This window comes from Clostridium sp. BSD2780061688st1 H5 (assembly GCF_005845155.1).
GTDB classification, from domain to species: Bacteria; Bacillota; Clostridia; order Lachnospirales; family Lachnospiraceae; genus Claveliimonas; species Claveliimonas intestinigallinarum.
Map to the genome: position 1 here is coordinate 57160 of NZ_SPGT01000010.1, position 57671 is coordinate 114830.

Sequence of the window (57671 nt, forward strand, 5' to 3'; positions counted from 1 at the left end):
GCATCCTCCTCGTTATTGCAGGGCAGCATGCAGACCAGTGAGCGGATATCGGAGAGGATCTCCTCCTCTGTCCCCACTTTGTCTACAAGTCCCGCAGACTCACTCTGGAATTTCGGGGAGGCTGTGTCGCACTTCTGGGCTGTGTTGCCCGGGATTGCGTTGGGAGAATTCACGAACAGCTTCGCATTTTTCTCCTCCATAAATGTAAAGTCTGTCAGTGCGGCAAGAGCGGCCAGTCCGCCGCCACAGCTTCCGAAGACTGCCGTGATCTGGGGAACAACGCCAGAAGCCATCGTCTGCTTCAGATAAAGCTGTCCAAACGCGTCCAGCGCGTCTGTGGCCTCCTGCAGACGGATTCCCGCGCAGTCCACAAGCCCGATCACGGGCGCTCCCATCTTCATCGCCATGTCGTAGACAGACACGATCTTCTTCGCGTGCATCTCACCCATGGATCCACCCAGTACGGATGCATCCTGGCTGTAGACGTAGACAAGATTGCCGTCGATCAGCCCGTATCCGGTAATGACGCCGTCTCCCGGAGTTTTTGTTTCCTGCATGTTAAAATCAGTTGCTCTGGCAGTCACGCCGCCGCCGATTTCAACAAAGCTGCCTGCATCAAGAAGAGAAGTAATTCTCCGGCTTGCTGCATTTTCTGTTGCCATGTTGCTCATAACCTAGCCCTCCATTTTCATTATTATTTAAATCAGGTTTTCTCATGCAGATTATTGATAATTGCAAAAAGTCAACCAAATTTTCTGCCTATTATATTATATATTTTTTCTCATCTTAATTCAACTGTTTTTCGTATTTCTGTTAAAAATTTGGCAATGGTAGTCTTTGTCGGAAAAAGCAAAAAAAACAGCCCTCTGCTTTTCAAAGCAAAGAGCTGCTCTCCGTTTTTGGAAGCATATTCTAAAAGAACACCCTCTGTATGTCGTTAAACATGACTACCACCATCAACGCCATCAGAAGCACGATCCCGGCAAAATGGACATACCCTTCCTTCTCCGGCGGGATCCGCTTGCGCCGTACCGCCTCAATAATGAGAAAGACCAGCCGTCCTCCGTCCAGGGCGGGCAGGGGCAGAAGGTTCATAACCCCCAGGTTGGCGGAGATCAGGATCGCGATATTCAGCATATTGACAGCCACCGTGGCCGCTCCGTAGCTCTTGGCCTCCTGGTAGGTGTCATCCACCACGTCCACGATGCCCACCGGCCCGGAGAGCTGGTCAATACCGATCTGCCCTGTCACAAGCATCTTCAGGCTCAGAAGAGTGGTGTCAATCCAGTATTTCACCTCGTAGGCCCCGTACTGGACAGCCGTCAGGGGCCCTGCCGCCGTGTAGCCGCTGCTGCTGATGCCCAGCCTGTAGTACTGCAGATCCTCGTCAAGCTTCGGGGTGATGGTGACAGTGTGCTCCTTCCCGTCCCTCTCATAGGTAAGCTCCACGTCCTCCCCCTGGTGAAACTGGTTGTACACCTGGATCTCCTTGAAGAGATGGATATGTTTCCCGTTCATCTCCACGATCCGGTCTCCGGCCTCAAGCCCTGCCTGGGCAGCCGGATAGTCTGCCTCCACCTCTCCCGCCACCGGCTCGTCGTAGCCCGACGCTCCCACAAGGACGGCGGCGCAGATGAGAGCCAGGATGAAGTTGAACACAGGCCCTGCCGCTATGACGGAGATCCTGGCCCACACGGACTTGTTGTTGAAATTGGCGGGGGAGTCCGTCGCCTCCTCGTCCTCGCCCATGGCGCAGTACCCGCCGATGGGCAGGATGCGCACCGCGTACAGGGTGCCGTGGTACTCCTTCGTAAAGATAGCCGGCCCCATTCCGACGGAGAACTCCTGCACGTCGATATGGTTCAGCTTCGCCAGGGTAAAATGCCCCAGCTCGTGGAAAAAGATGATAAAGCTGAAGATTAAGATTGCAATGATGATACCCAAATGTTACCTCCTGCCAAGTCTGCTGTTTATATACTCATAGACGCCCGCCTCTGTGTCCAGTATCTCGTCCAGGGAGGGGGAGGGAATGTTCACATGCCTCTCCATGCACTCCCCGATCAGATCCGTGATCTCCAGGTAGCCGATCTGCCGGTCCAGGAATTTCGCCACAGCCATCTCGTTGGCCGCGTTAAACACAGTGGGGAGGCTGCCGCCGGCCCGGCCCGCCTGGTAGGCCAGGGCCAGGGCCCGGAAGGTCTCTGTGTCCGGCCTCTCAAAGTCCAGCTTTCCGATCCTCCAGAAATCCAGCCTCTCCCCCGGCAGATACCTCCTCTGCGGGTAGTAGAGGGCGTACTGGATGGGCAGCTTCATATCCGGCGTCCCCAGCTGGGCGATGACAGCTCCGTCGTCGTACTCCACCATGGAGTGGACCACGCTCTGGGGCTGTACCACAACCTGGATCTGGTCCACGTCCACGCCAAAGAGCCACTTCGCCTCGATCACCTCCAGCCCCTTGTTCACCATAGTGGAGGAGTCGATCGTGATTTTTCTCCCCATCTCCCAGTTGGGGTGCTTCAAGGCGTCCTCCACCTGTACGTTTTTAAGCTCCTCCCGTTTTTTCCCCCGGAAGGGCCCGCCGGAGGCGGTCAGAAGGATCTTCTTCAGAGCTCCTGCCTGCCCTCCCTGGAGGGACTGGAAGATCGCGCTGTGCTCGCTGTCCACCGGCAGGATGGACACGCCTCTCTCCTTTGCCAGAGGCATGATGAGATGCCCCGCTGTCACCAGCGTTTCTTTATTGGCCAGGGCGATATCCTTCCCCGCCCGGATGGCCTCCATAGTGGGCCGGATGCCGATCATGCCCACAATGGCTGTTACAAGTATATCCGTCTTCTCCTCCGTTGATACCTGGATCAGGCCGTCCATGCCGGATACAACCTGTGTGTCCAGGTCCCGGATACGGTCCTTCAGCTCCGCCGCCAGCTTCTCGTCCCAGACAGCCGCCAGCCGCGGAGAGAACTCCCGGATCTGCCGCTCCAGGAGATCAATATTTCTTCCTGCCGCCAGGGCAGTCACTTCTATATCTTTGTTTTCTCTCACAACCTCCAGTGTCTGTGTCCCGATGGAGCCTGTGGAGCCCAGTATAGCTATTTTTTTCATTTCTCTCCTCCTTCCCGCAGAGGTGCCCTGCTCTCTTATCCGATCAGCCAAGCCAGATAATAGATGACAGGAGCTGTAAAGATCACGCTGTCAAACCGGTCCAGTATGCCGCCGTGACCCGGGATCAGCTTCCCGTAGTCCTTCACATCGTGGTTTCTCTTGATGGCTGAGGCCGCCAGGTCGCCGATCTGGGAGATAGCGCCTCCCACGCCGCAGATCACCGCGTAGAACAGAGGATCCACGTCCGCTCCGCCCCACTGGTTCATGGCCAGGGAGAAGAGGGCGCCCAAAAGCGCCGCGCCCAGGACGCCTCCCACGCCGCCCTCCACGGATTTCTTCGGGCTTAAGCGGGGCGCCATCTTGTGCTTTCCGATGAGCATGCCCACGCAGTAGGCACAGGTATCACACCCCCAGGAGCTCAGGAAAATGAGCCAGACAGCCACTCCGCCGTCGGGCAGCATCCTCGTCTGATACACGTAGGACAGCATGACGGCCACATAGAAGAGGCCGAAAAAGGTCACCATCACCTGCTCTGTCCGGAAGGCCGGGAAGGTGAACACGTACACCGCCATGACCACCACAAGGAACAGGATGGTGAACGCGGTCATCCACTCCATCCGGTCTGTGTACAGGAGCGCGTAGTAGACCAGGGCCCCCAGATAGCCAGTGACACCGAGGGCCTTCCTCTGCACATCCACCACCTTGTAGAGCTCGCCCATACCGATAAGGCTGATCACCGCCAGCACGCCGAAGAGAAGATTGCCGCCGTATCCCACCGTGGCGATGAGGATGATCACCAGCACGATACCGCTCAAAAGCCTTGTCTTAAACATGTTCTCCGTCCTCCTTCTTCTCCACTCCGCCGTACCGCCGGTCCCGGCTGTTGTACTGCTCGATGGCCTTCATGAGCTCTTCCTTTGTAAAATCAGGCCAGCGCACATCTGTGAAATAGAACTCTGAATAGGCGAGCTGCCACAGAAGGAAGTTGGACAGCCTCTCCTCCCCGCTTGTGCGGATGAGAAGATCCGGATCCGGAATGTCATGGGTGTCCAGATAGGAGGAGATGACCTCCGGGGTGATACTCTCCGGCTCCAGCTTCCCATCCTTCGCGTCCCGCGCTATCTTTCGCACCGCCCGGACGATCTCGTCCCGGCTGCCGTAATTGAGGGCGATCTGGAAATTCAGGCCGCCATTGTTCTTCGTGGCCTCCTCAAGCTCGGCGATCCGGCTGCGGATGTCCTCATCCAGCCGGGTCTTGTCGCCGATGACCCGGACCTTCATATCATTTTTCGCCGCCGTCTTCAGACAGGTCTTCATGTAGTTGCGAAGAAGCTTCATGAGGGCGTCCACTTCATCCTTGGGGCGGCTCCAGTTCTCTGTGGAGAAGGCGTACACAGTCAGATACTTGATGCCCATTCTCCAGGCCTCCTCACAGATCCTCTCCACATTTTTGCTTCCCTGGGCGTGGCCGTAATTGCGGGGCATCCCCTTGGCCCTGGCCCAACGTCCGTTTCCGTCCAGGATGATCGCCACATGCCTTGGTACATTCATCGCATTGTCTCCCTTCACAAGAGGGACGGGCACATGATGTCCCGTCCCCCGTCTTTTCTCTCAGTTTTTTCTGACTAAACCGTCATAACCTCTTTTGACTTGCTCTCCACCGCTTTATCCACTTCTTTGATATATTTGTCTGTCAGCTTCTGCAGATCGTCTTCCAGATCCTTGATCTCATCCTCTGACACGTCGCTTCCCTTTAGCTTCTTGAAAGCGTCATTTCCATCCCGGCGGATATTGCGGACAGCCACCTTGGCCTGCTCGCCTTTTTTCTTCACGTCCTTCACCAGCTCTTTTCTGCGCTCCTCCGTCAGCTCCGGAAATATAAGGCGCACGCAGGAGCCGTCGTTTGTGGGGTTGATGCCCAGGTCGGACATGTTGATGGCCTTCTCGATGACCTTCAGCATGCTCTTCTCCCAGGGCTGGATCTGGATCATCCGTGCCTCCGGCACAGACACATTGGCCACCTGCTGGATCGGTGTGGGAGTTCCGTAGTAGTCCACGGTGATCTTGTTGAGCACGTTGGGGTTCGCCCGTCCTGCCCTTATCGTCACCAGCTCTCCCTCCAGGTTCGCCAGCGTCTTCTTCATCTTGTCCTCGTATGGTTTCAGTCTTTCATTCATGATGGTTTCCTCCCTTATGACTTTATACTACACGGTCACCTTTGTGCCGGTAAATGTTCCAGATAATGTCTCCACAATGCTGTTCTCTTCGTTCAGCCCGAACACCAGCATAGGCATCCTGTTCTCCAGACACATGATGGACGCGGTCAGATCCACTGCCATCAGCTTCTTGTCAATGATCTCCTGGATGGAGATCTCGTCGTATTTCACAGCCTCCGGATTCACCTTCGGGTCGCTGTCATAGATGCCGTCAATGGCCTTTGCCAGCAGCATGGCGTCAGCCTCGATCTCGATAGCCCGAAGCACTGCCCCTGTGTCTGTGGAGAAATAGGGGTGTCCTGTTCCTCCCGCGAAGAATACGACCTTGCCCTGCTCCAGCGCTTCCACAGCCTTGTCCTTGGAGAAGAGGGTGGTGAAGGCGCCGCACACAAAGGGTGTGAACACCTCTGTCTTCATGCCCACATGCCGGAAGATATCAGACACATAGATACAGTTCATGACAGTGGCCAGCATGCCGATCTGATCCGCCTTTGTCCGGTCGATGGTCTCGCTGGTCCTTCCCCGCCAGAAGTTTCCGCCTCCGGTCACGATTGCCACCTGGTATCCCTCGTCCACGATCTGCTTTACCTGTTTGGCGACGCCGATGCAGGTGTCCTCGTCAAATCCGGTCTTCTTCTCGCCTGCCAGCGCCTCTCCGCTCAGCTTTAACAACACTCTTTTCATAAAGTTTTGCTCCTTGTCTTACTGTTGTACTCCTGCTGCACAGCTGGTATTTCTCCTTCTGTGCATACCTAAATTAAAGTATAGCATAGGTTGCCCAAAAAGGGAACTTACTTTTTTCCGGGCGCTGCGCCCTCTCCCGGGGCCCGGGTTCCCATAATGCCAAAGTACATTGCCAGCAGGAGAGCCCCCGCCAGGATCCAGGCCGCGGGGCTTGCCATGCAGGTGCCAAGGTAGCTTCCCTGACGGGATGATATAAGCGCCACAGCGCCTCTGCCGATGAGCTCCGCCACGCCCGCCATCATGGGAAGGAGGGCATAGCCCATCCCCTGGATACCGTTCCGGTAGATGTTTACCACTGCCAGGGGGATGAACATGGCTCCGGCGCATTTCAGATAGATGTCCGCCAGCCCCATGATCTGCCCCACCTGTTCAGACACGAAGAGGACCACCAGATATTTCCCTCCCAGGAAAATGGCGCCTCCCGCCAGGACAGCGTAGATGCTTCCGATCACCGTGGCGGAGGAAAAGCCCTTCTTCAGCCGGTCCCATCTGCCTGCCCCCATATTCTGGGCACAGTAGGTGGCCATGGTGGTGCCAAGGGCCACGTAAGCCTGGCTCACCACCTGCTCGATCTTGCTGGCCGCCGCAAAGCTGGCCACGGACAGGGCTCCCAGCGTGTTGAGAGCCGCCTGCACCATGATGGTGCCGATGGCTGTGATAGAGTACTGGAGAGCCATGGGAAGACCGATCTTGATCTGCCACAGGGACAGATCCCGGTGCAGCCGCCAGTCCTCCTTTTTCAGGTGCAGATCCGGCACCTTTTTGAAAATGTATATGAGACAGGCAGCCCCCGACACGCCCTGGGAGATGACGGTGGCGTAGGCGGCTCCCGCGGCTCCCATGTGGAACACGATGATGAACACCAGGTCCAGCACTACATTTAGGAAGGCCGCCAGGATCAGGAAGTAGAGGGGCACCTTGCTGTTTCCCAGGGCCCGCAGGATGCTGGCCAGAAGGTTGTAGAGCACCTGAGCCACGATCCCCGCACAGATGACCATGATGTAGCCGTAGGCCTCGCTGTAGATCTCCGGCGGCGTGTTCATCCACCCCAGGATCTGCTTCATCATGGACATGCTCAGCACCGTCATGATGACAGAGACAACAGCCGACAAAATATAGGCTGACGCCACGGACTGGCGCATGGCCTTCATGTTCCCGGCCCCGAAGTGCTGGGCTGTGATCACCGTAAAGCCCGCCGTCAGGCCCTGAAGAAAGCCGATGATCAGGAACATCAGCGTGCCGCAGGAGCCCACCGCCGCCAGGGCGTTAGGTCCCACGAATTTGCCCACGATCACCGCATCGGCCATATTGTAGAGCTGCTGAAATATATTTCCTATGAAAATAGGAAGTGTAAAGTTCAGGATCACCCGAGCCGGGCTTCCCACTGTCATATCTGTTTCCATCCAGTCTTCCTCCTTCGTCCTCTTTTATGCGCAAACGAGCTCCATTATATAGAAGGCGCAGGGAAAACGCAAGACTCTTCCGGCAAAAATAACAAGAATTTTCCTTTCTCTTTACGGCTGCGGTGGCCATTGCAAAAAAGAAGCGGCAGATCCGTTTGTCCGCCGCTCTTTTCCGTGCTTTTCTCAGTTGTGCTTTAGATGTATTCTTTTCTCTCAAAATACTTCATCAGGATGTCCGCGCAGTTCTCTACGCCCAGGTCCGATGTGTTGAGGATCATGTGGTAGTTGTTCACATCCCCCCACGCCTTCCCGGTGTGCTCGTAATAGTACTCCGCCCTCTCCTTGTCCGTCTTCTCGATCTTCTTCTCCGCCTCCTCGCGGCTTAAGCCTTCCTTTCCCATGATCCTCTTGATCCGGTCTTCCTTGTCCGCGCACACGTAGATATTGAAGACATTGCGTCTGTCCTTGAGGATCTCGGAGGCGCACCTTCCCAGGATGATGCAGGGCTTTTCCGCCAGCTTTTTGATGACCTCTACTTCGGAATCATAGGTATGGCTGCTCATCTCCTCCTCCACATTCACCTTGTCATACACTGGAATGTCAAGTCTCTCGGAGAGTTCCTGGGCGATCCTGCTGGCTCCTGTGCCGTAACGCCTGCTCATGGTTATCACTAATTTCATACCAATTCCTCCTTTGTAGTCCGGTTTTTGTGCCGCGCAATTATTATACCACATCTTCACCCGGATGTACAATCCGAAGAACCCACTCTTCGCGGATTTCCCATATATTTCCGCACACATTGAAGATGGTCCACCTGTCTATGTCAAAGATCCTCTCCCAGCTCTCCCTGATGCGCCGCTCCTCCTCAGGGTACATCCCCTTGTACCGCCCCTGGAAGAACTCAAATCCGTTGACCACCCCCAGCTCCCGAAGGTGCCGCCTGTACTGCTCCCGGTCCTCCCTGTCCTTCGGGAGATAGATCCTGTTCAGAACATAGTCCCACTTCTCATCGTCAAAGTAGATGACCTGATCCTTCGGCACCTCCAGCACGTACACGACGGTTCCCGGTACCGGCCGCAGACAGTTCTCCCTGCTGATGGAGCACCAGATAGGCGCCTGCACGTCCGCAGGCTTTTTTACTCTGGCGGAAGCCTTTCTCGTAAACCAGTCGTAGCTCTCCAGAAAGAGGGGTGCTATATCCCCGAAATGGAGCTCCACGTAAGCCCTCTGGTTGATGATCCTGCCGTCCCTCTCAAGCTGGTACAGCGTCTTGTCGTTCTGCCTCGTATAGAGGCGCACTGTCTCTCTCCTGTCTTGTTCCATGTCTGTCTCCTCCTACTTTCCCGCATACCAGAGCGCCAGCGCCTCTCCCCCGAAGAAAGCCGCTGCCATACCAAGGCAGAGAAACGGGCCAAAGGGGACCGCGTCCCTCCTGGACGCCCTTCCGGCCAGAAGCAGGGCCGCCGTCACTGCCCCAGCTGCCAGAAAGGCCAAAGCTCCCGCAGCCAGCATGGCCCTCCACCCAAGGACAAAACCGCCTGCCCCGGCAAGCTTGATATCGCCGCCCCCGAATGCCCCGGGGGCAAGGCAGCAGACTACCGTCAGCGGGAGGCTGACACAGAGAAATCCACCCAGCCTGTCCGCCAGATCCAGTCCCTCCGTCCCATTCATCCCCCTCAGCTCCCATCCCCAGGGGGCCACGCCCAGGATCCAGCACAAAAGGCCGAGCCCCAGGATGCAGACCACCGCCCCGTCAGGTATCCTGCGGCGCCTTAAGTCCTCCCCGGCCGCCCAGGCCAAAAGAAGGAGGAACGCACAGAGGCACGCACCTCTAAGGGCAGGGCACGCACCTGCATCCGCAAGTCTCGTCACATGAAAAAAACGCATATGTTTACACGGTATGATACTCCCTGAACAGCTCCTCCACCGCCGCCTCGTAGGCCGCCGGCTTCTCCGCCTTGCGGATTTTTTTCAGAGGCTTTCCGGCGTCCTGGAAAAGCTGCCCCATATAGGTCCACAGCTCCTTCATCTTAAAGAGCACCGGCCTTATCCCCGGCATCTCCTCCCGGTACCACTGGTAGATCCGGTCATGAAATGTACGGAGGGCCTCCTTGTCCGGCATCTTCCCTCCCTGCAGCAGCAGATGGAGGGCCGGATTGACAAGAAGTCCTCTGCCGATCATCACCCGGTCCAGCTTTGGGAAGCGCTCTGTCAGAGCTCTCATATCCTCCTCTGACCGGATATCCCCGTTGTAGCAGACCGGATTCAGGCTGTGCTCTGCCCCGTAGGCAAAAAAATCCATGTGGACGGAGCCGCTGTAGAAATCCTGCTGGGTTCTGGGGTGGATGATGAGCTCCTTCAGGGGATACCGGTTGTAGATGTCAAGGAGCCGGAAGAACTCCTCCGGCTCCTCCACCCCCAGCCTTGTCTTCACCGAGATTTCCATATCCCCCAGAGGTCCCTCTCCCCCTCTTTTGCAGGCAGAGAAGACCTCCTCGAAAAACCGGTCCAGCTCCCTTGGTTTCGCCAGAAAGCCGGAGCCCCTGTACTTGGTCACGACAGTCCTGGAGGGGCATCCCAGGTTCAGATTGATTTCCCTGTAGCCCAGCTCCCCCAGCTTCGCCGCTGTGGTAATGAAATCCCGCGGATTGTTTGTGAGAAGCTGAGGCACCGTGCAAATGCCCTGGTTATGGGCAGGGAGTATGTCATTTTTCTCCCTGGCGCTGAACTTTCCCTTCTGCCCCGGTGCGATGAATGCTGTAAAATATTTGGATATGCCGGGAAACAGGCTGTGGTGCACGTTCCTGTGTATGTAGCCGGTAATTCCCTCCATGGGTGCAAAATAGTATTCCATCTTCTGTCCTCTTTCACGTCACTTTGTCCTACTACTCTAGCACGGTTTTTGGAAAAAGTCTACGCCGGCTTTGGCTATGACGGCTTTGACTACGGCTTTGGAAAGCGGATTTCCACCCGGAAGAGATCCGCCTCTGTAGACACCTGGAGGGTGCCGTGCATCAGCTCCGTAAAGCTCCTGGCTATGGCAAGGCCCAGGCCGGATCCCTCTGTATTTCTGGAGGCGTCTCCTCTCACAAAGCGATCCGTGATCTCCTCGGTGTCAAATGTAAGCTCCGCCGCCGACACATTTTTTATGCGGACCACCGCCTCCCTGTCCGTCTCCTCCACATCAATGAAGACTCTCGTGTGGGGGAGGGCGTATTTTGTGATGTTGACGATCAGGTTTTCAAAGACACGGTAGGCCTTCTGGCTGTCCAATCTTAGAACCACCTTCTCTCCCGGCAGGCTCCAGCGGATATCCAGGCCCGCGGCTTTGATGTCCCTGTCGTACTCTAGCTCCACCTGCTTTAAAAGCCCGATGATGTCCAGATCCATAAAGTGTATAGTGACATTTTTGCTGGTGGCCTTGCTGATCTCAAAGAGGTCCTCGATCAGCACCTTCAGTCTCTGGGACTTCCGCTCCAGTATGCCGATGTACTCCCGCCTCTTCTCTTCGTCCTCCTCGTTCTTCAGGAGGTCCACATAGGTGATGATGGCGGTCAGGGGCGTCTTCAGGTCGTGGGACACGTTGGTGATCAGGTCTGTCTTCATCCGCTCGCTCTTCACTTCCCTCTCCACCGCCTTCCGGAAGCCGGCCTGTATCTTCACCAGCTCCTCCTGCACCGGCGTGAAAATGCCCGCGTCCCCCTCAATGGGGACGTCCAGCCTTCCCTCCGCCAGGGTGCTGGTGATCTTTAAGATCTGCCTGTACTGCCTCTGCACCCGGTTCAGATACCTGCGCAGGAACAGGAACAGGACTATGGAGTAGATGACCAGCGCCCACACATCATAGTACCACAGGAAGCTGATGAGCAGGATGGCGATAAAATTCAGGAGCACGATCTTCAGTATGAGCCGGTTCGTCCTGTCCCGGAAATCCAGGTGGAGAAGGGCGTCGTACTGGGTCCTCACCGCCTTTTTCATTGTTCGGCCGGCTCCCCTGGTCCTCTCCCTCACTGTGTCCGTCACGCCCCTGCCGCTGTCAAAGAGCCTGCATACCCCCCGCACCAGGAGACTGCGCTCCCGCAGGCAGGCTGCCGGCGACCGCAGGAAATCCCACAGGCATCCGCCGATCCAGAACAGGATGGAAAAGATCAGGAGCCACACAAGGAAGTTGACCCCAAAGTTCAGAGCCCGGTCCGCATCGGAGGAGCCGGACGCTGCCAGCAGCCTTCCGGTGCATGTCTTCCAGATCATGATAGCCGGCCAGATCATGGCGCAGGCCAGCAGGATGGCCGCCCCGGCCACCAGCTCAAGGGGCGCCCGGAAGATGGCCTCCTCCTTCTCCCTCTCCAATATCCTGTACAGGATGCCCGCCCCGCCGGACAGCACGGTCAGGAACAGCATGACCCATATGAAAGCAGAGCTGTCCAGGATCCAGCAGGCGTACAAATAGGCGCCCCCGTAGGCATCCGCCGCCATGGAGGTGGACAGGCAGGACTTTACATTGTCCATGGTCATGCCGTACACTGCCGTCACATCCGCCGGGAGGGACATGGGCCATCTCTCCTGCATCTGCCACTCCCGCTCCAGAGCCTCCCATCCTGAGAGGAGGGACTCCTCTATCTGGTACTGCACGTCCCTGTCCAGATAGCTGCTGCCCACCTGGACATTTCCAAGCCCCCCTTCACTGTCAAAGGAAAAGCTGACCCGGATGGCGTATCCGGCGCTCCCGTAGGCGTCCAGCTTTTCGGAAGCCCCCGCGCTGCTCTCAAGGAGAGCCTCACCGCCGTCGTCACAGAGGCAGTAGTCCATGTATTTTTCCAGCCTTCTAAAATCAGACGTGTCCATCTCCTCCCGCAGCTGGGACTCATCCATGTTCTTTGCGATCTCATTGTAGAGCACATAGTTGCCCTGCAGGAGGGGCGACAGCATATCGGAAAGATTAGCCGGTCCCTCGTACAGATCCTCCGTGGCCTCCTGCCCCGCCTCCTCAAAGGCGGGATAGAACAGCAGCATTGCAGCCGCGCACAGGCAGAGCACGGCCCCGGCCAGCGCCCGGAGTATCTTAGTCCTGTTTTTCGATCTTATATCCAACACCCCACACCACCTTTAAATATTTCGGATTTTTCGGGTCCAGCTCAATCTTCTCCCGGATATTGCGCACGTGGACCATGACCGTGTCCGTGTTTATAGCCCTCTCCTGCCACACCCTCTCGTAAATCTCGTCCGCCGAGAAGACCCGGCCCGGATTTTTGGCCAGGAGGAGCAGGATTTTATACTCCAGGGGCGTCAGCTTCACGGGACTTTCGTCCACCGACACTTCCACCGTATCCTCATTGATCTCCAGCCCGCCGATGACGTGCACGTTTCCCTTCACCTCCAGCTTTTCCAGGAACTTCCGGTATCGCCGCAGCTGGGAGTTGACCCTGGCCATCAGCTCCATGGGCGTGAAAGGCTTGGTCACGTAGTCGTCGGCCCCCAGGTTCAGGCCGGTGATCTTGTCCACCTCCTCGGACTTGGCCGAGAGCATGATGACAGGGAAATCATATTTCTCCCGCAGCTTCAGAGTCATCTGGATGCCATCCATCCTCGGCATCATGATGTCCACAATGGCCAGATGGATCTCCTCCCTGTCCAGGATCTCCAGCCCTTCCACCCCGTCCCGGGCCTGGAATACCTTATATCCCTGACTTTTCAGGTAGATCTCCACCCCCTCACGGATTTCCTTGTCATCTTCCACGATCAAGATATGATTGATTTCCATAATTTCCTCCTGCTGTCTGTATCTTTTGCTTTTCTCCTCCAAGTATACTACTTCCCTCACCGGACAGAAAGTCCGGATTTTTGTCCCGCGGCGCCGCCGGGAGGGCAGGCATGTTCTTCCTTGTGACCCTGCCGTAGCCGTGGGCCCGCACAGTCACCTTTGAGAAGGGCAGAGGGATGGCGTACTTGTCCCATCGCCTCCAGAGCCGGATACAGGCGGAGTAGCGGAGGGTAAAGCCCGTAAACTCCGCCCCCAAAAGCTCCGCGAAGTAAAACGCCAGCCCTTTCGGCTCATGGCGGGGGCCCAGCGGGCCGTCCAGAGCCACGGCCAGGGAGGTGTCCCTCCCCCGAAGCTCCTCCAGTATCTCCTTCAGCTTTCCAAAGGAGGCCCGGCCGTCGGCCACCCGCAGGGCATGCCCGCCGCAGCTCTCCACCATCCTTTCAATGTAGTCTCCTCTCGTGTCCGCTGTGACAATGACGTGGACCGGCTTTGTCCTCCCGGCCACCTGCTCCAGCACCAGGTTCATGCAGAAGCTGTCCTCATGCCAGAACCCGAAGATCTGGCGTCCGGGGCCAATCTCGTCCTCCGCCCACTCCATCCGGATGGTCCTCCTAAGTACTCTTAAATAGGTGAGGAAAAGAGACTGGAGAAGACTCCTCCCCATGTTCATACGCATATCTGTCCGCACAGCCTGCCGCCTCCTTTCGCCTCTTCTCCAGGCATCCTTCGTACATCCGCTCCGCCCGCATGGCCAGAAGGACGCTTCTGCAGCCCCGGACGCTGGCCCGGGCCCGGGCGCGCATTTCCTTCACAGCCGGCCCCTCCAGCGCCTTCCACACCTTCAGGCACCAGGCGTCCACATCCTCCGGCGCCAGATAGCCGTTCCTTCCGTCCTCCACCGCGTCCTCCACCCCGGTAGCCCTCACAGCCACCACCGGGCATCCGCAGGCCAAAGCCTCCTGGATGACGATGCCCTGGGTCTCCGACCTGGAGGCAAAGAGGAACAGGTCGCTGGCAGCCAGGTAGTGCTTCAGCTCCTGGTTGGGGATATTTCCGGTAAATGTGACCTCATCCTCCAGCCCCATTTTCCGGGCGAGCTCCTCAAGGGAAGCCCTCTGGGTCCCCTTCCCTATGACCAGGAGACGGAAGGGCTCCATGTCCTCCTCCTTCAGCCTGCGCATCCCCTCCAGGAGAAAGGGAATGTTCTTCTCTCTTTCCAGTCTGGACACGGTACAGAACAGATACCTCCTGCCCTGCAGGTATTTCTCCCTGATCTTCTCTGCCCGCCTTTCGTCTGTCTCAAAAAATTCCTCCCCAAGGCCGGTGGGGAGCACCTCCACAGGGGTTCTCACGCCCGTCTCCAAAATCTGTCTTTTCATCCCTTCGGATGGCGCCAGCACCAGGTCGCATTTCCCCGTGAACCACCGCATGTAGGCCGGCAGGATCAGATCCCTCCCCGCCCGGATCAGAAGCCGCCTTATGGGGCCCGCCTGCTCCTCCCGCCGGAACAGGGGAAAATAGTGGAGGTAATCCTGGTACTTGGTATGCCAGGTGTAGACCACAGGCACCTGGTACCTTCTCTTCAGCCAGAGGGCTGTATTTCCCATGAAAACAGGCTGGTGGACGTGAACACAGTCAAAGGACTCCCTCTCAAAGGCTTCCCTTACCTGGCGGGCCGCCACCTTCGGGTAGACCATGCCGTTTTTCATCCTCCTCTTAAAGCAGCCGCACCGGATCACATGCTCTTCCTGAGCTTCCAGCGCATCCCCCGGATCCTCTGTCTCCCCTTTTTCTTCCCCGTAGTCCGGAGCAAACACAGTCACCTCATGGCCCAGGGCGCGGAGGGCTCCCGCCTGTCTTTCCACGGAGACAGGCACACCTCCCACAAAGGGCCGGTAGTTGTTTGTCAGCATCGCGATCTTCATGTCTCATTTCCTCCTCTAGCTCAGTATGTGGATAGCGGCCTCCCCGAAGAAGTAGCCCGCTCCCACAAAGAGGAGGTTCCACAGAAAGATTCCAAGGACAGAGCTGACCGTATATTTCACAAAATTCATCTTCACCATTCCTGCCGGGATGGAAATCAGGGTCCGCACCATGGGCAAAAGCTTGCTGACGAAGACGCCCACGCACCCCTTTTCCCGCAGGAACCGCATCTTTTCCTCTATGACAGGCTTCTGCTTTGGAAATTTCCTGAAATACCAGCCCAGCAGCCGGGTTCCACCTGTCCTCCCCAGAAGATAGAGAGCCCAGCTTCCCGCCAGCCCCGCAGCCACGGACAGAACCATCACCATGGGGAAGCTGATCTCCCCCTGGGAGGCCCAGATCCCCGCCAGCGGCATGATCACGCCGGCCGGGAAGCCGGGCAGGTTCAGGTATTCCAGAAAAACGATCAGAAATATGAAAAATGCGCCGTACTCAAGAAAATAGTTTGTAAGCGTCTGGATATCCATAGAACACATCCTCCTTTGTATGTATTTAGGATACCCACAATTTCTTAAGGAGCATGTGCTAAGAAACGAAAGATTTTCTAAAGAATATCCGTATTATAAATTTTCACAATTTGCCGTGCCTGAAAAAAGGAAATTATTGAATAATCACGATTTTGTCCTGGATATATTGACACTTCCACTGAATGGTGATATTTTTAGTTTGTCTAAAAAATAACAATCTAATTCAGGCAGATGTATGCTGCTGAAAGGAGACAACAATTATGAAAATAGTAAACATGGAAACAACAGATACATTTGACAGCAGTATGGGATTTCTTCACGACAGCTATGAGAGCGGTTCGCCCCTTAAATACGGAAAATACGGTATGGACTTGATCATGAAGGGAGATACCCGCGTAACAGACAATTCCCGCGAAATGGACCTGAAAATACCCGGATTTGACAAAGACGAGATTCATACAAGGGTTGAAAACGGCTACGTAACAGTCAGCGCCAAAAAAGAGGACGCAAAGGGCGAGAAATACTCCTGTCCCAAGCACTACGCGGGCTCCGTATCCCGCAGCTTCTATGTAGGAGAGGACGTCACAGAGAAGGACGTCACCTCCACTTTTGTAAACGGTACTTTGACACTGTCTATCGCCTGTTGACACAACCCCTTTCCTGTGCTACAGTTATAAAGCTGATATGCGGCAAATAACATAGCGCTAAAATTCTGATGTGGATTTTTCTGGCTCAGCCACTTTTCGCCACACACCTGCCTCTGGCAGATGTGTGGTTTTTTTGCTGCCGCCGGACCTCCGGGAAAGAAAGGAATAAAAAATATGAACGAGACATTTATGAAAGAGAAACCCATCCTGCCCCTCATCGCGTCCATGGCCCTGCCCATGGTCATCTCCATGCTGGTCAACTCCCTTTACAACATCGTGGACAGCTTTTTCGTGGCCCGCATCAGCGAGGACGCTATGACGGCCCTCTCCCTTGTCTACCCCCTGCAGAACCTGATCAACGCAGTGGCCATCGGCTTTGGCGTGGGCATCAACGCCCAGATCGCCTTCCACCTGGGAGCGGGAAATAAGGACCGGGCCGGCACTGCCGCCACCCACGGCATCCTTCTGTCCGCCATCCACGGCATCATCCTGTCCCTGGCCTGCATCGGGGCTATCCGCTGGTTCCTTGGCATGTTCACCTCTGACCAGCAGGTCATAGACCTGGGCGTGCGCTACAGTGTGATCGCCTTCTCCTTTTCCATCGTCATCTCCGTGGGGCTTGCATTTGAGAAGATATTCCAGGCTGTCGGCCGGATGAAGCTGACCATGCTGAGCATGCTCTCCGGCTGCATCGCCAACATCATCCTGGACCCGGTCCTCATCTTCGGCCTGGGGCCCTTCCCGGAGCTTGGCATAGAGGGGGCCGCCATCGCCACCGGCGCGGGGCAGGTGCTGACGCTGGCTGTCTACCTCATCGTCTACAGCAGATTTCCCCTTCCCCTGAAGATCAGCCGCCGCTATCTGGCCGCTGACAGGCAGATGGACGCAAAGCTCTACTCGGTGGGCATCCCCGCCACTTTAAACCTGGCTCTCCCCTCGGTCATGATATCCGCACTCAACACCATCCTGGCAGCCTGGTCCCAGAGCTATATCGTCATCCTGGGCGTCTACTACAAGCTGCAGACCTTCCTCTATCTCCCCGCCAGCGGCATCGTCCAAGGGATGCGCCCTGTCATCGGCTACAACTACGGCGCCGGGGAGCGGGAGCGGGTGAGAAAGATTTACAGGGTCACCCTGGCCATGTGCGCCGTCATCATGGTGGCGGGCACCCTAGTCTGCCTGACAGTGCCCCACCTCCTGATCGGACTTTTCACGGAAAATCCGGAGACCATCCAGGCGGGAGCTGCTGCCCTCCGCATCATCAGCGCCGGCTTTATCGTGTCCTCTGTGTCTGTTACATCCTCAGGGGCCCTGGAGGGCATTGGCAAGGGCTTCCCCTCCCTCATCATCTCCCTGTGCCGGTACATTGTGGTCATCCTCCCGGCCGCCTTTATCCTGAGCAGGCTCATAGGGCCCTCCGGCGTGTGGCACGCCTTCTGGGCAACGGAGCTGATCACGGCTGTGGTCGCCTTTGCCGTGTACCGGAGGGCGGCCGTCCTTTCGGACTGACGCCGGGCTCACGCTGCCCTGACTGAGTTTCTCTGTGCTGGCGCCGGGCCGGTACCGGCGGCACAGCTCCTCCAGCTTTTGGAAATCGCTGCACCTTGCCGCCACAGCGGACTTCTCTCCTCCCACCTTTTTCCGGTACAGGAGCAGGGCGCTGCGGAGGATCTTTTCCTGTATCTTTTTGATGTATCTGTACTCTGCCCGCAGCAAATCTCTGTACTTTTCATCCTCCACCCGGGCAATATCCACATACTCGTATTGCCCCTCCGGGACAGGAAACATATTGTTCAGGTTGATGACCGCATAGCTTTTCACTTTGATAAAATCCAGACTGTCTCTCATCTGCGCGTGCTTTGCCTTGAAGGATGAGAGGGGCGCAAAATAATCCATGCAGCCTATGCGCAGCACGATGCCGATATATTTGCGCTCCTGCCGTCCTCCCTCCCGCCGATTGCAAAAAAGATGGGGCGCGCAGGGGAGAAGATAGTCCACATAGTCTTCTTTGATGTGGTAAAACTTGATATGACTCATTCCGCCTCCTTGTCAGAACGCACTTCCAGACTTTAGAATTCTCATGACTTTTGGAAACTTTGAAGATCTTCACGAATAAAAAGATAACACCGGAGGCAGCCTGGGCTGCCTCCTCTGTGTCTCATCCGCCAGGAAAGGCGGACACTCTTAATTTTCTCACTTGGGGCTGAGATACACCCTCTTCGAATACATCCAGTATAGCTTAGCCTGCGCAAAAAAGCAAGCGCTTTATGTCTCTTATTAGCCTTTGCCGGACAGCACCATCAGCGCCTCGTAGGGCTGCAGTCTCCCCTGCTTCCAGCCGCTTCGCCCGCCTGCCTCTTTGTCTTCCCCGGCGCAGCTGTGGATCAGCACCTGGCCCTCTGCCCACTCCTTCGGCAGGTCACAGACGGCGTCCTCCCCCGAGAAGTTGGCAAGGACGAGAAGCCGGGTATCTCCGCTTGTCCTTGTGTAGGCAAAGATCTTTTCATCCTCCGGGAAGAGGAGCTCAAATCTTCCGTCCACAAAAACCGGGTACTCCTTTCGCAGAGCAACCAGCTTCTGATAAAACCGGAACACGGAGTCCGGATCCGCCATCTGCGCGGCGGCGTTGATCTCCCGGTAATTCGGGTTCACCTCGATCCAGGGCTCTCCCGCCGTAAAGCCGGCGCACCTGCTGTCGTCCCACTGCATGGGCGTGCGGGCGTTGTCCCGGCTCTTGGCGTAGATGGAGGCCATCACGTCGTCCCTATCGTAGCCTGCCTCCAGCCTCTCCTCATAGAGGTGCAGCGTCTCGATATCCCTGTAGTGGCTGATATCCTGGAAGCGGACATTGGTCATGCCCAGCTCCTCCCCCTGGAAAATGTAGGGCGTGCCCTGCATGCCGTGAAGGACACAGGCCAGCATCTTGGCGGATCTTGTCCGGTACTTCCCGTCGTCTCCCCACCTGGAGACGATCCTTGGCAGGTCGTGGTTGTCCCAGAAGAGACTGTTCCAGCCCTTGCCGCCAAGCTCCACCTGCCATTTTGCCAGCGTCTCTTTCAGCTTCACCAGGCTTAAAGGAGCCAAATCCCACTTTGTCTTCCCCTCCTGCTGGTCCAGGCCGATGTGCTCGAACTGGAACACCATGGAGAACTCACTGCCGTCCGGATTGCTGTAGAGCTTCGCTCTCTCCGGGTCTGCTCCCCAGGCCTCCCCCACAGTGATGAGGTCCCCCTTCTGGAAGGTCTCCCGGCTCATCTCCCGGATAAACTCGTGGAGTCTGGGGCCGTTGGCTGTGATCCTCCGGTCCGGCTCCTTGGCGATCTGGTCAATGACATCCAGGCGGAAGCCGCCCACGCCCTTGTCCATCCACCAAAGGATCATGTCGTAGATCTCCCGGCGCACCTTCTCATTTTCCCAGTTAAGATCGGGCTGCTTCACGGAGAACTGGTGGAAATAATACTGCTGGAGCTCCGGAACCCACTCCCAGGCCGGCCCGCCAAAGGCCGCCTCCATGTCATTGGGAAGCTCTCCTTCCACCCCGTCACGCCAGACATAGTAGTCGTGGTACGGGTTGTCCCTGCTCTTTTTCGCCTCCTGGAACCAGCGGTGCTCGTCGGAGGTGTGGTTCAGCACCAGATCCATGATGATGCGGATCCCCCGCTCCTTTGCCTCCGCAATGAGCTCCTCCATGTCGGACAGGCTGCCGAACATGGGGTCAATGTCCTGGTAGTCCGATATGTCGTAGCCGTTGTCGTCCTGGGGAGACCTGTACACAGGCGAGAGCCAGATGGCGTCAATACCAAGCTCTTTTAAATAGTCCAGCCGGCTGATGATGCCCTGGATATCCCCGATACCATCCCCGTTGCTGTCCTGGAAGCTGCGGGGGTAAATCTGATAGACCACCGCCTGCTGCCACCATTTTCTATCCGGTTTTCTCTCTGTCGTTCTGCCACTCATGCGCTTTCATCTCCTTTCCTTCCGCCGGATCAGCGTTCCCTTGCTTTCCAGCACTCCGTCTTCAAATCTTCTGGCGAAGAGGATCTCACCCTCCGGCCTGACCTCCATATCCTCGTCCGAACAGTTCAAGAGCACCTCGATCTCATTTTGCTGGCCGTCCAGCTTGATGTACTCCACGCAGCGGTCATTTTCATATTCGCGGGGAAAGTGAAAATAGAGACTCCGGCAGGCGTCCTCCTGCCTCCTCATGCGGATGAGGGAGCGCATGGCCGCGATCCTCTCCCGGTTCTGTGCTCTGTCCAGCTCATCCCAGGGCATACACCTTCTGCAGTCCGGGTCGTGGCCGCCCTCCATGGCGATCTCTGTCCCATAGTAGATGCAGGGGCTGCCCGGCATGGTAAAGAGGATTGCCAGCTGCTGATAAAAGATGTCCAGATCGTGGAACCGGTTCATGAGCCGCTCCGTGTCGTGGGAGTCCAGAAGATTGAACATGACGTTGTTGTTCTGCTGCATGTACATAGTGTAACAGCGGTTGATCATGTACTCGAACTCCTCCTTCTTTGCGCTCTTATCCAGGAAGAAATCGTGGATGCCGCTCATGAGAGGATAGTTCATGACCGAGTCGTACTCATCCCCCATCAGCCACTGGCTGGCGTCATGCCAGATCTCCCCCAGAAGGTAAATATCCTCCTTGCACTTCTTCAGATGCTCCCGCATCTTCTTCAGGAAACGGTGGGACACCTCATTTCCCACGTCAAAGCGGATGCCATCGATATCAAAATCCCGGATCCACCCCTCGCACACGCCGCAGAAGTAATCGATGACCTCATCGTTGTTGGTGTTGATCTTTGGCATCCAGTCCGCAAAGGCAAAGGAGTAGAACCTTCCGTCCCTTGTGTCCTCATGCTTATCCGGCAGGGGCCACTGGTGGACCATGAACCAGTCCGCGTAGGGGGAATCCTGCCCGTTCTTCAGCACATCCTGCCAGGGGGCGAACCTGCGCCCGCAGTGGTTGAACACCGCGTCCACCATGACCCGGATCCCCAGGGTGTGGGCCTCCTCCACCAGCCTGTGGAAGGTCTCCCTGTCCCCGAAGTGGGGGTCGATCTTCGTGTAGTCGGTGGTGTCGTACTTGTGGTTGGACTCAGCCTCCATGATGGGGTTCAGATAGATGCCGGTGACACCTAAGTCCGCCAGATAGGGAAGTCTGATCCTGATCCCCTCCAGGTTGCCGCCGAACCGCTCCTCATTGGTGACAGGCCCCTTCCGCCAGGGAACAATATCTCCATCCAGGGCAGCTCCGTCCTGTCCGGAGCTCTCTCCCTCCGGGACAGCCCGGCAGAACCGGTCCGGGAAGATCTGGTACCAGACCGTGTCGTTGACCCAGTCAGGGGTCCGGTTCACGTCCGCCGGGTTCATCCATGGTACGGTAAAGCACTGGATCATCCGGCCCTCCATATCCATCTGCTCCTGGGTGAGGAAGCCGTCCTCACAGTAGTACCAGACCTCACGGTCTGTGTGGAGCTCAAAATAGTACTTGCATCTCTTGTAGGGCGGGACAAGGGTGGTGGTCCACCAGATCTGATGGCGGAGCCTCTTTTTGTAGACGATCTCCTCCCTCTTCCCGGTCCACTTCTCTTTCCCGCCAAGGATGCCCGCCTCGAAGGGGTCTCCGTGATGGATGAACACCCGCTTCACGTCGTAGCCGGTCTTTAAGTTGACCACCAGCTCGTCTTCATTTAAAGGATAGCTCATCTGCTCTGAAGTTTTGTGGTAAACGCCTGTAAATTCCATCTTTTATACCTCTTTCCGGGCCTGGATCTGTTTTCTGTATCCTGCAAGTTCCCGTCCGGCTCTGTCAAAGTCCGGCATATGCCACTCCCAGTTGGGGGAGCCCACTGTTCCCGGTGTGTTCATATGGCCCTCCCGGCCAAGTCCCAGAATGTCCTGCATGGGGATGATGGCGTACTGGGCCGGGCTGTGCAGCAGGTAGGTGATCAGCCTGTCCTTCACGGACCCTGCCCTGCACCCTTCCTTTTTAAGGAAGCGGCGCACCTTCCGCCTGGCGGCGGGGCTTAAATTCCCGTACCATTCCATAAGTGTGTCATTGTCATGGGTGCCGGTGTATATGATCATGTTTTCTGTGTCTTCCGAGATATCACGGGCGTACTTTCCGCCTGTCTCAATGGAGAAGACAAGGATCTTCATGCCCTTTAAATGGTAGTGCTCTTTCAGCGTCAGAACCTCCGGACGCAGATCTCCCAGATCTTCCGCCACCAGCTCCACGTCGGGCAGCTTCTCCGTCAGCAGATCCAGCACCTCGTAGCCGGGCGCCTCGATCCAGTCTCCCTCCACGGCTGTGGGGCAGGAGGCCGGGATCTTCCAGTAGGTGTCAAAAGCGCGGAAATGGTCGATGCGCACAATGTCAAAAAGCTTTCCGCTGTAGCCGATCCGGTCCAGCCAGAACTGATAGTTCTGCTCCTTCATGTAGTCCCAGTCGTAGATGGGATTGCCCCATCTCTGTCCTGTCTCGCTGAAATAGTCCGGCGGAACGCCTGCTATGAAGATGGGACGTCCGTCCGTGTCCAGAAGGAAATTGTCCTTTCCTCCCCACACGTCCACAGAGTCCACGCCCACGTAGAAGGGCACGTCCCCCATGATACGGATACCGTTTTCGTTGGCCGCTTTTTTCACCTTCATCCACTGGCAGAAGAACATATACTGGAGGAACACCTGGAAATCCGCCTCTTCCTTTTCCGGGGCAGTCAGCTCCCGGCGGGTCTTCGTCCAGTTTTTATCCTCCTCTTTCCACTCATTCCAGCATGTGCCGCCGTTGCTTATCTTAAGGGCGCGGAACACGCCGTACTCCCAGGCCCACTCCTGCCGGGCAAAGGTCCGGAACTCTTCCTTCTGGTCCAGCCCCTGCTCCCGGAATGCCTGCCAGGCCTCCTTAAGATAGGGAAGCTTGAAAGCGCGCACCGCATCGTAATCCACCCGGACTGCCTTTTCCCGGAACACCTCCGGCTGCTCTTTCAGAAGTCCTTCCTGGAAAAGCACATCCAGACTGATATACAGCTCATCTCCTGCGTAGGATGAGTAGGGCTGATAAGGCGAGTTGCCGTAGCCCACAGGGTTCAGGGGAAGGATCTGCCAGATCCCTGCCCCGCTTTCCTTCATCATCTCAATCCATCTGTATGCCGCCGGGCCCAGCTCCCCGATCCCTGTCCGGGAGGGGAGGGAGGACACGGGCATCAGTATGCCTGTCTGTCTCATGGTAATACCTCTCTTATCTATTTTACAGATGCCAGATGTCTCTGTTGTACTCTGCGATGGTGCGGTCTGAGGAGAAGAAGCCTGCCTTTGCAATGTTCACCAGCATCTTCTTCGCCCACGCTGTCTCATCCTCGTAGTCTGCGAGCATCTGCTCTTTTGTGCGGATGTAATCCTTCACATCCAGAAGGGTCATGAACCAGTCTTTGCCCACGATCTCCTTGTAGAGTCTTCCCAGGTTCACCGGATCGCCGATCATGATCATCTCCTTGCTGATGATAAAGTCCACCAGCTCCTCGATCTGCGGATCGCTCTCGTAGATGGCTCTGGAATTGTAGGCGCTGTCAGCGTAGAGCTGGATGACCTTCTCGGACTTCTCACCGAAGATATAGATGTTGTCATCCCCCACAAGCTGGTGGATCTCCACATTTGCACCGTCCTCGGTTCCCAGGGTCACGGCTCCGTTCAGCATGAACTTCATGTTTCCGGTTCCGGAGGCCTCTTTGGACGCCAGGGAGATCTGCTCGGAAATGTCGCAGGCCGGGATCAGCTTCTCAGCCTTTGTCACATTGTAGTTTTCCACCATGACGATGCGCATGTACTTATTGACATCCGGATCGTTGTTTACAAGCTGCTGCAGGCAGAGGATCAGATGGATGATGTCCTTTGCAATGGTGTAGGCCGGAGCAGCCTTGGCGCCGAAGATCATGGTGATGGGTCTTGCCGGCAGGTTGCCCTTCTTGATCTCCTTGTATTTGTAGATGGCGTAGAGGGCGTTCATCTGCTGTCTCTTGTACTCGTGGAGACGCTTGATCTGGATGTCAAATACGGAATTCTCGTCCACATCCACATCCTGGGTCATCTTCAGATAGTTCTTCAGCTCCACCTTGGCGTCTTTCTTGATCTCTCTGAGGCGCTGGAGCACTTTCTCGTCATCCTTGTATGCCAGCAGTTTCTCAAGCTGGGAAGCGTCCTCCACATACTCTTCTCCGATAAGCTCTTTCAGATAATCCGCAAGCTCATGGTTGCAGTGGAGAAGCCAGCGGCGGAAAGTGATGCCGTTTGTCTTGTTGTTGAACTTCTCCGGGTAAATATCATAGAAAGGCTTCAGCTCGGACTCCTTCAGTATCTCTGTGTGGAGGGCAGCCACACCGTTCACCGCGTAGCCGTAGTGGATGTCGATGTGGGCCATGTGTACCCGGTCCATCTTGTCGATGATGTACACTCTCTCATCGTGGAAATCTCTTCTCACCCTTGCGTCCAGCTCCCGGATGATGGGCATGAGCTGGGGAACCACCTTCTCCAGGTAGGAGATGGGCCATTTTTCCAGAGCCTCCGCCAGGATGGTGTGGTTGGTGTAGGCGCAGGTTTTTCTCACCACGTCAATGGCTGTGTCCATATTGAAGCCCTTCTGTGTGGTCAGGATACGGATCAGCTCCGGGATGACCATGGTAGGATGGGTGTCGTTGATCTGGATGCACACATGCTCGTGGAGGTGATACAGGTTCACGCCTCTCTCCTCGGCCTCCTTCAGGATGAGCTGAGCTGCGTTGCTGACCATGAAATACTGCTGGTAGATGCGCAGCAGCTGTCCCGCCTCATCGCTGTCGTCAGGGTAGAGGAACAGGGTCAGGTTCTTCTGGATATCGCTCTTATCAAACTGGATGCCGTCGTGGATGATGCTCTCGTCCACAGAGTCCAGGTCAAAGAGGTGGAGCTTGTTGCACCCGCTCTTGTACCCCGGCACATCGATGTCGTACATGGTGGATGTCAGGGTAAATCCGTTAAAGGGAACCTCAAAGTGGCAGTCCGTCCGGGTCAGCCAGCTGTTGTCGGTGATCCAGGGGTTCTTGTCCTCCCACTGCTTGTTGTCTGAGAACTTCTGGAGGAAAAGTCCGTCGTGGTAATTAAGGCCCACACCGTCCCCTGAAAGTCCCAGTGTGGCGATGGAGTCAAGGAAGCAGGCAGCAAGGCGTCCAAGACCGCCGTTTCCAAGAGACGGCTCCGGCTCCACCTCCTCGATCTGCGTCAGGTCGTGGCCGTATTTTGCCAGCACCTCCCTTGTCTCCTCAAAAACTCCCAGGTTGATCAGATTGTTGGACAGAAGCTTTCCAATCAGAAATTCCGCGGAAATGTAATATAATTTCCTGTCTCCTGTGTTGGCCTTCATGCCCTGCATTTTTTCCTTTGTCACAAAGAGAAGGGCTGTGTAGATCTCCTCCTTTGTGGCGTCTTTGATATCTTTCTGAAATTTTTCCTGCAATACACGCTGTAATGCCTGTTCCATAATGAATACTCTCCTTTTCACATCTGATATTTCATAAACACTACGGTATTATCATACCCTATTTTTCCAGTTTTTCATAGACCCGAATCAGTTCTCCCACACTCCAGGCCTGGGCGAAACACCCTCTGGAAACCGTGGGGAACGCCCCGTCATAGATCTCAGGAAGCTGTCCTGCGCATCCCTCTCTCAGGGCGCTCTCCAGTCCTTCCATCTGCTCTTTCACCTTTTCTTTCGCAGCCCGGGAATAACCGTGGACTTTCAGATAAGCCAGGTAGTAAGCTCCCAGGGGGAAAGGCCAGACCGTCCCCTGGTGGTAGGCCATGTCCCGCTCCCTCATCTCTCCGCCGTAGGAGGGGTGGAACTGGGGATCGTCCTTCTCCAGGGTTCTGAGTCCGCAGGGGGTCCACAGCTTCTCAAAGACGGTCTCCACCACCTTTCTCTCCTTCTCCTCATCCAGCATGGTAAAGGGGAAGGATACAGCCCAGATCTGGTTGCACCGGATCTGACCGTCCGCGCCGGTTCCGGACACCAAATCCTTAAGGCACCCCTTTTCCTCCATCCAGAACTTTTCTGTGAAGGAACGCTTCACCTGCTCTGCCAGCCCGTCGTATTCCCCCGGCTCTTTTCCCGGCAGGGGGGCCAGATGCTCCATGATCCGCAGGGCATTGTACCAGTACGCGTTGATCTCCACCGGTTTCCCGTGGCGGGGTGTGGGAAGGATATCCCCGATGCGCACGTCCATCCATGTCACCTGGTCCAGCCCCTGTCCTGCCATGATAAGGCCGTCCCCGTCCATATGGATGCCGTACTCCGTACCTGTTCTGTAGGCCTCGATGATCCGCTCCATCACCGGGTACATCTCCCGGACAAAGTCCCCATCCTCCGTCTTTTCATAATAAAGCCAGACGCAGTTGATAAAGAGAAGCGCCGCGTCCACCGTGTTGTACAGGGGCTCATTTTCCCCCTCGGGAAACAGGTTGGGCATAAGACCGTCCTTCTCATAGGCCGCAAATGTGCGGAGAATGTCCTTTGCCGTGTCGTACTGTCCTGTGGACAGGCAGACGCCGGGCAGCGCGATCATGGTGTCCCGCCCCCAGTCCTCAAAGAAGGGGAAGCCGGCCAGGATGGTCTTTCCCTCTGTGGAGGCTCTCTCTGACACAAACTGAGCCGCGCTCTTTACAAGCACATCCGCCATTTCGTCTTGGAAACCAGCCTTCCGGGACAGTTCCTGCCGGAACTGCTTCGCCCGCTCTACGACCTCCCGGGCCCCGGGAAAGACAAATGTCTCCCCCGGCGTCTCCAGGTGCCAGACCACCTCCAGGACTCTCTCCTCCCCCATGGGAACCGTCATTCCCATCTGATGGAGGGCCACGGCGGACCCGCTCTCTCTTCTGCCGTCGCAGGCGTCATAACGGTAATAGTATGTCTCTTTTTCCGGACTGATCTTTCTGTCATGGCCGTTCGTCCGGAAAACCAGCGTCCCGGCCTCCCCGGTAATTTTCCCATCCGCAAAGGCAGGCTCCCTGCCCGGATCCAGATCCTCCCCCTTGGGGCTGAACTGGTAGAAGGGCGTAACCAGAAAGGTTCTGGCCTCCCGGCTCCTGTTGGCAATCTCATAGCGCAGGGCAATGGTGTTCTCCCCCTGCTCCATGGCCGCCTCCTTGCGGATCTCCACACCATCTGCCTGGAAATGCCAGACGGGCGTGTCCTCCCATGTAAAGGAGGAAAGATACCGGTATCCCGCCTCCCCCGAGCCGTCCGCCATCTCCTGGGTGGAGAGGACCGTGTCCCCCACCTGCTCCCGGAGGCGGTGAATGATGTTGTACCTGCTGTTGGGGGATCTCACACAGGCCATGAAAAACGCGTGATCGTTTCTGGCCGCCGCCCCGGCTGCCGTAAGAGATGAGAAACCTCCCAGGCCGTTTGTCATCAGATAGCAGGTCTCCTCGCTTCTTTCTACTGTCTTAAAATCCTGTCTGCCGTATATCCACTTCATCTCTTACTTCTCCTGTTCCCTTCTTCCAAGTATGACCATGCTCACCGGCTCCACTGCGATCTCTCCCCGGGCCGGCTCCGGCTTCTCCCACCGGAAGCTGTCCTGTCCGTCAGCCAGCACTTCCCAGTCTCCCGCGGGCAGCTGGCAGTCCTCCCGCTCCTTCCGGCTGTTGTAGATCACCTGGACGGTGTCCCAGGCAGCCCTCTGGCGTCCTGCCCCGGGCTGGTTGTCCACGAAAAAGCCTACCACGCCGTCCCTGGTCCACTGGCCGTATATGCGTCTCCAGGCCTCCCGGCTCTTGTCGCACAGTCCGGGCAGCCGTTTCCTAAGGGCGATCAGTCCCCTGTAGTAGTCCACAAGCTCCCGCTCCCGCCAGGCCTTTCTCCAATCCAGACGGTTGATCTCTATGGGGGCGTTGTAGCTGTCCTCCATACCGTCCTTGGACCGTGCAAACTCCTCGCCGGACAGAAGGAAAAGCCTTCCCTGGCAGGTCATGTAGATCCCTGCAGCCAGCCGGTACTCCCGTTTCCTCAGCTCCTCGTCCGTGGTAGTCTCGGAAAGTTTGTCCCAGAGTGTCTGGTTGTCGTGGGAGGACACATAGGTGATGATCTGGGAGGGCGCCTTGGCGCCGGAGGGTCCGTCCCCGCCGCACCAGGCCCGTACACTGTTTAAGATCTCCGTCTCCATGCCCGGAGCTCCGTTTACAAACCCGGGTTCTTTCAGCTCCAGGGCTGATCCCTTGATGGCGTCCCTTGTATTGTCGCAGAACATCCCTGTGTTTTTGTCCAGATTGTGAATGTTCTGCTTTAATGCCTGCTCCTTTTCCTGCTCCATGGCCGTGCGGTCCGCCGCCCAGGGCTCCCCGAAAAGGATCTTCTCTCCCTTGCCATACCGCTCGTCCAGAGCGGCGCGGATCCGGTTCATAAGATCCACATCCAGAAGCCCCATCAGATCAAATCGGAACCCGTCCATATGGTACTCCTGCGCCCAGTAGAGGACGGACTCCAGAATATATTTTGCGCACATCTCCCGCTCGCTGGCCACATCGTTGCCGCAGGCGGAGCCGTTGGAGGCGGTGCCGTCCTCGTTTACCCGGTAGAAATACCAGGGCACGGTCCGCTGGAACCAGGAGTCCAGGGAGTAGGTGTGGTTGTACACCACATCCATGATGATCCGGAAGCCCTGGGCGTGGAGGGACTGGATCATCTCCTTCAGCTCCCGGATGCGCACCTCTCCCCGGGAGGGGTCTGTGGAGTAGGATCCCTCCGGCACATTGTAGTTCACCGGGTCATAGCCCCAGTTGAAATCCGCCCCCTTGCCGGTCTCATCCACAGAGCCGTAATCGTAGACCGGCATAAGCTGGATGTAATTCACTCCCAGCTCCTTCAGATAGGAAATGCCGGTGGGATGCACGCCGTCCCCGTCCAGGGTTGTGTCTGTGTGGAGAAACGCCGTGTATTTCCCCCTGGTCTCTTCCGGAAACCCGCCGGATCTGTCCCAGGAAAATTCCTTCACATGAAGCTCATAGATCACCGTCTCCTGCTCCAGGGCGGGCGGCCGGTCTTCCTGCCACCCCTCCGGATCCGTCTTCCCAAGATCCACCGCCATGCTGCGCTGGCCGTTGATCCCACAGGCACGGGCGTAGGGATCAGCAGAAAAAACCGTACGGCCCTCCATCTGCAGGGTAAAATCATAATAGATTTCGTGTAGATTTCGCTGCGTACGGTATTCCCATATCCCCTTTTCCCCCTTTATCATGCAGTGCTTTTCAAAAGCCTCCGCCCCGCTCCCCTGCCTGTACAGGTTCAGCGTAACGGCGTCTGCAAAAGGGCTCCACAACCGGAAAGAGGTTCCTTTCTGTGTGACAAGGGCGCCCAAAGACGCGCCCTCACATACATATTTTTCTTTAAATTCCTGTGTTGAATAAATGTCTTTCCACTGTTTTGCTGTCTTTCTCATCCTGCCACACCTCATACTGTAGTTTATATTTATCCTTTATGGCACACAGCTCTCTTAACCTTTCACTGCTCCGGAAAGTCCGTCCACGTAGTATCTCTGCATGAACAGGAAGAGAGCGGCGATCGGTATGGAGATCAGCACCGCGCCTGCGGCAAAGCTTGTATACCAGCTGTCGATGTACTCCTTCTGCAGCATCTGCCACAGCCCGATGGCGATGGTGTACTGATCCGAGTTAGCCCGGCAGATAACTTTGGCAAAAATGAAGTCCAGCCAGGGTGACATGAAGGACGTCAGTACTGTGTAGATAATGATGGGCTTGCTTAAGGGCAGCGTGATCTTTGTGAAGATCTGCCATCTCGTACATCCGTCCAGAAGCGCCGCCTCATCCACCGCGATGGGGATGGTGTCGAAAAATCCTTTGGCGATCTGGAAGGAAAGGCCGGCTCCTCCGGAGTACACAAGGATCAGCGCAACCCGGATCAGATTACCCTCCGTCATTCCCATTGCCTTCAGTATAAAGTACACGGCTATCATGGACATGAAGCCGGGGAACAGTCCCAGGATCATGGCCATATTCATGTAGGGCTTTCTCAGCTTAAATTTCAGCCTGGACAGGCAGTAGGAAACCGCCAGCACATAGAAAGTCGAAAGGATACAGGAAAAGATGGCGATGATCAGCGTATTCATGAACATCTGCGGGAAGTTCAGAATGGATGTATCCGTAAATAGTTTCACATAGTTATCCAGCGTAAAGGACTGGGGGAAGAAGGTGGACACGTAGGACCCTTTCTCTGCCCGGAAGCTGGTTAGGATGACCCAGATGATGGGGAACACCCAGATGACAGCCAGCACACCCAGCACCACATGGACGATGGAGTTGTTGATAAAACGTCTTCTCTTTGCAGAATGCATTTTCTGTCCTGCCATTTTCTAAAACCCTCCTTCTTCTTTGTATGATTTGCTGTTCCGGTATGTGAACAGAGCTCCCACAGCCAGAATGATGAACGTCAGGATACCGATGACCGCACCGATATTGTAGTACTGCTTGTCAATGGTCAGCTTGTACAGCCAGGTTACAAGCAGGTCCGTGCTTCCTGCCGTGGACGACAGATCCGTCACCGGGTCTCCTCCCGACAGCAGGTAGATGACGTTAAAGTTGTTGACGTTTCCTGTAAATGTAACGATAAGGTACGGTGTCGTCACGTACAGCATGTAGGGCAGCGTGATCTTTGTAAAAGTCTGGAATGCGTTGGCTCCGTCCACCTTGGCCGCCTCGTAGAGCTCCGCCGGAATATTCTGAAGCACGCCGGTAAGCTGCAGCAGGGTGTAGGGAACACCTACCCAGATATTGACCACGATGACCGTCACACGGGCCCATGTTGGATCCGTGAAGAATGGAAGGCTGGCATCCTGGGCAATGAGGCCCAGATTTCTCAGCAGCACGTTGATGGCTCCCTCGGGCTGCAGCATAGTCCGCATGATCAGAAGGGATACGAACATAGGCACCGCACAGGAGAGCACAAAGCAGAACCTCCAGAAGCCTTTGGCCCTTGTCCCCTTCCGGTTGATCAGAAGAGACACGATCATACCGAAGATATAGTTGCTGAATGTGGCAAAGAATGCCCACACAAGAGTCCATACCAGCACAGGCCAGAATGTGCTTCCGATGATACTGCCGGAGTCAAAGAGGGCCGCGAAGTTTTCAAGCCCCACCCAGTCAAACAGCATCAGATGGTTGTCGATCTTGCTGTAGTTCGTGAACGCCATGCAGATCATAAAGATCAGCGGCAGCACGGTAAAGGCAAAGATAAATACCACCGGCGGCGTCATGAGAAGCCTGTGCAGGTTCTCGTGAAGCAGGGATTTCAGATCCTCTCTGAAATTGTTGACGTGGCGTCCCTCTTTTGCCAGGCACTCCGCCTTGTAGGCGCTTCTTAAAGCTCCCCGCCATGCGCAGACCATAAGCAGCGTCAGAAGCACGGTAGCCACGCCGTACAGAAGGATCAGCACCGACTGATCGCCCTCTGTGTATGTGTAGATCTGGTTTGCCTCATCCCACACTTCCTTCTGGGGTACGGAACCCAGGGAGGGGAGCATGGCCAGAAAGCCGGCCCCGTTTACCACCATAAACACAATGTATGCCACTTCCACGGCCAGATAAATCAATCCTTTTATGATCTGTCCGTGCATAATATTTCCAAATCCCATGAGGACCATGGAGAGCTTTGTCTCCATACCGCCCTCTCTGATGGCTCTCGTACATGTATAGGGAGTCGGAAAATCATTTACTTTCTTTTTTATAATTCCCATCCTCGTCACCTCATTGCCTTCTGTTATGAAATTCCATCACTGTTCATTGCATCGTTCATCTCTTCGGTCTGCTCCGCCGCGTTGTCGTGGGTAATGTTTCCGTTTCGGATACCCTTGCCCATGTTCTCCACAGGCGTCCAGCAGTTGTTCATCTTAGACACAAAAGGCTGAAGGATGGACGTGTTTTCAAATGTATTGTTCTGGGCAGCCACAAGCTCGTCCCCGGCAAAATCCGGCTGCTCCAGCAGTTCCGTGTGGCAGGGGATGACGCTGCACATCTCGTAGTGTGCCTGCTGCGCCTCCTCAGATCCAAGGAACACAGCCAGCTCGATGGCCGCCACCATGTTGTCACAGTTTGGATTGACACCAATGGCCTTGGATCCGGCGTAAGCCATCATCTGCACTTCTTTCCCGTTCAGCGTGTAGGAAGGCAGAGAGGCAACCCCCATATTGTCGCCCAGCGCTTCCTTCACCGCGTTGGCGTCCCATGATCCGGAGAACATGGCGTTGATGCTGCCGTCGCGGAGTCCCGCGATACCGGAACCGTCGGCATCGATGCGGAAATTCGGATGGCTCTCCAGATCGATCAGATAATCCGTCACTTCCTGTGCTTTCTCACCGCCAAAATCCACGCCTGCGTCCTCATCAGTACCGTCTCCGAACAGGGTGCAGCCGTTGCCGATATAGAAGGCCGGCAGATACCAGGAGTTTGTGAAGGGGAAGGATACCACTCCCTTCTCCAGCATGGTGTCAAGGTTCTTGATATCCTCCTCGGAAAATACCGATTTGTCGTAGTACATGAACCATGTGTTGGTGGTGAAAGGCACGCCGTAGAGGTTGTCGTCCATGGTAAGGGACGCGATAACCTCCTCCGAGTTGTTTGACTCGATCTCATCTCTGTACTTTCCGCCGAATTTCGCCAGTGCATTGGCGTCCGTCATGGTGGTCAACGTGTCGTTGGCAAACATGAACACATCCGCGCTGGCCTCCGGGTCCTGGGACACCTGCCCGGCAGCGCTGGCCTCGTCGGCCACACCGTAGACAAATGTAATGTCCCACTCAGGATGCTCATCGGCAAACCTCTCGCACATTGTCTGAAGCCATTCTCCGCTGTCCTTTGACTGGTCATTGGACGGAGACCATACCATAAGCCGGACCTTCTCCGCGCCATCGGAAGCACCCTCTCCCGAGGCGGCGCATCCGGTCAGTCCTGCCAGCAGCCCTGCTGCGAGCAGCAGAGCCAACCCTCTTTTCATCATCACTTCATCTCCATTTCTTCAAAAGTTTCGTATTGTTTCGTTCTTTTAACAGCATACTCTATTTATCTCACCTCGTCAATAAAAATATTGTGCGTTTTCTTTGAATTATATGTTTTTCATAGATTGCAATCCAAATCTTTATGCATTTTCACAATATTCCTTGTTCTCTCTTTTCTAAACTCGCCGAAACTTATTGTATTTTTACGCAATATCACATTGATTTCCCCGAAACTTTCCTCTATAATAAATATATCTATTTCCACATAAGAGGGGGGCCGAAAAAATGGCTACAATACAGGATATTGCGGACAGGCTGGGGATTTCCAAGGGAACAGTGTCCAAAGCTCTCAACGGTGCATCAGACATCAGCGAAACTTTACAAAAAAATGTACTGGAGACAGCGGTGGAGATGGGATACTCCAAACTGCGCCGCCCCGGCGGCGTCCGGAAGCTCTGCATCCTTATAGAAAATATGGAGTACCAGGAACCACACCAGTTCGGCTATGAGATCATCCTCGGCTTCCGGCAGATGGCAGAGCCGGCAGGCTACACAGTAGATATCGTCCCGGTGACGGAAAAGCTGCAGAAAAGCTCCTCCTACGACGCTTTCATGCTGAAGAACGATTACCTGGGCTCTTTTGTTCTGGGATTTTCCTTAAGCGATCCCTGGATGAAGGACTTCCACACAAGCCACACCTCCACTGTCCTCTACGACAACTACGTCATGGCCAATCCCCACATCGCCTATGTGGGAATTGACAACAACGAGGGCATGGAGCTGGCAGTGGCCCATCTGAAGAAGCTGGGACACAAGAAGATCGGATACTTAAGCCACGCTCTGGGCTCCCACATCATGCAGGTGCGTCACAAGGCCTTCTTCGCAGCCCTCCGCCAGAACGGTCTGAAGACGGATCCCACCTGCGCCGGGGCTTCCTACTACACCTCCCAGTGCATGGAGAAACATCTGCCCCGCCTTTTGAAGATGGGCGTCACAGCCGTCATCTGCAGCCACGATCAGATCGCCAACGCGGCTCTTGTGCAGTGTCAGCAGATGGGCCTTAAGGTTCCCGCCGATGTGAGCATCATCGGCTTTGACGACCTTCCCATCTGTGCCTACACCTCCCCGCCCCTCACCACCGTGCGCCAGGAGCGGGTACAGCTTGGGAAAAGCGGCTACTACGCCCTGGAGAGCCTGATGAACCATGTGGCTATCGGCACTCTGCTGCTCCACGCCCGCCTGGTGGTGAGGAGCTCAACAGACACAGCCAGAAAAAAGGCGGATCCTGCCGTATAGGATCCGCCTTTGTCTTATCTTACATCAGCTCCGGGATTTCCCAGAAGCGACGCCCGTATATCGTGCTCCAGCTTCTCCAGCTCCGCCTCCGCCTCCTGCCGTTTCCTGCGGCCCTCCTGCTGGATGCGGACCGCCTCGCTCATGGTGCTGATCAGGTTCTCGTTCGCCTTCTTCAGCGTCGCGATATCCACGATGCTCCGCTCTGACTCCCTCGCCACGTCCAGGGTGTTCTGCCTGAGCTTTTCCGAGTTCTGCAAAAGGAGCTGGTTCGTCGTATCGGTAATATTTCGCTGCAGCTTCAAAGCCTCCTGCTGCCGGTACAGCCCCAGCGCCATGACCATCTGGCTCTTCCACAAAGGGATTGTCTCCTGGATCGCTGTCTGGATCTTGTCAGCCAGAAGCTTGTCATTGTTCTGCACGAGCCGGAGCTGGGGAGCCGTCTGGATGGCGATGGTCCGGCTCGTCTTCAGGTCGTGGATCTTCTTCTCAAACTGGTTCACCGTGTCCTCAAAATCCCGGACGATCTGGGCGTTCATGGGATCGCCGCTCCTCTCGGCCTCGGCCCGCAGGGAGGGGAGCGTCTGCTCCCGCAGTTCCCGCAGTTTCTCTTCTCCTGCCGCGATGTAGAGCTGAAGCTGCCGGAAGTAGGACAGGTTTTTCTCATACATGGCGTCCAGCATGCCGATGTCTTTGAGCATCTCCATCCGGGCCTCCTCCAGCTTGCCCTCGATCCTGTCCACCTGGACTTCCAGCTTCTCGTACTGCATGAGGAATTTCTTCACTTTGGACTCCGCCTTCTTAAAAATGCCCATGATCCCGCCCTCTTTCTCCAGGGAGTCAAAGTCCAGTCCCTCCACATTGGCGATAAGTCCGGTCATCAGCTCACCCACATATCCTGTGTCCTTTGCGCGGACGTTATTCAGGATATTCTCGGAGAAATCCGCGATGTTCTGCTTCGCCCCGGCGCCGTACTGCATCAGCATCTGGGAGTCCGTCAAGTCGATCTGCTCCTTCAGCTCCTCCACCTTGCGCCTCTCCTCCGGCGTGAGTGAAGTGATCTGCTCCTTCAGGGCGGCCGGCGTCTCCTCCGCCGGTGCATCCTCCGCCTGTCCTCTCTGCTTTCTCAACATATCCAGGGTTATCTCTGCCATAGCCATTCTTTCCTTTCTGTTATTTTCGCCGGGTCCTTTACCGGAGCCCGTCTATGATCCGGCGCATCACATCGTAGGAGGGTACCTGCGCCACCTGGGTGATATTGTCAGCGATGCCCGGCACGCCGAGCTCCTTGTCCGATATCTCATAGTTTCCCGTGCGGAAACCGTGCTTTTCCCACGCCAGCTTCTGCACCTCTTCATCCTGCAGTCCCCGGATCAGGGTCTTCCCCGCATCGTCCAGAGCGATCAGCACATGGGCGGACCACACGGTAGGAGCCGGGTAGAGCACGACGATGTCGTCCCGGACCGACTCATACTCTTCCGGATGCAGCATGGCGTACTCGATGATCTGGCTCTCGTACCCCGCCGCAATGGGAGTGGCTCCCACGCCCATCCGCAGGAACTGGCTGAACAGATCTGAGGAGGAGGTCTCCATGTATCCCAGCTTTCCGAAAATCGCCTGGAGCTGGGGCAGGATCTCGTCCACCTTCTCCGGAGTCAGCGTCTGCCCCCCGTTCAGCACATCCGCCAGAAGAGCCGCAAACATATTGCCCGAGTTGGAGCGGGCCGGATCCGTGGTATCCACCGAGACCGTACCGTACAGCTCCGGCACGCCGATGTCCGCCCAGGCCGTATCATTCTGGATCAGCTCCACCAGCTTCGCCATATCGACATAGTTTACGTCCCCGTCCTTCGTGATCAGCCCCTGGCTGTCAAAGGCGTCCAGCACGATCTTATGGGTGTAGAGGACAATGGGCGTGTTGAGGAGGATCTCGCTCTGGGCCGGGCTGCCGTGGAGCTCCTCATAGTACTCCAGTGCGATACTGCTGGACGGGAAGAGATAATTTCTCCCCTCCAGATCCGCTGTCATCATGTCGAGGGAGCCTGCCTTGGAGTAGTCCACCTCCAGTCCGTATTTCTCTCCCAGGATGGACAGTACCTCCTCGTCTTCCAGAAACCCGATCTTCTCGCCTCCCACATAGCCGGATACCGCTGTCCGCGGCTGTGTCTTCCCTGTTTCCTTCTCTTTGCCGTCCCCCGAACCGCCCGTCAGGAGGTAGATGCCTCCCACAGCCGCCATCACGCAGATCAGCAAAACAAGTCCTATGATCTTCTTCCTCATGTACTACACTCCTGTCTCCTTTTCGTTTCCCTGGCCGTCCCTTCCCTTATCACGGCCCTCCTCCTGCCGCACCTCGTACCCCTCCGAGCGTAGCGTCTGCCTGAGCAGGTTCAGGTCAGCCTCCATATCCATCAGTTCGTTCTGCATCAGTTTCTGGAACTGCATCCGGAAGGCGTCCTTGAGCGTCAGGACCGCCTCCGCTGTGTTCTGAAAGATCTTCTCCGACTCGTCAGTGAGGAGCCTGGTGTCCTGGAGCTCCACATAGTTCTCCAGCACGTTGGCCGCCGTCTCCTGGTAGTAGTCGATGTAGCGTCTGGCGGACGGGATCTTCCTCGGGTTGTCGGTCAGGAATTTCAGGATGTTTCCCGCAATGTCGATCAGTTCGGACGCGGACTGGCGCAGGCCCGGCGCCTGGATCCTGTCCGCCGCCTCCCGCATCCGCCGGTAATCGCGCCCCGCCTCCTGCAGCCTTTCATGGAGTACCTCCCCGTTGCCCAGCTTCTCGATATCGATCCGCCCGATCCGCCTCACCGGGCGCAGCACCAGGAGGAACCCGGCGTAGGACACAAGGGAGAGCCCCATACACAGAAGCATGTTCCACCCAAGCCCCACGAGGAGCGCGGCGAAAAGCACAAGCGCCAGAATGGCGGAGACAGCGATGCTTACGATTTCTTTCCATTTATCTTTCATAGTACTAGTTATATCCTTTCACACTGCGGAATGCCTCTGTCAGATCCTGCGTCCCGTCAAAGACGCGGCCTCCCGTCGCCTCTGCCAGTTCTTCCAGCTGCGTGGGGTCCGCCGTCCCGAAGGTGATGGAGAACACCGGCACATCGATCCCGAGAATATCCCAGGCCTCCTGGAACGTCTGGTAATTGTAGTCCGACACGCCGTCCGTCATCAGGATGATGGCAGGCGTATACTTTTCCAGGTCGTAGGACGACGCCTCAGCCAGAGCCTGCGCCGCCGCGTTGTAGATATCCGTGCCGCCTGCGATCTGGAAGTCCGCCACCTTCTGGTAGAGCTGCGCCAGAGCCTCGTCGGAGTCGTCCGCCGCCCGCTCTATATCCAGGATCGTGTTGTCAAAGAAGATCACCTCGTTGACCTCCCCCGCATTCGCCTGCAGGAAATTCCTGCTGGCATTTTCCTGCAGCAGGATCTGGGACATGGCGTCTTTGAGCTGAGCCTCCCCGGTCCCCTCCATGCTGCCGGAGAAATCCAGACAGTAGATGTTGAGGGAGGGCTTCTTAAAGCTTGTCTGGTACAGGTTCAGCGCCTCCATCAGCACGTCTGCGTCCGGCATCTGGATGGGCGAGAGGATCCGCTCCGTGTCAACGCCCCACTCTTCGTTAAAAACATCCTTATTCTCATCCGAGACGCCGTTCGCGCTGATGCGCCGGCCGGTCGCCTCGATCTCACTCTGGGCCTCCTTCGACAGCAGATACTGCTGCACAGCCTGGAAGGCCTCCTCCTTCTGGCTGTCCCCGTGATCCACATACCCGAGGGGCGAGTCCGCGATGGACAGGCCGTCGTAGGGGTAGACGATATAGAGCGGCTCTTTTCCCTCGCTCTCCAACTGCCGGTTGGCGTCAATGATCAGGCACTCGTAGTTGACCATGGCGTCGTAGCCCTCCTTGAGGAACAGGTCCTTCAGCCAGTCGGAGCTGCCGGAGCTGCGCTCCACGCCGCCAAGAAGTTCCGTGATGTCAGCCCGTAGCTGCTCCCCCTGAAGGTCTTCCGCCGTCATGCCCTCCTGCTTGCCCAGAAGCGCGTACAGGAAACCTATGTAGGCGCTGGCCCCGGAGTTGGACTGGGTGGCGCTCGTCATACAGAAGCTCATCTTTCCACCCTGTATGGCGGCCAGGATGTCTTTCACAGAGACGTCTTTCCCCTTAAATCCCAGTTCCTCCGCCAGGCTATCCCGGATGCCGAAGACCACCGGCGTCATGGAGATGGACTGACTGTGCTTCACCAGGTGGTCCACATCCCCCATGGACAGCCAGATACTGCTGGCCGGCCAGACGGCGTCATACTCTTCTGCGCCGCTCTCCAGAGCCCGCATGATATCTACAGAGCCCTTGTAGTCCATCTCGATCTCCACGCCGGTTGCCTGGCTGCACTCGTCTATCACCGCCTCCAGCTCCTCGTTCTCCGAGCCGGACAGGATGCGGATCGTCCCGTCCGCCTTCATGATCTCAGCGGACGCATCCCGCTCCTTCTCTTCCGTCTTCGCCTCACCCGGCGAGCCCGCGCATCCTGTGAGCAGGAGAGCAAAAGCCAGGAATAAGGTCAGAGCTGTTCCAAATTTTCTTTTCCTCATAAGACAATTCCTTTCTTCGACCTGCGCGGCACATGCCGCTGTTTGATCCTTCTGTCTCTATTTTCCTTCATTTTGCGCATTTGCTCTATCAACTCCGGGTAAAATCTACGTAAATTCCCTGTTAAGAGCGCGGCTCCTCATGTAGGATTTCTACATCCGCGCATGGATTTACCTGGAGTTTACGCATTTTTTCGCAAACTCTCATCCCGACTTAATATTTGTCCTGTATAGTAACTTTGGAAATTTTGTATCCGAAAAAAGGAGGAAAGAATTCTATGAGAAGAAAATGGCACAAAGGCGCCGCCATCACACTGGCAGCGGCCATGCTCTGCGCACAGGGTGCTCCCGTATCCGCCCTGGCCGAGGAAAATGTCCAGGCAGACGAGACCGTCACCCCGGACGCGGAGACCGCCAAGACAGATGCGGAGGCAACGGAAAACGGCAGCACCGCACAGGACGCGGCGGAAACCGAAGGCATGGATGTGGAAACATCCGAAGCAGACGAGACCGTTCCTGAAGAAAGAACAGAACGTACACAGGAGACTACAGCCTCTCCAGCCACAGGCGCAAATACACTCCAGACACCGGCCGCAGACAGCGGCAGTGCGGTAGAATACCTGACGCTCCAGCCCGGGGAGACCAGCTCTTCCGTAAACCTGAACTGGTACGCGCCGGCTGGCACGACAAAGGCACAGGTAAAATTCGGCGGCATGACGGTGGATGCAACCGTACGTGAACTTACACCCCCCACAAAGGTAGATGAAAGCAAGTACACCGACACAGGCAAGATGGTCTGTGAGGCTACCATTACAGGGCTAGCAGCGGGAACTGAATATACATATCAGATCTCCTATGACGGCGGTCAGACCTGGTCTGAGGCGCACACCTACACTACACCGGCGGCCAACAGCTTCAAATTTGGCTTCACCAGCGACCCGCAGATCAAAGAAGACCAGTCTCATGATGATCAGGGCTGGAACTCTTCGGATGGCACAAACCAGACCGGCTGGGCGACCATGATGGAGAAACTGGCCTCTGAGGGCGTCAGCCTTGTAGTATCCGCCGGAGACCAGGTGGAGGATCAGAGCTGGGGCAAATCCAGCGAGTACGCCGCCTTCTTCGCCCCGGAGGAGATGTCGTCCATCGCGTATGCTCCGGCAGTGGGCAACCACGACCGCCATTACATGTTCGAGGACCACTTCAATCTGCCCAACGAAATGTCTGTGGCAGGCGTGGATGAGAACGGCGCGCTCGCCCAGGTAAAGACCACGTTCCGGGGACAGAACAACGGCACAAGCCAGAGCCACGGCAACTATATCCAGGCGACGGCGGATGAGATCGCAAACGGCTCCGAGTCCAACGGCGTAACCCCAAATGCAGAGGGGCAGTATGACTTTGCGGAGCGCCGGGAGATGGAGACAAAGGGCAACTACTATTATCTCTATGACAATGTGCTCTTCGTCACCCTGAACACAGGCGCTTATCCGGGAGGGAATGATGAGGAGAATGCAGGAAACGCCAGCGTGCCCAGCGCAGCCAAAGATAACTTCGAGGCTGAGGCCATGGTGGACAACTTCCGCACCACCATGAACGCAGCCGTCAGCGAATACGCGGGCCAGTATCAGTGGCTGATCGTAACGCATCACAAATCCACCCAGACCGTGGCCAAGCATGCGGCGGACTCTGACATTGAAAACTACGTGGACGCAGGCTTCGAGAAGGTGATGGACGAGTTTGACGTTGACTTCGTCCTGGGCGGACACGACCACGTCTACTCCAGAAGCTACGTGCTCAAGGACGGAGCGCGCAACGCGGAGCGCCTGGACAACTATCACGATCCGGACGGCACCATCTACCTGACCGGCAACTGCTGTTCTGACATGCAGTACTACACTCCCTTCGCTTCCGTCGACAAAGCGAACAATGCGGACTATCCGGTTCTTGCGGACGGAACGACAGGTTCCCAGGAATATCTGAAGGGCAAGCTCCCCATCGGCAACCAGGAGTGGAACCAGGAGTACAGCCCCAGCTACGCGGTATTCGATGTGACAGGAAATGAGATTTCCGTCCATGTATACAACCTTGCCGGCGACAGCGCATCTCCGGACAGCGAGCTCATCGACTCCTTCAGCGTGACGAAGAACGCAGACGGCGGAGCAAAGACGGCCGGCACCGAGAACGGGAAAGTTTCCGCATCCCTGAACCTGACACAGGAAGGCCGCTACGATGCGGGCATGACAAACGCAGACGGCGGTGTCATGGAGATCGTGGACTACAATACGGCAACCGGATGGGCCTACGCCATCAACGGACAGACCGGCAACCTGACCGCCATCCCCATGAAGACGCTGGCAGCAGGCGAGACCGTGGATCTGCTGGACGGCAGTGACATCGATGTAAAATCCATGATCGAGGCAGAGTGCGAGGGCTTTACATACGGCGACATGACTTCCGTGGCGGTCTCCGCTGACGGTACAAAGCTTGCGGCTGCGATCCAGGCCGAAGGATATGCGGACAGCGGCCGCGTGGCGCTCTTCACCTGCAATGAGGACGGAACCCTTACATTTGAAAAAGCCTATGAGACAGGCACCCAGCCGGATATGGTGACATTTACGCCGGATGACAGCAGGGTGCTGACGGCGAACGAGGGCGAGCCGAGGAAAGGATACGAAGGAGACGCGACAGATCCGGCAGGAACCGTAACGGTGATCTCTCTTGCGGACGGCAAGGCAGTGAACGTCGGATTTGAGGCATATGACAGTGCGGAGGCAAGACAGGCTCTCACAGATGCGGGGATCGTGCTGAAGAAGGGATCTGTTCCGTCAGCAGACCTGGAGCCGGAGTATATAGCAGCGGGAAACAGCACGGCATACGTGACGCTGCAGGAGGCCAACGCCATCGCAGCCATCGACCTGAACAGCCTGAAAGTGACAGGCATCTACTCCGCAGGCTATGAAGACTACAGCACTGTAGCAGTTGACATTGATAAAAAAGATGAGGCTTATAATCCGAAGACCTACGAATCCCTGCGGGGTATCCGCATGCCGGACAGCATTGCGCTTTACTCTGTGGACGGCACGGACTATGTTGTAACGGCAAACGAGGGGGACTCCAGAGAGTGGGGCGACTATCTCAACGAAGACGAGAGAGATTTCAAGGACGGCCAAACCTCCCCGACAGGAAAGATCACGGCAAAGAACAGCGGCCTGACAGGGAAGGTGGTATTCTTCGACAGCAGTGATTACGACGGGCTGGATGCAAACCTGGATTACCTGTTCGGCGGACGCTCCTTCACCGTATACGAGACGGACGGAAACGGCCTGACCGAGGTGTTTGACAGCGGCAGCGACTTCGAGGCAAAGACAGCGATCTATGTACCGGAGAACTTCAACTGCTCCAACGACGATAAGTCGATCGATGACCGCTCCGGAAAGAAGGGACCCGAGTCCGAGAGCGTGACACTGGGAACTGTCGGGGAGAAAACCTATGCGTTCGTGGGGCTTGAGAGAGTCGGCGGCGTGATGGTCTACGACATCACAGATCCGGCACACATCAGCTTTGCAAACTACATCAATTCCAGAGACTACAGCGAGGATATCGCAGGCGACAACTCGCCGGAAGGACTGTGCTTCATCCCGGCAGGCGAGAGCTGGGACGGAAACGCTTATCTGGTGGCTGCATGCGAGGTGTCCGGCACAGTCGCCGTCTACGGTGCTTCCGCCAACACAGCCTATGATCCCGGCACAGAAAACCCGGATGACGGACAAAAGCCCGGAGACGGCGATGACCAGAACCCGGATGACGGGCAGAAACCAGGGACAGGCGGCGAGGATCAAAAGCCCAGCACAGCCAATAGCCAGACAGGCGGGCAGAACACCTCCGGAAAGAAAGCGGCAAGGACCGGAGACGGCAGCAATTACACACTGTATCTTCTTCTGGCACTGGCAGCAGCAGGTTCTGCCACTGCTGTCATCGTGATCCGCCGCAGAAAAGCACAGTAAAAAGCAAACGCCTTTCATAGGACAGGGCAGACAAAGTTGATGGCATGTCCCACCCGGGACATGCCATATCTTTGTCTCTTTGCTCTGTGCCTGTCTATTCAGCTCTCCATCTTCTCCTTTAACATCTTCATGAACCTGTGTACGTTTTTCTTGTCACAGCTGGTGGGATAGTACATCCGTATCTCACAGTCCTTCTCCAGCCGTTTCTCCGCCTCCTTCTGCACGCTGCAGCTGTAGGGAGGAGATGTTCTGGCTGATGGCAGTCTGGGAGACATAGTTCATATTTCCGGCTTTTGTAAAGCTCTTGCTCTCGATCACATCCACAAAATATTTGTACTTCCATATGCTGCTCACCTGGCGGACCTCCTACTTGCGTCGCGGGACATCTACCCCATCAGTTTTCCCACCTGACCTGCGATCTTCGTGTTGCAGCGGATCTGCTTCTGCACCCGCTCTCCCGTGCGCACAGACTCAAACACAAGGTAGGCCACCGTGTCCTTCTCCACCTGCTGCACTGTCGTCTTCAGGTCTGTGTGCCTGTGGGTCCCGTTCAGCGCCCCCACAAAAGCGCCGTCAAAGCCAGCGACGGCCCCGCCGATGATAGCGCCTGTCAGTTTTCCCTTGGGGCGGGTCGTGCCCGTCGTCGTTGTGAACGTCTCATAATGCGGGCCTCCCCATATAAAGCTGACCAGGGCCCAGCAGGCGGCGTTCTCCACAAATGCGTCCCCAAAGTAGTAGAGCCCGTTTCCTCCTCTTCTGAAGTTCAGGCCCCCGATGTGGTACTGGGTCTCCTGTTGTTTCAGCGCGCTGATCCTCTGCTTTTCCGCTATGCGCGCCTGCTTTTCCTGATATTTTGCCAGGTACTCCTCCGGGGACATCTTCTCGTTGGCGAGATAAAACTGTCTCTCCTCGTCCGTCAGGACGGCCGTGGTCCCGGCTTTCTGCATCTTATTATTAATCTGCACAATCCTTTTGCCGATGTCGAACCCCTCTTTGAGCTCATCTGCTATCTTCTTCCAAAAGCCCATTTCCCGCTCTCCTTTCTTCATCCTGTCAGAGTCTGCTGCACATTGTCTTTCTCTATCATAAAACTTTCGGAAAGATTTTTCAACACTTAAAAAAGATCCCGTCTACGCCTCCCGGCTGATGACGCTGACCACGCTCTCCTTTCTCTGGGGAAGCCAGGCCAGATATGGCACGACGACGCCCAAAAGGAGCAGTATCGGGAACACCAGCAGCATGGGCCATATGACAAAATGGTAGTCCATGAACCACAGTCCCTCCGACAGAGCCCGCACAAGGGTCAGGGACAGGATACAGCCCGCTGCCAGGGAGGCAAGGATGGTAAACCCGGCGTAGCATACTCCCTCCAGCATGAGCATCCGCGCCAGCTGCCGCCTCGTCATACCGATGGCCTCCATCATGGCCAGCTCCCGCTTCCTGGTGACAATGCCGGTGAGGATGGAGTTGACAAAGTTCAGGACGCCGATGACGCCCACCACAGTGGTGAGGACGCCTCCCACAAGGGTGATAAGCCCGGTCATGCCGGAGAACTCGTTGGTATATCTCTGCCTGGACTCATAGTTCATCAGAGGCTCCTGAGAGGTCGTATAGGTATCAATAAATCCGGCAAAGTCATCCTCCCTGTCGTCCTCAACATCAAAGAGATAGCTCATGAGACACTCCGGCGAGGCCATCTCCTTAAACACCTCCGCCGCGGTGTAGAAGGAAAAGGCTTCTCCCTTCCTGGTGGTCAGCCCGTAGTAATTCTCCTTCACAAGAGAGAGGATCTCAAACTGTCTCTTCTGCCCGTCCGGGGCCACAAGAGTGATGGCGTCCCCGGCGTGATAGCGTATCTGGTCCTCCTCCACATTCCCGTTGTCGTCCACATCCGCCATACCCAGCACATACTCCCCTGTGGCCAGCTTTTCCCTGATAGCGTCCAGGTCCGTCTCCCCCTCCACAGGCTCCAGCTTCTCCAGGGGATAGTCCTCCATCCCGTAGACAGCCGCCCTGTAATTCCCGTTCTTATCCTGCCAGTAGGGCTGCTTGCTGCTGCCCATCATATAGTAGAAATCCCCGTTCTCATCTGTCAGCACGTTCTCCGTCGGCCTGTAGGTGGACGCCTCCAGGGAGAGGTCAGCCGTCATGTAGATGCGCCCGCCCCTCTCAAAGCCCTCCTGCTCCTGGCAGGCCTCTATGAAGGACTCGGTCAGGTTCTCCTCCTCGATGCCCTCCTCCATGCCGAAGTATTCATAGTTAAAGTACCTGGCGCTGGCGATGAGGAAATCCGAGGTGACGAACCGGCTCAGGAATTTGTCCATAGAGAAGGAGCTGGTCACTGTGAAAATGCTGTTGAGAAGGACTACGGAAAGGGACAGGGACAGGATGACGACCAGGGTCTTCCCCTTGCTCCTCCCCAGACCCGACAGGGCCATCCGCCAGAGCTTCCCTCCATCAGTGGTGCGCTTCTCCTTCCGCCTGCCCTTCGCCCCTTCTGTGTACCGAACCGCCTCCACAGGGGACACCCGGGCCGCGATCCGGGCCGGCTTCCTGGTGGAGATGCCCACTGTGACAAGGGTAAAAAGAACCGCTCCCAGGAAAATGAGGGGATTGAGGGACACCTCCACCTCTCCTCCCGCATAAGAGCTCCTTGCCAGCACGAGAGGCACGATCCACTTCCCGATGAAAAATCCGAGCACCAGCCCCGCCGGGATGCCGAGCACTGCCAGCCTCCAGGCCTGTCTCCTGACAATTCTCCTGATCTGGGAGCCAGTGGTCCCCACGGTCTTCAGAAGCCCATAGTACCGGATATCCCGGATGACAGAGATCTGGAACACATTGTAGATGATGAGGTAGCCTGTCAGCAGAATGATGCCAAGTCCCCCTACAGCGCCTGCGATCGTCAGAGGATCCTCACCTGCGCCGTCGGAGATGTAGGCCCAGTTGGCATTGCTGGACAGATAGTCCGGATCCCCCTCCGTCACCGAGTAGCCGCTCTCCGTAATAACCCGGTCCAGCTTCTTCTGGATACCCCAGGAGTTGGAAAAATTCACATCCATCTGGATGTTCCCGGTACTGCCGATGGCGTTTCCGCTCTCGTCCCGATAGGCGTCAAGCTCCCCGGCATGCTCTGTCAGGTAAGCCTTGGAGGTGATGACAAATCCCACATTCAGGGCCGGGTCGGACTTCAGGATGCCGGTCACGGTAAAGGTCCTCTCCTCCACTTGGGGCTCCAGCTGCCCGAACTGGAGGGACAGGGTGATCTGCTGCCCGGTCTTCTCCGGCAGTCCCAGGAGCTGGAGCGTCATATCGTCCACCAGCACCTCGTCCGCTCTCTCAGGCACGGTCCCCTCCTTGAGAGTGAGAAAGCGATGGGGGTAGTGGTACTCCGGCACATACCAGAGCTCCACATGCCGCTTTAAAAACTCCGGATTCAGCACCCCGTCGGAGAGCACCTCGCAGGCCGCGCTCTCCTTCACAAGGGGATGGGCCGCCAGCTTCTCATACTCCTCCATGGTCACGTTCTTGATGACGCCGTGGCTGTCACCCCCTGACTGGCGCATGGTGGCCAGCTGAAAATTCTCCACCGTCCCCAGTCCGATGGTGAAAAGGGCGGTAAACAGCATGGCGGTCAGGGCGATAGCCAGCACGGCGATGACATTCCTTGTGCGGCTGGGCTGAAAGCTCCGATCCGCCAGCCTTCCGATAACTTTCCTGTTCTTCACCTTACGCATCTGCCTCACCGCCCTTTCCCCGGATGCGCCCGTCCTCGATGCGCACGATGCGGTCCGCCATCTGGGCAATCTCCTCGTTGTGGGTGATCATCACCACCGTCTGTCCGAAACGGCTGCTGGTCACCTTCAGAAGGCTTAGCACGTCCTGGCTGGTGACTGAGTCCAGGTTGCCTGTGGGCTCGTCGGCCAGGAGGATGGCCGGCTTTGCAGCCAGAGCCCGGGCAATGGCCACCCGCTGCTGCTGCCCGCCGGAGAGCTGGGAGGGCAGGCTGAATTTTTTGGACTCAAGCCCCAGGATGTCAATGATGTCCTCCACAAATTTCCTGTCCGGCCTGTTGCCGTCCAGCTCCACCGGCAGCACGATGTTCTCGTACACGTTCAGCACTGGAACCAGGTTGTAGCTCTGGAACACGAACCCGATCTTCCTGCGCCGGAAGATGGTGAGCTCCTCGTCCTTCAGCTTTGAAATGTCCCTGCCGTCCACCCACACCTTCCCCGAGGTGGGCCGGTCCAGGCCTCCCAGCATGTGCAGAAGGGTGGATTTCCCGCTTCCGGACGTGCCCACGATGGCTACAAACTCGCCCAGCTCCACAGACAGGTCCACCCCGTCCAGGGCCTTCACCAGCGTGTCGCCGCTGCCGTAATATTTCTTCAGTTGACTGGCCTTTAATATACTCATACAGATAACCTCCTCGCTGACGGCTCCCCGGCCTGCCGTTGCGCTCCTTCCCGCAGAGCAATGGCCTTATAGAACCGATTTTCTATAAGGCCATTATATAAGAGTAATCTTTCCACATTCTTTCTCAAATCTTACACCTTTGACAGATTTTCCTCCGCCCTGGGGAGATAGACCCCGAAGCAGCTCCCTTCTCCCTCCCGGGAGCTCACCTTAATGTAGCCGTCCTGCCTCTCCAGGATCTCCCGCGCCAGGTAGAGTCCTATGCCGATGCCGTCCTCCTGCTGCATCCCTTTTCCCCGGCAAAATCTCCCAAAGATCCGGGCTCTCTCCTCCTCCGGGATGCCCGGGCCCTGATCCTTAACCTGAACGCAGACGTAGAACTCAAACTCCCGGGCGCTGACGCCCACCCGGGAGCCTGCGGGCGCGTACTTGATGGCATTGTCCACGATGTTTCCCAGGGCCTCGGCCGTCCACTTCCTGTCGTACCGGCAGAACACCTCCCCCCGCGGAAAGCGCACGTCCAGCTCTATGCCCTTCTCCCGGGCCTTCGGCCCAAAGGCCGCCGCCACGTCCTGGAGCAGCGGAAGGAGGTTTTGGCCCTCCGGGAAAATCTCCAGGACGCCGGACTCCAGCCGGGACATTTTCACAAGGGCCTGGATCAGAAATTCCAGCTTCCTCGTCTGCCCCATGATCTGCCGGGCCAGCTCTCTTTCCTCCCCATCCGATGCCTTCTCCTCCAGCAGCTCTCCGTAGAGGAGGATGTTGGAGAGGGGCGTCCTTGTCTGATGGGAGATGTCGGACACGAGGGCCTTCATATTATCCCTCTCCCGCCTTGTCTCCTCCAGGGCGTGTCTGGTGGAGGTGAAATACTGTTTCCAGCGGGACTCCAGCCGGGACAGCTCTGTCTCGTCATAGCGCTCCTCCTCAAAGGTCCCGTCCATGGCGCTCTCCAGCATCTCGTCCAGCCGCTCCATGGTCTTCTTAGCTCCGATCTGTATTCTCATGCTCTTCTCTCCCACACATACCCCAGGCCGTACACAGTCTCTATAGGCTTGTAGCCTTCCCGTCCCTCCAGCTTGCGCCGGAGCCGGTTTACCGCAACGCTGAGGGCGTTCTCCTCCACAAACTGCGCCTCGTCACTCCACAGGATGTCCATCAGCCTCTCCCGGGTCATGGTCTGCCCCGGATGGGTGACAAAGCACCGCAGGAGCTTCTGCTCAATCCGGCTTAAGACAATCTCCTGGCCGTCCACGAAAAACCGCATCTCCCCAAACAGGAAACGGTATCTGCCATCCTCGTAGGTATCCTTCCCCTGCTCCGCTGCCTGGCCTGCGCGGAGCCGCATCCGATCCACCCTGGCCCGCAGGGCCATAAGTCCGAAGGGCTTGGTGATATAATCGTCCGCTCCCAGTGAAAATCCGGTGATCTCGTCGCTTTCCAGGTCATTGGCCGTGATGAGGAGCACCGGGATCCGGGACTGGCCCCGAATTTCTCTTAAAACATCATATCCGCTGCCATCCGGCAGGTTCACGTCCAGCAGCGCCATGTCCGCCTTCTCTCTGTTCCAGAGCTCCCTTGCCTCCCGGGCTGAGAAAGCCTGCAGGAAGGACGTGTCCTCCCTCCCCAGGGCCAGGGCGATTCCCTGGTTCAGTCCCCTGTCGTCCTCCACGATCAGAATTTTGTACATCTGTCTCTCTCCTTACTCCTTATTCATATTTTCCCTTTGCCACCTTCCTGCCCTGTAGGAAGCTCTGATTTTTATTTACGAAGGACTTTGTCCTGGCCCGGAGCAGAAGCCTTCTCCCCTCCGGCGTCCGGGTGTAGGCCACCTGGTACCTTCCCAGAACCTTTCGCATATGCTTCTCAAAGACCAGCGCTCTCTCCTTTTTATTTCCAAAGATTTCCGGAACGCTGTAGAACTCCTCGCTCCGTCCGCTCCTCTTCTCCCTTGTCAGCAGATACCTGGGATTGTCTATGACTCCCCAGATCTCCTCCATGCAGGCGGCAAAGGTGGTCTTGTCCCGCATGGTCCCGCCCTTGAGCCAGGTTCCAATGACCAGGCCGTCAGCGGACTCCACCTGGGCCCTGCAATGCTGCGGATCCTCCAGCTCCCCGATCTCTGCCAGGGCGTCAGCCACCGCCTGGCTGATCCGCGTCATCCTGCGCTCCGGCGTGCTGAGCCGCACAAGCCTCACTCCATATCTTGCCACCAGCACGCAGGCGGCCAGCATGGCAAGGCCCAGGGCCGCCGCCGGCACAGATCGGGCCCCGTAGGCCGCCTGAGTGAACACCCGCCCAAGCCCCATCAAAACCGCTATGAGCAGGCTCAGGATTTCCATCCACACGGCGTTCACAAAGAGGAAGCCGGTCTTTGCCTCCTCCGCAGGGATGTCCTCCACCTGCTGCACCTCCATGCCGCCCCGGATCTCCCGCAGGGATCTCTGCCACCGGCTTCTCATCCCCTCCCGGTCTGATGCCCTCTCAAGCATCATCTCATTGACCTTCTCCATCTTCTCTTTAGTGTCAAATTCCGGGATAGCCAGGCGCTCCACGCCGCTCTCTATGACATCGTCCTTCCAGGACACGCCCAGGAAGGCATGAAACCTCCTGACCAGCGTCTCGTAGTCCCCGGAGAAATCCGCATGCTTTGTCTTTCCCGATTTCTCCGGAAAAATGCAGGCAAGATGCCAGATATTCCCCGTCTTCTCCGGGTGATCCCGGTCTGTCCGTATGGTGCGTCCCCTCATCTGGTTGCTCAGCATGAAGGAGCCCACGTAGGTGGCCAGGACAAGAGAGTTGATGCAGGGTGCATCCCACCCCTCTCCCAGAAGGGACTTGGTTCCCACCAGGACATTGATTTCACCCTGGCGGAACAGCTCCGTGACCACCGCCACGATGTGGGTGTTTTTCCCTTTCACCTTCAGCTGGCCGTAACCCGTCTCCCTCACAGGGGACAAAGTGCCCTGGCATCCCTTCTGTCCCAGCAGCTCCTCCAGCTTCTCCCTGGTGTCCATGGGCACAAGGATCACTGAGCCGCTGAGACACCCCAGGCGGACGCCCTCACGCCCCTGCCTTCTCAGGTGCTCAAAGATGGGCACTGCCCCGATCTCCGCAGCCATGACCTGATCCGTCCCCGCGAGGGACAGCTTGTCCTTCTTGATATAGTCGCACAGAACCAGAAGGCGCAGCTCCTCTCCCAGAGAGCTGTACTCCGCGTCCACGATCCGACCGATGCTCTCCATCTTGCCCTGGCTCTTTGCCAGAAGCCTCTGCATGGCGTCCCTGTGGGTGAGAGACACCTTTTTCCGGTAAATACAGCCCGCCTCCTTCAGCTCCCGCAGCAGCTCCTCCCGGTCACTCTGAGTCACCTCGTAGGAGTCCGCGTCATCGTAGAGAAACCCCTGCAGGAGAACCTCCAGCCAGGAGCTGTCAAGCCTGGGCAGCCTTCCCTCCGCTCCGATCAGCTCTCTTAAGTACGCCGGAAAGGGGATCTGCTGTGTCTGGCAAAAGATGAGAAGGGCGGAAAAATACTTCGGGTTGTCCAGGAACCTCTCACTGTACTCCTCCGGGCTTCGCAGTCCCCTGTGGGTGGCGATCATATCCGTAAATCTGCTCCCTGTAAGGAGCCGGTTCCTCACAGCCTCCTCCTTCTTCTGATAGTCCTCTATCTGGCGCAGTTCCTCCCTGGCAGGCCAGTTGAAAAAGATATAGTCCTCGTGGGGACACAGACTCCCCTCCTTCACCAGCTCCGGCGTGAAGATCTCCTCATCGATGGGGCCGCACAGGTCGATATAGCGCTTCCACTGTCCCGGCGTGCTGTCGTAGGGCGGCGTGGCTGTCAGGGCGATGACCGTCACCCCCTTCAGCTCCTTCATAAACTTTTCCAGCGCCTTCCACCACTCGCTCCTTAAGTGATGGGCCTCGTCCAGGCAGATGGTCCGAATGCCAGCCGCCCGCACCGCCTCGAGGATGTCAAAGTCCCGGAAGTCCACATCCTCGGACTCCCCCTCCGTGTGCTCTCCGTCTGTGGCCTCCGTCTTCTTGTCACCTGCTTCCTGCTCGTTATCCTCTGTCAGCTCACCTTCGCTGTCCGCCAGCCTGCCCTGATATCTCTTCATGGCGCTGTACAGAGCCTGGTAGGTGATGGCTGTGATGGTCTTCATGTTTTTCAGATCATTGGAGAGAAGCTCCTCCGGATCCCTGCCCGGGAGGAGAAATCCCTCCACAATGCGCTCCAGCCACTGCTGCCGGATGGTGATGCCAGGAGACAGGATCAGGCAGGGCGCGCCGAGGCGCCGGATCAGCTCAATCCCAAGAGTCGTCTTCCCGGACCCGGGCGCCGCTACGATATGCATCTTCCCGTCCGCCAGGTATTTGTCCGCATTGGAGAGGACCCTGTCCTGGTAATCCCTCCAGGTTCCCCTGAACTGCAGTGTATCCTCGTATATGTTTTTCATTCCTCACATTCCCCTTGTGCTGTCTTTGTCATGCTTCAAGTCCACTCTATATGGATTTTTGGAAAAAGTCAATGGCCCGGGAAAACGAAAGGGCTGTATCCCTTTTTCCCCTTGCCCTTATACACCGCACAGCAGTATACTGATATTGAAAAAAGAAAAAAGGAAAGGAGACGGCGAAACGCCGGAATTGACGCAATGAAAAAGATGATCTTAGTTACTTCCCCACCCGCCTGTGGGAAAACCTATATTTCCAAACAGCTTGCCGAAAATCTGAAGCATGTTGTCTATCTTGACAAGGACACTCTGATTCCCCTTTCCAACCGGGTATTCATAGCTGCCGGCCAGGAAATCAACAGGAGCTCTGACTTTTTCGAAGAGAATATAAGGGATTACGAGTACGAGGCCATTGTGGACATCGGCGTGGAGGCGCTGGCCTACGATGACATTGTCCTCATCAACGCTCCCTTTACCAAAGAGGTTCACAACGAGGAGACGCTGGAGCGCTTCCGCACCAAGCTGCGAAAAAAGGGCGCCAAGCTGGTAGTCATCTGGGTCGTGACTGATCCGGAGGTGTGTCACGAGAGAATGATCCAGAGAGCTTCAGACCGGGATACCTGGAAGCTGGAACACTGGGATGAGTATATAAAGACCATCGATTTTTCTATCCCGGAGCCCCTGAAGCGCCTGGACGCGGGGCATGATCTAATCCTCTTCTACAATTCCTCCGACGCGGAGTTTGACCAGTCCATGAAGACAATTCTCCCCCTGCTGGAGGAGGACGGGGAGATATAAGGGTCTTCCAAAAAATTTCAAGAGCGGCAGAATTTTAATTTTCCGCCGCCCTTGATTTTTTCATTCAGCCTTGAGCAGGAGAGCTGTTTGCTCAAGGTCCTATTTCTTCCTTTAAATATTGTTCAACTAATGCTACTACTTCTTTTGCTGTCTCCAACTGTTCTTTTGCATCTTCAATTGATACAATGTAAAAATCATCGTAATCACTGGCATGGCGAATTTCCTGTGCCAGGCCAGTTCTCTCGCCCCACCAATATCATCCAGGCTATGCTGCATACAAGTCTACCCCTTCATTCTTAATATTGTTATAGAATGGATATGCTCTGATCCATTTATTAAAATGATCCGAATTCTTCACAATAGGCATGATTTCCAAATCATTATCAAAATTATAATCAAAAGTCAGGTCGGAAAGCGTATGCCCTTTACTTCGTATCTCATCGTCTGACAGATCCACCAAGATCATAATATCAATATCTGAATTCGGGCCAAAATCGCCTCTTGCATAAGAGCCGTATAATATCACAGACTTCAGCCTTTCTCCATAAATTTTATGCACGTCTTCCACATATTTTTTTAATATTTCATTCCAAACCAAAGACATATACTTCCTCCTTCCCACTCTTTTTCTAATTATAGTATATCTATTTTACAGAATGAAATCAATCATACTTTTATGTGCCACCATATGTTTTCTTCAAAAAAACCCTTACAAACAGCATATACCGCCATTTGTAAGGGTTTCCCTTTCAGAATATCAATGCATGAATTTACATTCCAGCCTGCGCTGCAACCTCTGCTGCGAAGTCGTCTACCTTCTTCTCGATTCCCTCGCCTGTCTCGAAACGTACAAACTTCTTCACTTCCATGTTTGCGCCGTTCTCCTTTGCAACCTTGGCAACGTACTTGGCAACTGTCAGGTCGCTGTCCTGTACGTACACCTGATCCAGCAGGCAGATCTCCTTCATCTCTTTGTTGAGACGTCCGATGATCATCTTCTCAATGATGTTGTCCGGCTTATCCGGGTTCTCTGTCTTAGCCTGTGCAAGCAGGATCTCCTTCTCGTGATCCATAAACTCCTGAGAAACCTCATCCCTGGACACATACTTCGGAGACATAGCCGCAACCTGCATAGCCACGTTCTTCAGACATGTCTTGATCTCATCGTTGATCACGTCGGTAGCTGCCTCTACAAGGACGCCGATACGTCCGCCGCCGTGGATGTAAGCCACAACGCATCCGTCGGAAACGATCTTCTCAAATCTTCTGATGTTCAGCTTCTCACCGATCACGGAAATCTTCTCTGTCAGGGCCTCCTGTACAGTCTTGGAGCTGTCCTCGATCCATGGCTCTGCCATGAAAGCGTCCATATCCTTTGCCTCTGTAGCCAGAGCCTGATCGGTAACTGCCTTTACAAAGCCCTGGAACTCAGCGTTCTTTGCAACAAAGTCTGTCTCGGAGTTTACCTCAACGATAGCTGCTGTCTTGTCTTCCTTAACCTCAGCCATAACAAGACCCTCTGCGGCAATTCTGCCGGCCTTCTTAACAGCCTTTGCCTCGCCGTTCTTTCTCAGGTACTCGATCGCTGCGTCCATATCTCCGTTTGTCTCGCTGAGGGCCTTCTTGCAGTCCATCATGCCTGCGCCTGTCATCTCTCTCAGCTCTTTTACCATACTAGCTGTTACTGCCATTTCTTTTTCCTCCATATATAATTGATCATATATAGTTCTTCAAGTCTGCTTCCGGGGTCAGATTAAGCCTCAACTGTCTCCTCTGCTGTCTCCTCGTAAGCCTCCTCGCCCTCTGCGTACTCTTCCTCATTGTACTCAGCAGCGCCCTGGTTAGCCTCAACAACAGCGTCAGCCATCTTGGAAACGATCAGCTTAACCGCACGGATAGCGTCGTCATTTCCAGGAATTACATAGTCGAGCTCTTCCGGATCGCAGTTTGTATCAGCGATACCGATAAGCGGAATTCCAAGGGTATGAGCCTCCTGCACGCAGATTCTCTCCTTCTTCGGGTCAACAACGAAGATTGCGTCCGGCAGTCTCTTCATCTCTTTGATACCGCCAAGGTTCTTCTCCAGCTTCTCCCACTCTTTTTTCAGCTTGATAACTTCCTTCTTCGGCAGAACATCAAATGTTCCGTCCTCAGCCATAGCCTCGATCTCTTTCAGACGTGCCACACGGCTCTTGATGGTCTTGAAGTTTGTCAGCATACCGCCGAGCCATCTCTCATTTACATAGAACATACCGCAGCGCTCTGCCTCTGTCTTGATAGCGTCCTGAGCCTGTTTCTTTGTTCCAACGAACAGGATCGTGCCGCCCTCTGCCGCGATATCGGATACTGCCTGGTAAGCCTCATCTACTTTTCCAACGGATTTCTGCAGGTCGATGATGTAGATACCGTTTCTCTCTGTGTAGATGTAGGGAGCCATCTTAGGGTTCCATCTTCTTGTCTGATGTCCAAAGTGAACACCTGCTTCTAAAAGCTGTTTCATTGAAATAACACTCATGTTTCTTTCCTCCATTTGGTTTTCTTTCTTCCGCACATTTCATTTCCCGCATGACCGTCTTTTTGTGAAAAAAGCTTAGGCACCGGTGCGGGCAGACATATGCGTGTTTTTTTGCAACGGTCATATATTATCATAAAACCCGCCCTGTTGCAAGCATTTCTCCCGATTTTGTTCTCGTTTTGTCCTCCGCTTTTCCTGATTTTGTCCTTCTTCTTTTTGACGGATTAATCAGCAGTCAATGCCCTTTCTCTGATAGAAGAGGTTGAACAGGATGTACCCGGCCGCGATCCACAGGGCGCACACCCCCAGGGCGACGAAATTGCCCTTTGTGAACAGCTCCTGGCTTTGAGTCACGCCACTGTAAATTGTCTGAAATGAGGTGGTGGGCACAGCGACGGACACCTTCTCCAACGTCTCGCTGAGTCCTCCAAAAAGAGGCGGCAGCATGGTCAGCAGCATGAGGGGCGCGCCGATGGTTCCGGCCGACGCCTGATCCCTGGCTAAAAGTCCCGCCAGCGCCCCCAGGAAGCACAGCCCCGCCGAGGCCAGCAGCACAGCCCCTGTGTAAACCGGGAAATTCTTCACATCCCCCCCTGTGATGAAGAACACAGCCGCAGCGTCCAGAGCCGTCATCAACAGGCACACGATCATCTTGGAGGCCAGGAACTCCTGCCCTCTCACCCGGGCCATCATGAGGGAGCGGAGGGTGTATTTTTCCTTCTCCTCCGCGATCATCACAGGCAGGATGCTGGTGGGGCTGATAGCGATGGAAAACACAGCGCACATGCCAAGCACGTAATCTCCCATCTCATCCCCCAGGTCTTTGAAAACATTCTGGTAGATAAAGCAAAATACAATGGGAATAAGAAAGCTCACCAGAATATTCTTGTTGGTCAGGCATCCCTTCAGATCCTTTTTCAGTAAGGTAAAAATAATTTTTCCGCTCATGGCTATTGTTCCTCCTTTGTCAGTGTAAGAAATACGTCCCGCAGACTGGGCTCCTCAGAGTGGATCATAAGAACCTCCCCGACCTGCTCCAAAGACTTCAGCAGTGCTTCTCTTTCCAGAGGCACCTCCTTCTTTCCCTCCCCCGTGGTGATGACCACCCTTTTCCGGGAGTATTTCAGCTTCAGCTCCTCCGGTGAACCGCTCTCCACAATGCTTCCTCTATTTAAAAGGGCTACCCTGTGACAGAGCTCATCCGCCTCCTCCATGTTGTGGGTGGTGAGAAAAACTGTGGCCCCCTCCCGGTTCAGCTTCCTGATAAGATCCCTTATCTCATCCGCCGTAGCCGGGTCCAGGTTGGCCGTGGGCTCGTCCAGAAAGAGGAGGCCCGGCTCGTGGATGATGGTCCTGGCAAAGACCAGTCTCTGCTTCATCCCCCGGGAGAGCTTCTCCACCTTCTTCCTGGCGGCATCAAGAAGCTCCACCGCCTCCAGCGTCCTTCGGATTTTTTTCTTCTTATCCTTAATCCCGTAAATATCCGCGAATATGTCCAGGTTTTCATAGACTGTCATCTTCTCATACAGGCCGCTCATGTCGCTCATAATACCGATCTTCTTTTTTATATCCGGTGAAAACGGATCCTTCCCCAGCACAGTCACTTCCCCGCTGTCACTGTGAAGCTGCCCGGTGAGGAGCTTAATGGTAGTCGTCTTGCCTGCCCCGGAGGGTCCCAGGTATCCGAAGATCTCTCCTTGTTTGATTTCCAGATCACAGTGATCCAGCGCCTTTACCTTTCCAAAGGTCTTTGTCAGTTGATTTGCTTTTACGATGTTTGTCATGGCTTTCGTCCTCCTTACAGCTCCTATCCTACCGATTCTGTAGATTTTCACCTTATTTTCCCGGTAAATGGAGCCTGCAAGGGGATGAACGGAGCAAAAAAAGGGGTGAAACCTGCAAGGCCTCACCCAAAAAGTCACTTTTTTATTTCTCATATGTGCTGAGTCCCGGTCTCAAGGGCAGGGAAAAAGGCTCTCTTTTTCCGGATCACAAGGAGGACAGCCAGCCCTGCCAGGAACCAGATCACACAGACAGCGCTGCCCCAGGCCAGGGACACATCCATAAAGCCCTCCATGGGCTGTATTTTTTTCAGGACCACTCCCAGGATACCGGTGGGCAGAAACTCCGCCACTCTTCCAAAGGCCACATTCCAGTAGGAAAAGACCGGCGCCACATAGACGGCCACCACGCTGATGGCTGCGTACACATTCACGCTGTTCTGGTCCTTTGCGTACACCC

48 protein-coding genes and 1 pseudogene (2 of these 49 only partly in view) are annotated in these 57671 nt (G+C 55.9%); 5 read left to right on the forward strand and 44 right to left on the reverse strand.

Translation table 11 applies throughout. The features are described 5' to 3' along the window. The 17 genes from FGQ86_RS08150 to FGQ86_RS08230 form a co-directional block, all read right to left on the reverse strand. A protein-coding gene (locus FGQ86_RS08150; protein WP_138303433.1) for a carboxyl transferase domain-containing protein crosses the window boundary here: on the reverse strand, nucleotides 1-671 show its 5' end (the start). Its footprint begins 769 nt before the window's first position; 671 of the gene's 1440 nt are visible here — the first part of the coding sequence; it begins with the start codon at nucleotides 669-671; its stop codon lies off the left edge, out of view. Nucleotides 672-912: 241 nt separating this feature from the next. After that, the gene (gene rseP, locus FGQ86_RS08155) at nucleotides 913-1944 is read right to left on the reverse strand and encodes an RIP metalloprotease RseP (protein ID WP_138303434.1); all 1032 of its coding nucleotides are present in this window, start codon (nucleotides 1942-1944) and stop codon (nucleotides 913-915) included. Nucleotides 1945-1947: 3 nt separating this feature from the next. Beyond that, nucleotides 1948-3099 carry a 1-deoxy-D-xylulose-5-phosphate reductoisomerase gene (locus FGQ86_RS08160; protein WP_138303436.1) on the reverse strand — a complete coding sequence of 384 codons (1152 nt, stop codon included), beginning with the start codon at nucleotides 3097-3099 and terminating at the stop codon, nucleotides 1948-1950. 35 nt (nucleotides 3100-3134) lie between these two features. Next, nucleotides 3135-3932: a phosphatidate cytidylyltransferase gene (locus tag FGQ86_RS08165; protein ID WP_138303438.1), complete on the reverse strand. Its 798-nt coding sequence runs from the start codon at nucleotides 3930-3932 to the stop codon at nucleotides 3135-3137. Beyond that, nucleotides 3925-4650 carry an isoprenyl transferase gene (locus FGQ86_RS08170; RefSeq protein WP_138303440.1) on the reverse strand — a complete coding sequence of 242 codons (726 nt, stop codon included), beginning with the start codon at nucleotides 4648-4650 and terminating at the stop codon, nucleotides 3925-3927. Before FGQ86_RS08170 ends, FGQ86_RS08165 begins: the two co-directional genes overlap by 8 nt. A gap of 74 nt (nucleotides 4651-4724) precedes the next feature. After that, the gene (gene frr / locus FGQ86_RS08175; protein ID WP_033124425.1) at nucleotides 4725-5276 is read right to left on the reverse strand and encodes a ribosome recycling factor; all 552 of its coding nucleotides are present in this window, start codon (nucleotides 5274-5276) and stop codon (nucleotides 4725-4727) included. Nucleotides 5277-5303: 27 nt separating this feature from the next. Then, nucleotides 5304-5999: a UMP kinase gene (gene pyrH, locus FGQ86_RS08180; RefSeq protein WP_033124426.1), complete on the reverse strand. Its 696-nt coding sequence runs from the start codon at nucleotides 5997-5999 to the stop codon at nucleotides 5304-5306. Nucleotides 6000-6106: 107 nt separating this feature from the next. Continuing rightward, the gene (locus FGQ86_RS08185) at nucleotides 6107-7462 is read right to left on the reverse strand and encodes an MATE family efflux transporter (RefSeq protein ID WP_138303442.1); all 1356 of its coding nucleotides are present in this window, start codon (nucleotides 7460-7462) and stop codon (nucleotides 6107-6109) included. Between the two features lie 194 nt (nucleotides 7463-7656). Beyond that, nucleotides 7657-8142, reverse strand: coding sequence for a cytidylate kinase-like family protein (locus tag FGQ86_RS08190; protein ID WP_138303444.1), 486 nt, complete (start codon nucleotides 8140-8142; stop codon nucleotides 7657-7659). 43 nt (nucleotides 8143-8185) lie between these two features. Beyond that, nucleotides 8186-8785 (reverse strand): DUF3841 domain-containing protein, encoded by a 600-nt coding sequence (locus tag FGQ86_RS08195; RefSeq protein WP_138303446.1) that lies wholly within the window; start codon nucleotides 8783-8785, stop codon nucleotides 8186-8188. A 12-nt stretch (nucleotides 8786-8797) separates the two neighbouring features. Continuing rightward, a complete protein-coding gene (locus tag FGQ86_RS08200) occupies nucleotides 8798-9349 on the reverse strand; it encodes an A24 family peptidase (protein ID WP_138303448.1) in 552 nt (183 codons plus the stop codon). Between the two features lie 4 nt (nucleotides 9350-9353). Then, nucleotides 9354-10316 carry a tRNA-dihydrouridine synthase family protein gene (locus FGQ86_RS08205; protein ID WP_138303450.1) on the reverse strand — a complete coding sequence of 321 codons (963 nt, stop codon included), beginning with the start codon at nucleotides 10314-10316 and terminating at the stop codon, nucleotides 9354-9356. 89 nt (nucleotides 10317-10405) lie between these two features. After that, the gene (locus FGQ86_RS08210) at nucleotides 10406-12553 is read right to left on the reverse strand and encodes a HAMP domain-containing sensor histidine kinase (protein WP_243127197.1); all 2148 of its coding nucleotides are present in this window, start codon (nucleotides 12551-12553) and stop codon (nucleotides 10406-10408) included. Further along, complete coding sequence (locus FGQ86_RS08215) at nucleotides 12525-13223, reverse strand: response regulator transcription factor (RefSeq protein ID WP_138303452.1); 699 nt, start codon at nucleotides 13221-13223, stop codon at nucleotides 12525-12527. The genes FGQ86_RS08210 and FGQ86_RS08215 overlap by 29 nt, the downstream gene beginning before the upstream one ends. Continuing rightward, on the reverse strand, nucleotides 13189-13911 hold the full coding sequence (locus FGQ86_RS08220; RefSeq protein WP_243127199.1) for a DUF374 domain-containing protein: 723 nt from the start codon (nucleotides 13909-13911) through the stop codon (nucleotides 13189-13191). Before FGQ86_RS08220 ends, FGQ86_RS08215 begins: the two co-directional genes overlap by 35 nt. After that, nucleotides 13835-15148, reverse strand: a complete 1314-nt coding sequence (locus FGQ86_RS08225) for a glycosyltransferase (RefSeq protein WP_138303454.1) — start codon at nucleotides 15146-15148, stop codon at nucleotides 13835-13837. The genes FGQ86_RS08220 and FGQ86_RS08225 overlap by 77 nt, the downstream gene beginning before the upstream one ends. Nucleotides 15149-15163: 15 nt before the next feature. Continuing rightward, complete coding sequence (locus tag FGQ86_RS08230) at nucleotides 15164-15673, reverse strand: DedA family protein (RefSeq protein WP_138303456.1); 510 nt, start codon at nucleotides 15671-15673, stop codon at nucleotides 15164-15166. A gap of 260 nt (nucleotides 15674-15933) precedes the next feature. Here FGQ86_RS08230 and FGQ86_RS08235 point away from each other — a divergent pair, with 260 nt between their 5' ends. Both FGQ86_RS08235 and FGQ86_RS08240 read left to right on the forward strand, forming a co-directional pair. Further along, the gene (locus tag FGQ86_RS08235) at nucleotides 15934-16320 is read left to right on the forward strand and encodes an Hsp20 family protein (protein WP_138303458.1); all 387 of its coding nucleotides are present in this window, start codon (nucleotides 15934-15936) and stop codon (nucleotides 16318-16320) included. A 174-nt stretch (nucleotides 16321-16494) separates the two neighbouring features. Further along, nucleotides 16495-17829, forward strand: coding sequence for an MATE family efflux transporter (locus FGQ86_RS08240; protein ID WP_138303460.1), 1335 nt, complete (start codon nucleotides 16495-16497; stop codon nucleotides 17827-17829). A 63-nt stretch (nucleotides 17830-17892) separates the two neighbouring features. On the opposite strand, the pseudogene FGQ86_RS16440 reads toward FGQ86_RS08240, so the two are convergent. The 10 genes and pseudogenes from FGQ86_RS16440 to FGQ86_RS08290 all read right to left on the reverse strand — a co-directional run. Further along, nucleotides 17893-18357: pseudogene (locus FGQ86_RS16440) on the reverse strand (type III toxin-antitoxin system ToxN/AbiQ family toxin); the annotation flags it as partial. A 240-nt stretch (nucleotides 18358-18597) separates the two neighbouring features. Further along, entirely contained in the window at nucleotides 18598-20277 is a 1680-nt protein-coding gene (locus tag FGQ86_RS08250) for an alpha-glucosidase (RefSeq protein ID WP_138303464.1), read from the reverse strand. A 6-nt stretch (nucleotides 20278-20283) separates the two neighbouring features. Further along, entirely contained in the window at nucleotides 20284-22071 is a 1788-nt protein-coding gene (locus FGQ86_RS08255; protein WP_138303466.1) for a glycoside hydrolase family 13 protein, read from the reverse strand. A gap of 3 nt (nucleotides 22072-22074) precedes the next feature. Beyond that, entirely contained in the window at nucleotides 22075-23550 is a 1476-nt protein-coding gene (malQ, locus tag FGQ86_RS08260) for a 4-alpha-glucanotransferase (RefSeq protein ID WP_138303468.1), read from the reverse strand. A gap of 22 nt (nucleotides 23551-23572) precedes the next feature. Continuing rightward, nucleotides 23573-25837 (reverse strand): glycogen/starch/alpha-glucan phosphorylase, encoded by a 2265-nt coding sequence (locus tag FGQ86_RS08265; RefSeq protein WP_347562496.1) that lies wholly within the window; start codon nucleotides 25835-25837, stop codon nucleotides 23573-23575. Between the two features lie 55 nt (nucleotides 25838-25892). Then, a complete protein-coding gene (locus FGQ86_RS08270; protein WP_138303472.1) occupies nucleotides 25893-27830 on the reverse strand; it encodes an amylo-alpha-1,6-glucosidase in 1938 nt (645 codons plus the stop codon). A 3-nt stretch (nucleotides 27831-27833) separates the two neighbouring features. Further along, a complete protein-coding gene (gene pulA / locus FGQ86_RS08275; protein WP_076777980.1) occupies nucleotides 27834-29789 on the reverse strand; it encodes a type I pullulanase in 1956 nt (651 codons plus the stop codon). 54 nt (nucleotides 29790-29843) lie between these two features. Then, nucleotides 29844-30716, reverse strand: coding sequence for a sugar ABC transporter permease (locus FGQ86_RS08280; RefSeq protein ID WP_076777981.1), 873 nt, complete (start codon nucleotides 30714-30716; stop codon nucleotides 29844-29846). A gap of 3 nt (nucleotides 30717-30719) precedes the next feature. After that, a complete protein-coding gene (locus FGQ86_RS08285; protein ID WP_076777982.1) occupies nucleotides 30720-32099 on the reverse strand; it encodes a sugar ABC transporter permease in 1380 nt (459 codons plus the stop codon). Nucleotides 32100-32122: 23 nt separating this feature from the next. After that, a complete protein-coding gene (locus FGQ86_RS08290; protein ID WP_138303474.1) occupies nucleotides 32123-33358 on the reverse strand; it encodes an extracellular solute-binding protein in 1236 nt (411 codons plus the stop codon). A gap of 283 nt (nucleotides 33359-33641) precedes the next feature. On the opposite strand from FGQ86_RS08290, the gene FGQ86_RS08295 reads away from it, so the two are divergent. Next, a complete protein-coding gene (locus FGQ86_RS08295) occupies nucleotides 33642-34652 on the forward strand; it encodes a LacI family DNA-binding transcriptional regulator (protein WP_138303476.1) in 1011 nt (336 codons plus the stop codon). 14 nt (nucleotides 34653-34666) lie between these two features. Here FGQ86_RS08295 and FGQ86_RS08300 read toward each other — a convergent pair whose 3' ends face one another. The 4 genes from FGQ86_RS08300 to FGQ86_RS08315 are packed head-to-tail and all read right to left on the reverse strand — an operon-like array spanning nucleotide 34667 to nucleotide 39249. After that, nucleotides 34667-35803 (reverse strand): toxic anion resistance protein, encoded by a 1137-nt coding sequence (locus FGQ86_RS08300; protein WP_138303479.1) that lies wholly within the window; start codon nucleotides 35801-35803, stop codon nucleotides 34667-34669. A 37-nt stretch (nucleotides 35804-35840) separates the two neighbouring features. Beyond that, nucleotides 35841-36929 carry a substrate-binding domain-containing protein gene (locus tag FGQ86_RS08305; RefSeq protein ID WP_138303480.1) on the reverse strand — a complete coding sequence of 363 codons (1089 nt, stop codon included), beginning with the start codon at nucleotides 36927-36929 and terminating at the stop codon, nucleotides 35841-35843. Between the two features lie 3 nt (nucleotides 36930-36932). Beyond that, on the reverse strand, nucleotides 36933-37619 hold the full coding sequence (locus FGQ86_RS08310; RefSeq protein WP_138303483.1) for a 5-bromo-4-chloroindolyl phosphate hydrolysis family protein: 687 nt from the start codon (nucleotides 37617-37619) through the stop codon (nucleotides 36933-36935). 4 nt (nucleotides 37620-37623) lie between these two features. After that, nucleotides 37624-39249 carry a VWA domain-containing protein gene (locus tag FGQ86_RS08315; protein ID WP_138303485.1) on the reverse strand — a complete coding sequence of 542 codons (1626 nt, stop codon included), beginning with the start codon at nucleotides 39247-39249 and terminating at the stop codon, nucleotides 37624-37626. A 275-nt stretch (nucleotides 39250-39524) separates the two neighbouring features. On the opposite strand from FGQ86_RS08315, the gene FGQ86_RS08320 reads away from it, so the two are divergent. Further along, complete coding sequence (locus FGQ86_RS08320) at nucleotides 39525-43250, forward strand: choice-of-anchor I family protein (RefSeq protein WP_243127200.1); 3726 nt, start codon at nucleotides 39525-39527, stop codon at nucleotides 43248-43250. A 183-nt stretch (nucleotides 43251-43433) separates the two neighbouring features. Here FGQ86_RS08320 and FGQ86_RS08325 read toward each other — a convergent pair whose 3' ends face one another. The 7 genes from FGQ86_RS08325 to FGQ86_RS08355 form a co-directional block, all read right to left on the reverse strand. Further along, the gene (locus tag FGQ86_RS08325; protein ID WP_138303487.1) at nucleotides 43434-43604 is read right to left on the reverse strand and encodes a LysR family transcriptional regulator; all 171 of its coding nucleotides are present in this window, start codon (nucleotides 43602-43604) and stop codon (nucleotides 43434-43436) included. A 32-nt stretch (nucleotides 43605-43636) separates the two neighbouring features. Continuing rightward, a complete protein-coding gene (locus tag FGQ86_RS08330; protein WP_138303489.1) occupies nucleotides 43637-44278 on the reverse strand; it encodes a hypothetical protein in 642 nt (213 codons plus the stop codon). A 102-nt stretch (nucleotides 44279-44380) separates the two neighbouring features. Next, nucleotides 44381-46987, reverse strand: a complete 2607-nt coding sequence (locus tag FGQ86_RS08335) for an FtsX-like permease family protein (RefSeq protein ID WP_138303491.1) — start codon at nucleotides 46985-46987, stop codon at nucleotides 44381-44383. Then, nucleotides 46980-47666, reverse strand: coding sequence for an ABC transporter ATP-binding protein (locus tag FGQ86_RS08340; protein WP_033124445.1), 687 nt, complete (start codon nucleotides 47664-47666; stop codon nucleotides 46980-46982). Before FGQ86_RS08340 ends, FGQ86_RS08335 begins: the two co-directional genes overlap by 8 nt. 131 nt (nucleotides 47667-47797) lie before the next feature. Next, nucleotides 47798-48670: a HAMP domain-containing sensor histidine kinase gene (locus tag FGQ86_RS08345; protein WP_138303492.1), complete on the reverse strand. Its 873-nt coding sequence runs from the start codon at nucleotides 48668-48670 to the stop codon at nucleotides 47798-47800. Beyond that, nucleotides 48667-49353 carry a response regulator transcription factor gene (locus tag FGQ86_RS08350; protein WP_033124447.1) on the reverse strand — a complete coding sequence of 229 codons (687 nt, stop codon included), beginning with the start codon at nucleotides 49351-49353 and terminating at the stop codon, nucleotides 48667-48669. The genes FGQ86_RS08345 and FGQ86_RS08350 overlap by 4 nt, the downstream gene beginning before the upstream one ends. Before the next feature lie 19 nt (nucleotides 49354-49372). After that, nucleotides 49373-52123: a DEAD/DEAH box helicase family protein gene (locus tag FGQ86_RS08355; protein ID WP_033124448.1), complete on the reverse strand. Its 2751-nt coding sequence runs from the start codon at nucleotides 52121-52123 to the stop codon at nucleotides 49373-49375. Between the two features lie 195 nt (nucleotides 52124-52318). On the opposite strand from FGQ86_RS08355, the gene FGQ86_RS08360 reads away from it, so the two are divergent. Then, a complete protein-coding gene (locus FGQ86_RS08360; RefSeq protein WP_033124449.1) occupies nucleotides 52319-52915 on the forward strand; it encodes an AAA family ATPase in 597 nt (198 codons plus the stop codon). 265 nt (nucleotides 52916-53180) lie between these two features. On the opposite strand, the gene FGQ86_RS08370 is transcribed toward FGQ86_RS08360, so the two are convergent. The 6 genes from FGQ86_RS08370 to FGQ86_RS08395 form a co-directional block, all read right to left on the reverse strand. Then, the gene (locus FGQ86_RS08370) at nucleotides 53181-53519 is read right to left on the reverse strand and encodes a nucleotidyltransferase domain-containing protein (protein ID WP_033124450.1); all 339 of its coding nucleotides are present in this window, start codon (nucleotides 53517-53519) and stop codon (nucleotides 53181-53183) included. Between the two features lie 166 nt (nucleotides 53520-53685). Continuing rightward, nucleotides 53686-54606, reverse strand: a complete 921-nt coding sequence (tsf, locus tag FGQ86_RS08375; protein ID WP_033124451.1) for a translation elongation factor Ts — start codon at nucleotides 54604-54606, stop codon at nucleotides 53686-53688. A 62-nt stretch (nucleotides 54607-54668) separates the two neighbouring features. Then, the gene (rpsB, locus tag FGQ86_RS08380; RefSeq protein ID WP_033124471.1) at nucleotides 54669-55430 is read right to left on the reverse strand and encodes a 30S ribosomal protein S2; all 762 of its coding nucleotides are present in this window, start codon (nucleotides 55428-55430) and stop codon (nucleotides 54669-54671) included. 228 nt (nucleotides 55431-55658) lie between these two features. Continuing rightward, nucleotides 55659-56378, reverse strand: a complete 720-nt coding sequence (locus FGQ86_RS08385) for an ABC transporter permease (RefSeq protein WP_052083765.1) — start codon at nucleotides 56376-56378, stop codon at nucleotides 55659-55661. Between the two features lie 2 nt (nucleotides 56379-56380). Further along, on the reverse strand, nucleotides 56381-57214 hold the full coding sequence (locus tag FGQ86_RS08390; RefSeq protein WP_138303494.1) for an ABC transporter ATP-binding protein: 834 nt from the start codon (nucleotides 57212-57214) through the stop codon (nucleotides 56381-56383). Between the two features lie 149 nt (nucleotides 57215-57363). Next, on the reverse strand, nucleotides 57364-57671 hold the 3' portion of the coding sequence (locus FGQ86_RS08395; RefSeq protein ID WP_033124454.1) for a hypothetical protein. Its footprint extends 418 nt past the window's final position; only the last 308 of its 726 coding nucleotides appear in the window; its start codon lies beyond the right edge, outside the window; it ends in the stop codon at nucleotides 57364-57366.

Excerpts from the sequence above, each read along its gene's own strand:
- FGQ86_RS08160 (WP_138303436.1), bottom strand. The coding sequence starts at position 3,099 with ATGAAAAAAATAGCTATACTGGGCTCCACAGGCTCCATCGGGACACAG.
- FGQ86_RS08165 (WP_138303438.1), bottom strand. The coding sequence starts at position 3,932 with ATGTTTAAGACAAGGCTTTTGAGCGGTATCGTGCTGGTGATCATCCTC.
- FGQ86_RS08170 (WP_138303440.1), bottom strand. The coding sequence starts at position 4,650 with ATGAATGTACCAAGGCATGTGGCGATCATCCTGGACGGAAACGGACGT.
- frr (WP_033124425.1), bottom strand. The coding sequence starts at position 5,276 with ATGAATGAAAGACTGAAACCATACGAGGACAAGATGAAGAAGACGCTG.
- pyrH (WP_033124426.1), bottom strand. The coding sequence starts at position 5,999 with ATGAAAAGAGTGTTGTTAAAGCTGAGCGGAGAGGCGCTGGCAGGCGAG.
- FGQ86_RS08185 (WP_138303442.1), bottom strand. The coding sequence starts at position 7,462 with ATGGAAACAGATATGACAGTGGGAAGCCCGGCTCGGGTGATCCTGAAC.
- FGQ86_RS08190 (WP_138303444.1), bottom strand. The coding sequence starts at position 8,142 with ATGAAATTAGTGATAACCATGAGCAGGCGTTACGGCACAGGAGCCAGC.
- FGQ86_RS08195 (WP_138303446.1), bottom strand. The coding sequence starts at position 8,785 with ATGGAACAAGACAGGAGAGAGACAGTGCGCCTCTATACGAGGCAGAAC.
- FGQ86_RS08200 (WP_138303448.1), bottom strand. The coding sequence starts at position 9,349 with ATGCGTTTTTTTCATGTGACGAGACTTGCGGATGCAGGTGCGTGCCCT.
- FGQ86_RS08205 (WP_138303450.1), bottom strand. The coding sequence starts at position 10,316 with ATGGAATACTATTTTGCACCCATGGAGGGAATTACCGGCTACATACAC.
- FGQ86_RS08215 (WP_138303452.1), bottom strand. The coding sequence starts at position 13,223 with ATGGAAATCAATCATATCTTGATCGTGGAAGATGACAAGGAAATCCGT.
- FGQ86_RS08225 (WP_138303454.1), bottom strand. The coding sequence starts at position 15,148 with ATGAAGATCGCGATGCTGACAAACAACTACCGGCCCTTTGTGGGAGGT.
- FGQ86_RS08230 (WP_138303456.1), bottom strand. The coding sequence starts at position 15,673 with ATGGATATCCAGACGCTTACAAACTATTTTCTTGAGTACGGCGCATTT.
- FGQ86_RS08235 (WP_138303458.1), top strand. The coding sequence starts at position 15,934 with ATGAAAATAGTAAACATGGAAACAACAGATACATTTGACAGCAGTATG.
- FGQ86_RS08240 (WP_138303460.1), top strand. The coding sequence starts at position 16,495 with ATGAACGAGACATTTATGAAAGAGAAACCCATCCTGCCCCTCATCGCG.
- FGQ86_RS08250 (WP_138303464.1), bottom strand. The coding sequence starts at position 20,277 with ATGAGTGGCAGAACGACAGAGAGAAAACCGGATAGAAAATGGTGGCAG.
- FGQ86_RS08255 (WP_138303466.1), bottom strand. The coding sequence starts at position 22,071 with ATGGAATTTACAGGCGTTTACCACAAAACTTCAGAGCAGATGAGCTAT.
- malQ (WP_138303468.1), bottom strand. The coding sequence starts at position 23,550 with ATGAGACAGACAGGCATACTGATGCCCGTGTCCTCCCTCCCCTCCCGG.
- FGQ86_RS08270 (WP_138303472.1), bottom strand. The coding sequence starts at position 27,830 with ATGAAGTGGATATACGGCAGACAGGATTTTAAGACAGTAGAAAGAAGC.
- pulA (WP_076777980.1), bottom strand. The coding sequence starts at position 29,789 with ATGAGAAAGACAGCAAAACAGTGGAAAGACATTTATTCAACACAGGAA.
- FGQ86_RS08280 (WP_076777981.1), bottom strand. The coding sequence starts at position 30,716 with ATGGCAGGACAGAAAATGCATTCTGCAAAGAGAAGACGTTTTATCAAC.
- FGQ86_RS08285 (WP_076777982.1), bottom strand. The coding sequence starts at position 32,099 with ATGGGAATTATAAAAAAGAAAGTAAATGATTTTCCGACTCCCTATACA.
- FGQ86_RS08290 (WP_138303474.1), bottom strand. The coding sequence starts at position 33,358 with ATGATGAAAAGAGGGTTGGCTCTGCTGCTCGCAGCAGGGCTGCTGGCA.
- FGQ86_RS08295 (WP_138303476.1), top strand. The coding sequence starts at position 33,642 with ATGGCTACAATACAGGATATTGCGGACAGGCTGGGGATTTCCAAGGGA.
- FGQ86_RS08300 (WP_138303479.1), bottom strand. The coding sequence starts at position 35,803 with ATGGCAGAGATAACCCTGGATATGTTGAGAAAGCAGAGAGGACAGGCG.
- FGQ86_RS08305 (WP_138303480.1), bottom strand. The coding sequence starts at position 36,929 with ATGAGGAAGAAGATCATAGGACTTGTTTTGCTGATCTGCGTGATGGCG.
- FGQ86_RS08310 (WP_138303483.1), bottom strand. The coding sequence starts at position 37,619 with ATGAAAGATAAATGGAAAGAAATCGTAAGCATCGCTGTCTCCGCCATT.
- FGQ86_RS08315 (WP_138303485.1), bottom strand. The coding sequence starts at position 39,249 with ATGAGGAAAAGAAAATTTGGAACAGCTCTGACCTTATTCCTGGCTTTT.
- FGQ86_RS08320 (WP_243127200.1), top strand. The coding sequence starts at position 39,525 with ATGAGAAGAAAATGGCACAAAGGCGCCGCCATCACACTGGCAGCGGCC.
- FGQ86_RS08330 (WP_138303489.1), bottom strand. The coding sequence starts at position 44,278 with ATGGGCTTTTGGAAGAAGATAGCAGATGAGCTCAAAGAGGGGTTCGAC.
- FGQ86_RS08335 (WP_138303491.1), bottom strand. The coding sequence starts at position 46,987 with ATGCGTAAGGTGAAGAACAGGAAAGTTATCGGAAGGCTGGCGGATCGG.
- FGQ86_RS08340 (WP_033124445.1), bottom strand. The coding sequence starts at position 47,666 with ATGAGTATATTAAAGGCCAGTCAACTGAAGAAATATTACGGCAGCGGC.
- FGQ86_RS08345 (WP_138303492.1), bottom strand. The coding sequence starts at position 48,670 with ATGAGAATACAGATCGGAGCTAAGAAGACCATGGAGCGGCTGGACGAG.
- FGQ86_RS08350 (WP_033124447.1), bottom strand. The coding sequence starts at position 49,353 with ATGTACAAAATTCTGATCGTGGAGGACGACAGGGGACTGAACCAGGGA.
- FGQ86_RS08355 (WP_033124448.1), bottom strand. The coding sequence starts at position 52,123 with ATGAAAAACATATACGAGGATACACTGCAGTTCAGGGGAACCTGGAGG.
- FGQ86_RS08360 (WP_033124449.1), top strand. The coding sequence starts at position 52,319 with ATGAAAAAGATGATCTTAGTTACTTCCCCACCCGCCTGTGGGAAAACC.
- FGQ86_RS08370 (WP_033124450.1), bottom strand. The coding sequence starts at position 53,519 with ATGTCTTTGGTTTGGAATGAAATATTAAAAAAATATGTGGAAGACGTG.
- tsf (WP_033124451.1), bottom strand. The coding sequence starts at position 54,606 with ATGGCAGTAACAGCTAGTATGGTAAAAGAGCTGAGAGAGATGACAGGC.
- rpsB (WP_033124471.1), bottom strand. The coding sequence starts at position 55,430 with ATGAGTGTTATTTCAATGAAACAGCTTTTAGAAGCAGGTGTTCACTTT.
- FGQ86_RS08385 (WP_052083765.1), bottom strand. The coding sequence starts at position 56,378 with ATGAGCGGAAAAATTATTTTTACCTTACTGAAAAAGGATCTGAAGGGA.
- FGQ86_RS08390 (WP_138303494.1), bottom strand. The coding sequence starts at position 57,214 with ATGACAAACATCGTAAAAGCAAATCAACTGACAAAGACCTTTGGAAAG.